We start from the raw sequence: 57,671 nt of genomic DNA on the forward strand, positions 1-57,671 counted from the left end.
GCGGTTTGCGCGGCACCGCCACCTTTATTCTTCTTGGACGACGACGCGCGTTCCCAAGCCTGGTCCAAATTTTCGCACGTTATGATCCCATTCCCCAGCGCGATACAATATTCCGTCGAAATATCCACCAGGGCACGGGCACTTTCCTCAGACACCGTATCATAATGTGACGTCTCGCCGCGAACCACACATCCCAAGGTGACATAGGCATCATACCGCCGGCGGCCGCCCATAAATTCCATGGATTTGAGAGCAAACCGGACAGCCGCAGGAATTTCAAGACAGCCCGGCACACGCACGACTTCATAAATGGCGCCGGCTTTATCCAATACTTCTTTAGCGCCGTCCAGCAACGCATCCGAAATATCTCGATAAAAATCCGCTTCGATAATCAGTACATGAATTTTATCGCTCATGTTCAATCCTTCTCGACAATCGCGCGGGTTTCACTGATGGACAAGCCATAGCCTTCAAGACCGACGACGTTTCGTTCCGTATTGGATAGCAAGATCATATCGCTGATGCCGAGATCCAACAGAATCTGTGCACCGATACCATAATCGCGCAGTTCAGAAGATTCCTTCACAGGTTCGCCAAGTTTTTTGCGGATCCGGTCCGACAATGCCATCGCTCGCGGCTCGCGGATCAGCACGACCACACCTTTGCCTTCTTCATTAATCTGGTTCATGGCGTTATGCAGCATATCCGGGTTTTCATCCATCTCGCCTAGCACATCGCCTAAAAGATTGAGGGCATGCATGCGAACCATAACCGGATCGCCGTTTGAGACATCACCTTTGACCAGCGCGATATGCTCGGCATATTGCGGCTTGTTGGAGAAAACAATCATTTTCCATTCTGCGCCGTATTTGCTGGAAATATCTGTTTCAATCTCCCGCTCAATCAAGCTGTCATGGCGACGGCGATAAGCAATCAAATCGGCAATCGTGCCAACTTTCAATCCATGAAACTGGGCAAATTTCACCAGATCTGGCAACCGTGCCATGGTGCCATCATCATTCATGATCTCACAGATAACACCGGCCGGCATCAAACCTGCAAGCCGGGAAATATCTACGGCGGCTTCGGTGTGACCCGTACGGCGCAATACGCCGCCTTCACGAGCAACCAGCGGAAACACGTGGCCCGGGCTGACGATATCCGTCGAATCCTTACTGGCATCGATGGCCACGGCAATGGTGCGCGCGCGGTCTGCAGCAGAAATCCCAGTGGTCACTCCTTCGCGGGCTTCGATGGAAACAGTGAAATTGGTTTCCAGCCGCGACGAGTTGTCCTGCGCCATCAAGGGCAGCTTCAGCTCATTGATCCGTTCTTCGGTCATGGCAAGGCATACCAAACCACGTCCATGCTTAGCCATAAAATTAACCGCATCTGGCGTTGCCATTTGCGCCGGGATCACCAGATCTCCTTCATTTTCGCGATCTTCCGCGTCCACAAGGATAAACATCTTGCCATTGCGGGCATCTTCCAGAATTTCTTCTGTTGTCGAGAGGTATTGCTTATAGGGCATCTTGTTTTTATTTCACCTCAGTCATACGGGCCACATATCGGGCCAGCACATCAATTTCAAAATTCACACGCTGTCCGACTTTAAAATCGCCGTAAGTCGTATGCGCTTGGGTATGGGGGATAATATTGACCGCAAATTCTGTATTCGTCACAGCGTTTACCGTCAGCGAGACACCATCCAACGAGATGGAGCCTTTGGCGGCTACAAAGCCGCGATAGGCTTCAGGCAACGAAAACACAAGTTTGGTAGAATCACCAATGGTTTCCAGCCCTAATAGCTCGACCACCGCATCCACATGTCCGGTGACCACATGACCGCCCAGTTCATCGCCAATTTTCAGAGCCCGTTCCAGATTGAGTTTCGCCCCTTGTTGCCAGTCTCCAAGATTGGTGCAGGATAGGGTTTCATCGGAGGCGTCAACGGCGAACCATCCCACCCCTTTGTCTACGACAGTCAGACAGGGACCTGAACAGGCGATGGAGGCGCCAATATCAATCGTGTCCGTGTCATAGGATGTGTCAATTTCAAACCGGGTATCGCCGGTTTTCTCGAAACCGCGAACGGTTCCTATATCTGTAATGATTCCTGTAAACATGCTTCCTAATTCCGTAGAAAATAGCTTTCCAACAAATCTTCGCCCAACCGACGTTCTTCGATCAGCCGAATTTCCGGCGCCGCGTCCAGCTCTCGCAGCCCTATGGACTGCAGGGCTGGAATCCCGTCTCCGCCAATGATCTTGTTCGCCCGAAACCACATCAGACGATCCGCCAATTCATCTTTTATCAGCGTTGCCAGAAGATGGGAACCACCCTCTGCAAGTATTCTTGTAATGCCGCGCGCAGTAAATTCAGCCAGCGCCTTCTTCATGTCCGGCAGGCCGCTCTCCGTTGCTGCGACTTCGATCACGGTGACCCCGAGTTCGCTGAACGCTTTCAGGCGATCCCGATCATTTCCCGGAATTGTCAAAACCCATAGCGGCGCCGCCTTTGCCGTCCGGACCAATTTGGAAGTCAGCGGCAACCGCAATCGGCTATCGGCAATGATACGGATAGGCGATTGATCCTCGAGGCCCGGAATACGGCACGTTAATTCCGGATCATCCACCAAAGCCGTCCCAATGCCGACCATAATGGCATCATTTTCAGCCCGTAACATATGGCCAAATCGTCGCGAAAGGCGTCCGGTAATCCACTTACTGTCTCCGGATACCGTCGCTATTTTGCCATCCAGACTGGTCGCCATTTTCAAAGTTACCAAAGGCCGGTTCTGTCGGCGGGTCAGAACAAAGCCTGCATTGAGATACAGCGCCTCATTGGTCAAGACGCCCTCCGTCACCTCAATCCCCGCGTCCCGTAGCTTGGCGATACCGGCTCCATTGACCCGCTCATCAGGGTCAGTCAGGGCGACAACGGTGCGCGTCACACCGGCGGCAATCAAACTCTCCGCACAAGGTGGGGTTTTGCCATGATGGGAACAGGGCTCCAGGGTGACATAAGCCGTGGCACCCTTTGCCTTGTCGCCGGCCTGTTCGAGCGCCATGGTTTCAGCATGGGGTCGGCCGCCATCCTGTGTCCAACCGCGCCCCACCACATGATCACCCTGCACAAGCACACAGCCAACCGCCGGGTTCGGTGCGACACGGCCGAGACCGCGCATCGCCAGACGCAGGGCGGTTTTCATATGATAGAGATCTTGCGTATCGCTCTGGGATGCCATCTCGTTTATGTAGTGACGTTGCCGCTCAATTCACCAATAAATTCTTCAAAATCTTTGGCTTCCCGGAAATCTTTGTACACGGAGGCAAATCGTACATACGAGACACTGTCCAAAGTTGCCAATCCCTCCATCACCAACTCCCCCACTTTGTCCGAGGGGACTTCCTGATCACCACTGCTTTCCAGCTGGCGGACGATGCCATTGATCATGCGGTCAATACGGTCTTGATCAACCGGCCGTTTGCGCGTGGCAATACTGACGGATCGTTCCAGTTTTTCCCGCTCGAACGGTGTCCGCTGGCCGTTTTTCTTGATCACAGTCAGCTCCCTCAGCTGCACCCTCTCAAAGGTAGTAAAGCGAGCGCCGCAAGTGGCACAAGCGCGCCGGCGCCGAATGGCCGTATTATCTTCTGTTGGCCGGCTATCTTTAACTTGTGTATCTTCACTGCTACAAAATGGACAGCGCATTCTTGGATCCCCTTCTCGTCACTTAGTCGTGCTGCCCATTGCCGTTCTTTAGGTCCTACAAGCTTGGATAAATTGGGAACGCATCACAAAGTATCTTCACCTCAGCCCGAACTTTTGCCTCGACAGCGCTGTTATCCTCCGGGTTTGCCACCAATCCGTCAAGGACTTCAGCAATAAGGTCGCCGACTTTTGTAAATTCTGCGGTCCCAAAACCACGGGTCGTCGCTGCGGGTGTTCCAAGACGGACACCAGACGTCACCATTGGTTTCTCTGGATCAAACGGAATACCGTTCTTGTTACAGGTGATAAAGGCATTTTCCATAGACCGTTCGGCGACATTGCCGGTCAAGCCCTTGGGCCGCAGATCCACTAGCATCACATGGGTATCGGTACCACCGGAGACGATATCCAGACCATGTTTGATCAAGGTTTTCGCCAAAACATCGGCGTTGGCCACGACTTGCGCCGCATATGTTTTAAATTCCGGCGTCAAGGCTTCCTTGAACGCCACGGCTTTTCCGGCAATGACATGCATCAACGGACCGCCTTGCATACCTGGAAAAATCGCTGAATTGACTTTCTTGGCAATGGCTTCGTCATTGGTCAGCACCATACCGCCGCGGGGGCCGCGTAATGTTTTATGGGTCGTTGTTGTCGCCAAATGGGCATGGGGGAATGGGCTTGGATGCACACCTGCGGCCACCAGACCAGCAAAATGCGCCATATCAACCATGAAATACGCCCCCACTTCATCGGCAATTTTCCGAAAAGCGGCGAAATCAATAATCCGCGGATAGGCAGACCCACCCGCAATAATCAATTGCGGTTTATGCTCGTTGGCAAGGGCGCGCACCTCGGCCATGTCTATCTGGTGGCTTTCCTTATCCACCCCATAATGCACGGCGTTGAACCATTTACCCGACTGGTTCGGCTTGGCGCCATGGGTCAGATGCCCGCCGGCAGCCAGAGACAGGCCCAGTATGGTATCACCCGGTTTGATCAGCGCCATAAAGGCGCCCTGGTTGGCTTGCGATCCGGAATTGGGCTGCACATTGACAAAGCCACAGCCGAAAAGTTCCTTTGCCCGGTCGATGGCCAATGTTTCGACTATATCGACATATTCGCAGCCGCCATAATACCGGCGTCCCGGATAGCCTTCCGCATATTTATTGGTCAGAACAGAGCCCTGCGCCGCCATCACCGCAGGACTGACGATATTTTCTGACGCGATTAATTCAATCTGATTTTGCTGACGACCAAGTTCCTGGCCAATGGCGCCAAATATGTCGGGATCATCCCGTCCAAGATCAGCGTCGAAAAAGTCATATTTTTCCATGGTTTGTTGGGTCACTTGCAGAACTCCATATGGCTAGAAAATAATCGTGGTCGAAACGAAACAGGAGAGCTGGATATCATCCAGCCTAATGAATCTTGATTTCGCAGGATGGATAGCACAAGACGCGCTGGCTTCATAGAGGAAGTCGCCCTATTTACCGGCTTTTTTCTGTGGTTATCGCGCCTTTGTTGACGTTTGGTACGAATGGTCATTCCTGAGCAAAAGGCACGCAGAAAGCTTTTGATTGGGAAACGCGACTAGCATCACACCCATAAAGTGCATGCAATTCATTTTCAAATATTTTAGGTTGATCCATCTAATGTGGCATTTATCAGAATCACAAATTCGACTGGTAGAAGTTTCGAAGGGCAGCAATTTTCATGAAAACCGTCGAAGTCCGCAGGCATACCATGCGGCAAAAGCCAAATGCACATCTATCTTCTGAGGGAATAGAGTTAGCCAATTTCGCAGGTGCTCGAATGGGTAATTATGACCGTGTGTTTACGAGCTCGCTCCCCAGATCTATCGAAACAGCTATCGCAATGGGATACGAAGTGACCGAATGCATTGAAAAATTGGGAAGTATACCGGAGGAAATTCTTGCAAAGCTAAACTGGCCAAACACTCTCCAAGCTATTTCACAAGTCATTAAAACAAATTATGACTGTTTCCAGTTCGCAAGACAGCAAGCATCAATCTGGTTTGATTGCATAAAAGACCTTCCTGATGAAAGCCGTGTTCTGATTATATCTCATGGTGGTATTATCGAGTTGGGAGCGTTGGGCAGCACTGAGCTAGATGAACATTGTGCGCCAAGAAGCGCATTTGGTTACTGCGAAGGATTTTGCCTTGAATACAGGGATGCGGAATGTGTAAATTTTGATCTTCAACTGATGCCGGAGAAAAGACGATTAATTAGCAACAAGTAGAAATAGATTCGAGATCAATTTATTTCTGTTATTTGGGAACTTCTATGGAAGAAATTAGTAATGTGTTGTTGGTTCGAAACAGGAAATTACTTCTAGGGTTGCGTTCCGGTAATCGTAAAAGATTTCCTGATTGCTGGGCAGCCCCCGGAGGACATCTGGAAACCAATGAAACACCGCTAGAGGCCGCCAGACGAGAAATGAGCGAGGAATTAGGCGTTGTTGTGAAGGAGCTCACCCAACTAAGCCCAATTCATTTATCTTCTACGACGGACCCCATAAAATTTCATATGTTCGCTGCTTTCGAGTGGTTGGGAGGTGAGCCCTCTTTAAAAAATCACGAACATTCAAAATTAGCTTGGTTTTCTTTCGACGAAGCCCGCTTGCTACAGCCTCTCGCGCTAGAAGAATATAGACTTAGCTTTCTCGAGTTGGAACTACTTTAGATGTTTAAGGATTTCAGCCTGAATGATATGTCGAAGCACTTTTGGTTGTTCAAGCGGTATATAATGACCGCATCCGGGAATAACATGCAAACGACCATTTGGTGCAGTTAGGGAAAGCGCCGCACTCGCCTCGGGTCCCGGTGCTATATCGTCCTTACCTGTAACGACCAGCACCGTATTGTCATAATTTTCTAAAAGTTCTCCTCGGCTAGGTCGAGTATGAAAGGCGGTCACGCCTTTGATAATTTCCCTCGGATCTAACTGACAAGCATAATGAAAGGCGTTGGCGACGACGGCTCGGTCCGTTGATATAGAAAACAAGGGAGCCCAATATTTATGCCATGCCGGGGCGACCCCTCCCTCTTTCAACAGATTGACCGCCTCCGCATGGAGTTCTGGATCGGGATTATGATGTGCCTTGCATCCAATAAGAATGAGGGTAACAACGCGGTCTGGTGAAAGCGCCGCTATCTCCAACGCAACGGAAGCCCCGACCGAACACCCGACAACAATGAGGTTCTTCTGGCGAACTTGTGAGAGCGATGCGACTGCCCAATCTTCGATAGAGGAGCCATAATCATACAAGGTAGGCGTATAAGTCGCACCGGGCAGGAGATCCACAAAACCGCCCCACATAGACCCATCAAATGGAAGTGCGTGGAGCAGCAGCAAGCCAAGATCTGTGTCTTGAGTACGAGTTGTTCCAGTCAATTAAATTCCATAAGCGGTTTCTATTGTGTGATTACCAACCCTTATTATACTAGTTTGAGTTCTAAAATCCGGGGAAATATTCATGACGAACGACACCGACTAAGGCCAACCACCGAAAACCGGCTGGGCACCAATGGCGCCGGAATTGTTGGTGGAGGAAATCGATCGATCCACCGCTTTTTGGCAGACATTGCTGGGCTTTGAAATGGTCTATCAGCGCCCGGAAGAAAAGTTCATCTATCTGGAACGGCCGGAAGGCGCGCAAGTGATGCTACATCAACGCTGTGATCATTGGGAAACTGGCGAAATGCAACCGCCCTTTGGCCGCGGCGTCATGTTTCAAATCGAGGCGGCAGATCTGCCGGACATTGAGGCCAAACTTGCTGCCGCAGATTGGCCGCTCCATACGGGGCCACGAGAAATCTGGCGTCGTCTTGGGGACGTGGAAGGCGGTCAGCGCGAGATCTTTGTGCAAGACCCGGATGGCTATCTAGTCATGCTGTTCAAGAACCTTGGGGAGCGGCCGATTTCAACCTAGCAGATCTGATCCTGTACCGGCATCGGGCTTGCCGCTCAAAAGATTTAATTTACCTAAACAGCTCTCTTTTGAAGGCTTTTTGGAAGGTGGCGATGGCCAATTTTTTCAGCCCCGATAATGTTCTCTGAAAATTCTTTTACGATTGAGGTAAATCGCCAGCCAAACACATAGTCCAAGTATAACCCCGATTGTTGTTGGCAGCTGCACGCCGGCATTGACGGCCGCCGCGCCGATCACATAAGCGCCGACACCAGCCGCCAATCGCTCGATCATGAAAACCGTCCCCATGACGCGTCCGCGCTGGTTCTCGGTCACCGCAAGCTGAATGATCGTCATCGTTCCGGTATGTCGTGTTTCCGCCGCAAAACCCAATATGATCGCGATGGCCGCCGCCATATAGAGGTTGCTTGCCTGAGCCAGGGCGCCCAGCGCAATCAAGGCGACAAAGAACGCCCAGAGAACAAGATTAACCCGCGCGGCAGCCCCCCGGCTTCGGGCAAGCCAGAGCGCCGCGCATGTCGCCCCAAATCCTATAAACGCCAGAATAACCGACAGGCCGACGACCCCTTCCCCTAGAACCGTGTCTGAAAAGGCCGGGAGCATTTGATAGAACCCCATTAAAGCCACATCGGCAAAAAACAGGACAATCAGCAATGATCCGATTGTCTTGCGGGTCGAGATATATTTAATGCCCTCCTGCATATCACCAAAAAACGACCGGGAAGACGGCTCCGGGTGGACGTAGTCGGCAGGTGTTTTCAGGCATAAAAAGGCGAAAATAAGCACCAGATAACCTACCGCGTTGACGATAAATGCGGCTGTCGTCCCATAGCCAACGATGATCCAGCCGCCCAATGCCGGTCCGACGAAAACCGCCAACTGGGTATAGGCAGAAGCGACAGCGATTGCCGAGGGAACAGTCGCGCGGGCGACAAACCGCGGGATGGTCCCATACATGGCCGGAACCATGAAGCTGATAAAGATACCATGCGCCAGTACGAGGGCCGCCAAGGTCCAGATTGTCAAGCTGTCTGTCCAGGCAAACGCGGCCAGCAATGCCGCCTGGAAAAGCAGGAGTGTGCAGGTCAAGAGCAGTATTTTGTGCCGATCGAAGCGATCCGCCAACGCCCCGGCCACCGGCATCAAAACCACATTTGGCAAGATGTCCAGCAACGCCATGACGGCCAACCACTTGGTCGAGGCCGTCAGTTCCCAGGTGAGCCAGGACACGGTGACGATCTGAACAAAAAAACTAATCCAGGAGGCGATGGACCCAACAGAATAAATCCGAAAATTGCGATCAGAATACGCATCGGTTATGCCGCCCAAAAGATTCAATTTATTAGCGATTTTCATACGCGAATTATCTTGTTAAAGTGTCGTTTCGTAAAGCGTTATTTAGGATATAGACCTCGACATCTTGCAAATGAAAGACAGGCTAGAAGTGCCGTTCTCTCCCCTTTTGGCAAACCAGCATTTGCATATTACCTAAACAGCTCTCTTGTATGCGTTTTTTGTAAGGTGGCGATGGCCGCTTTCGCGAATTTGATCATCGTTTTGATCTCTGGAACAGTACTCATCCGACGTGACTACCCAGCTGACAAACGCGAGACGCATAGCCGACGACGAGATAATCCGTCGAGAATCACCTTCCTATAGAATGTCAATATAGTCGGTATTTAAACCGCATGCTGTTTATTGGCGAGAAATATTAATTACTGGATAATCTGCGCCCATTACCTAACGCCACAATAACGCCGCAATTTTATAGAATAAGTAACATTATATTCTATAAATATTCGCGAATTCCTGCATTTGAAAACGCAAAGTCACATAATTTCCACAACCAATATTTGTAGTATTTAATAATTACAAAAATATAATTGACATGCATTCTCAATAGTAGGCAAATTGCGGTACAGGCAAGTACAGTTTCAATACTTGCATAGGGAAGCGAAAACTTGAAATGGCCGATATGAACATTACAACGCCAATAGACACGACAGGTGTCGATAAGGAAGAACTTTTACGGATGACAGCGGAAATCACTTCTGCTTATGCCAGCAATAATGAGATTGGCAAAGGCGACCTGGTGGACGTGATCAAATCTGTATATAAATCCCTCTCGTCCCTGGACGCAGAAATGGAATCTGATCGCGGGCCTTTGGTTCCGGCGGTCCCGATCAAGAAATCCATTCAGAATGATTTCATCGTCTGTTTGGAAGATGGCAAGAAGCTCAAAATGCTGAAACGGTATTTGCGCTCCAATTACGAGATGACCCCCGAAGAATATCGCATGAAATGGAGCTTGCCGGCCGACTACCCCATGGTTGCACCGGCTTATGCCAAACGTCGCTCGGAATTTGCCAAGGAATTCGGTCTCGGTCGGAAACGCAAAACCGCCTGAGCTCAGCTGGAGGATGCCCGGCTCTGTTGGCTAGACAATAATACCCGATTTTTTGGGGTCGTGGGACGCCGGGTTTTGGGGTGTCTCGGTTTTGCCTTTATTGAGCACAAAAAGCAGTTTTTGCACGGCCGCCCGGCTCAACTCCTCTTGCCCGGCGGAACTTGGACCGACAAGGGAGACTTCCGTCAGGGTCTGCGGATCGATCGCGGACACCTTGACCGAAGATCCATGCTGATGGAACTCGACAATATATTCGGTGCTCCCCTTCTTTTGCGACATTTTTACGTTATCCTTGGCGGTTGATCCCTGCCCGCACTATAGACGATAATAAGCTGGATTACAGGAAGCATATTGAAACTGGCCGTCAAAGCCGTTAAACACAGTCATAATTATATGGATGACTTCACTAATAACTAAATAATAAATCGGAGAACCGCTCATGAGTAGCGCCCCAGCCGCCAAATCCGCCGGAAACAAGCCTGTTTTCAACCCTGAAGATCCGTTTTTGCTGGATGACCAGCTGACGGAAGAAGAACGGCTGGTGCGCGACACCGCCCGTGATTACTGCCAGGACAAACTGATGAGCCGGGTGCTCCTCGCCAACCGGCACGAGACGTTCGATCGGGATATCTTTACGGAAATGGGGGCATTGGGATTGCTCGGCTCGACCATCGAGGGCTATGGCTGTGCCGGTCTGGGCTATGTTTCCTATGGCCTTGTGGCGCGCGAGGTGGAACGGGTCGACAGCGGCTATCGCTCCATGATGTCTGTGCAGTCAAGTCTTGTGATGCATCCGATCAACACTTATGGCACCGAAGAACAGCGCCAGAAATACCTGCCGAAACTGGCCACCGGTGAATGGATCGGCTGTTTCGGATTGACCGAGCCCGATCATGGTTCGGACCCCGGCAGCATGGTCACCCGCGCCAAATCTGTAGATGGCGGCTATTCCCTCAGTGGCGCCAAAATGTGGATCACCAATTCCCCCGTCGCCGACGTGTTCGTCGTCTGGGCGAAAACCGATGATGGGATCATTCGCGGCTTCATCCTGGAAAAAGGCATGGAAGGTCTGTCGGCACCAAAAATCGAAGGCAAGTTTTCCCTGCGCGCCTCCATCACCGGCGAGATTGTCATGGACAATGTGTTCGTGCCCGAAGAAAATCTGATGCCCAATGTGCAAGGATTAAGCGGACCGTTCGGCTGTCTCAACAGCGCCCGTTTCGGCATTGCCTGGGGCGCCCTTGGTGCCGCGGAATTCTGCTGGCAGGCGGCGCTTCAATATACCATGGACCGCAAACAGTTTGGCCGCCCCCTCGCCGCCAATCAGCTGATCCAGAAAAAACTCGCCGATATGCAAACGGAAATCACCCTTGGCCTGCAAAGCTGCCTGCGGGTCGGTCATTTACGCGATGAAAACCGCGCCGCGCCGGAAATGATCTCACTGATCAAACGTAATTCCTGCGGCAAGGCTCTCGATATTGCCCGGGTTTCCCGCGATATGCACGGCGGCAATGGCATCAGTGACGAATATCATGTCATCCGCCATGTGATGAACCTGGAAGCCGTCAATACCTATGAAGGCACCCATGATGTGCATGCGCTTATTCTGGGCCGGGCCCAAACCGGCATCCAGTCTTTCACCGGTGCGTAATCCAAAACCAGAAGAACAGCACAAGCTGCGGAGATACAAATGAAAATACAAGGTAAAAACATCATCATCACCGGCGGTGCCAGCGGCATCGGTAAAGCCCTGGCATTGCGTTTCCATGCGGAAGGCGCGCGCGGCATTACCGTCGCCGACATGCAAGCGGAACCCTTGCAAGAAGTCGCCGATCAAATTGGCGGCATCGCCGTTGCCGGCAACGTCACCGATGAAGCCCATATCCAGGACCTGGTCGCCCAGGCCGAAGCGGCTTATGGTCCCGTCGATATCTTCGTCTCCAACGCCGGTATCGCCCGCATGGGATGGGAAGAAAGCTCCGATGAGACCTGGCAGCTCAACTGGGACATCCATGTGATGGCCCATGTCTATGCGGCCCGCGCCGTCGTCGACAAAATGATCGCCAATGGCGGTGGCTATCTGGTCAATACAGCCTCTGCCGCCGGCTTGCTCAGTCAGGTCGATAGCGCCACTTACGCGGTGACAAAACATGCCGCCGTTGCCTTCGCCGAAACCCTGTCGATCCGCTATGGCGACAAGGGGCTGCGCGTCTCTGTGCTCTGCCCGCAGCAAGTGCGGACAGCCATGACCGAGAACAACCTTGAAGGCGTCGCGGGTGTCGATGGCACCATGGAGCCCGAGGAACTGGCCGATCATGTGGTCACGTCCATGGACAAGGAAGAATTTCTCATTCTCCCCCATGAACAGGTCATAGATTACATGCGCCGCAAAACAAGCGACTATGATCGCTGGCTCGGCGGCATGCGCAAACTGCGCGATATGTACATCACGTAAGGTTCCGGAGACACCTATCCCTGAAACCCAAAGGAAAGAACTGCCTTAAAAATCAGTTGGTTCGACTACTCGGCTTATTTATACGTTGAAGTCCGTGTGACAATGCGGCGCGACAGCAACTGGGATTGGTCGCGCCAGCATATCACCCTCAATCCGATTTTCGGATCTTGATAATATACTATCATAAAGAGTTTGTTTTGTCAAGATAAATGACGAAAAACGGGTGTTCTCCCCGCTCACCCCAGCATCAGATCGAGGTTCTGCACCGCCGCGCCGGAGGCCATTCTCTCCCCTATAATCAATTCTATTCCCTCATTGCCCGGGCAATTTCCGGCAAGATAACGGTTACGGGCCTGGACAATTAAACACCTGCAAACAGGACCGCAGACGTGCAGAAAAGTGCAAAATATGTAAGGACAAAGACACCGGTCAGATAACCTGTGAAGAAGAATTTCTTTTTAAAAAAAGTACTCAGATACAAAGCCACAGTGAAAACCAGATAAATTGGCAGGCAGTACAGCGGAAAGATCAGGACGGCAAATGGCACGACGCCAAGACCCATGGCGGACAGCAAAAATGAATAAAGCAGGCGCGTCAAGCTCATGCCCGGCTTTGCGTTTTCAGGAAAGGTGAAAAATACAAAAGCGGCCTGCGCCAGAAAAATCAGCCCAAGTGCAATCAGAAAAGCCTTCAGAATCTTACCCATGACATCTGGCATAAATATCTGATTTAAATGCCCTATTCCCAGAGCCATGTCATTTTTCCTGTTGTTGCAAACCGTTGATATCTCAACATATGGTGTGATCAATAACAGCAGGCAACCGTAAAAATACGGTTAAAACCCGGTTTGCTTCGGTAAAGTCGCGGTATTTGAAGGGGTGCTTTTCGGGAGGTAAAGCGTCGATCGGCATGAACCGCCCTCCCCACTCACCCCAGCATCAGATCGAGGTTCTGAACCGCCGCACCGGAGGCGCCTTTACCGAGATTATCAAACACCGCGGCGATCATCACCTGCTGCTTGGCCTCATCGCCGAACACATAGAGTTTCAATGCATCGCTGCCGGCCATCATGTCGGCGGGCAGGCGTTTGACGGATTGGGCCTCGTTCAAGGAGATCACCTCGATCACCTCGCTGCCCGAATAGAAATCGCTCAGCCGTTGATGAATATCGGCCATTGTTGGCGTGCCCGGCAGCTGCGCCAGATCCAGCGGCACCTGCGTGATCATGCCTTGCGGGAAATTGCCGACGCTGGGAATAAACACCGGCGGCTTGGCCAATCCACCATACACCTGCATCTCGCCCAGATGTTTATGCTGCAACTGCAATCCATAGAGATGAAACGCTGCAGGAGACGGGGTGTCACCGCCTGCCCCTTCATATTCGGCAATCATCTGCTTGCCGCCGCCGGTATAGCCGGAGACGGCGCTGACCGCCACCGGGTAATCAGCCGGCACCACACCCGCCGCCACCAACGGATTGAGTGCGACAATCACGCCGGTCGGATAACAGCCCGGATTGCTGACCCGCGCCGCGCCGGAGATTTTTTCCGCCTGCCCCGGCTCAAGCTCGGCCAAACCGTAAACCCAGTCGGGATCGGTGCGATGGGCGGTGCTGGTATCGATAATCCGCACGGAGTTCGCCCGCGCCAGCGACACGGTTTCCTTCGCCGCCGCATCGGGCAGACAGAGAATGGACAGATCGGCATCATTGAGCGCCGCGCCGCGCTTAGCCGGATCTTTCTTCTCGGCCTCGTCCAGCAGGATCAGGGAGATGTCCGCGCGCGCCGCCAACCGCTCCTGTATCTGCAGCCCCGTCGTCCCCGCCGATCCATCAATAAAAATATGCGCCGTCATCGCCTCGCCTCACCAAAAATCATGAGGCGCAGTCTTATCATAGGAGGGGGCGATGGGGCAAATGGGGAGTGGGACGGGATCGGCAATCCTAGGTCCTTCTATAAATGCTACACAAAGATCACATGTTTAGATCGGCTTGTCACTGATTGCCCCAATCTGAACTTTTCTCAATCATTGTGTAAACTTCATCTTCCTGACCTTTTTTCCAAACTTCGTCGTTCCAACTGCTTATGACTTCTGCAGATTTTCCGTTTGTCTTCAGCAATTTATCAAGTACAGAAATTCTCTGTTTGCTGACTATTTCAAGTTTATTTAACATCTCGGTGCTAAAACCCATTTCCTTGGACAAGTTTGAAGCGACGTCATCTGAGATGACCGCAATACTACCATCACTCAATTGCAATCCGTAACCGAGGTTAGCTGATTTGTTATCCGAGATAATTTTCTTTATTTGTAATTCAGTAAGATCTGAAACCGAGTAAGCATATGAAATATCAAAATTTTCTAGCGCGCTTGGTTTCACATAATAAGCCGTCAAATACTTTAGTTGTCTCAACACACCATGTGGCTTGTAAATAGCGGCTGCTTCATACTCGTTTGGATTTGCGATGACTACTTCGATTTCTTCTTCCGCGGAAACAACTGATCCACCAGCTATCCAATTGACCATTATCATACCAACTAGAATTTTAGCTAATATTAGATTTTTGAACACACTGACTCCTTTCTCATCGGCTAACAATTCGTCTTTTATCCGAATATTTTTGCCAAGATCAGTTCTAGCCCTACACCGCCAATAACCGCCATACTCCCGATGCCCAGCATTGCATATTTTCCGACGCTGGCTTCTTTCACGTTGACAGCAATTAAAGAAACCAAAAAGATAAGTAATAATAGTAGAGAGCAGCCAATTGCCATGCCCCCGATGTTGTCCATTACTCTCAGCTTTTCACCAGATATATGCCCATTAACGACCATTTGAACAATGACTATTATTAAAGCGCCAATGAAAACCGATCCAAATTTTTTCCACCATGGAATTTTTTCAAATGTTATGATGTCATGATCATTAGGGTGCTGTGTACATGTTACACCATTGTTAAACATTTTTGTACATTGAACAGATTCAGCTTGATTGCCCATGGTACTCTCTCAATTCAGATGAAAAAGTGAATTTATATTATTTTAACTAGATTAGATTTAATGTAAACACCCTTATAAATATGCGAAATATCTATCATTTTTAAGATCCCAAAGGTTATTGGATGAGAATACGCATTTATAATAATGTTCACTCCTCCGCCAACGCCCCCTTAAAAAACGCAATCGCGATCTCGACGCTGCCAAAAGCCGCGAGGTTGTTATGGCCGGCGCCCTCGATCGCGAGGAATTTGGTGCCTGCAGGGGCCAGTTCGGCGAGGCGTTTGCCCAGCTCGAACGGGATGACCTTATCGTTTGTGCCATGCATAATCTGGATCGGCGCGGTGATCTTGCCGATTTGTTGGTCGGAATGGAACGGATGTTTCAGCAGACCGTTTAGCGGTACCCAGCCCATGCGATACCGCGCCACATCAAGGATCGAGGTGAACGGTGCCTCCAGCACCACGGCGAAGACCGGGCGCTGCACTGCCAGCGGCACGGCAACACCGGTGCCGAGCGAATGGGCATAGAGACCGATGGGCTGATCGGTCTGGGCGCGGACATGATCGTAGGAGGCCAGACCATCCATGATCAGGCCGGTTTCCGTGGGGCTGCCCGTGCTGCCGCTGTAGCCGCGATATTCGATCAACAAAACACCAAAGCCGCTGGCGGCCAGCTCCTCGCCTTTGCTGACCTGAAAATAGGCGGTGTCGGCATTGCCGTGAAAGACGAGGATTGTCGCCTCCCCGGCCTCCGCCTTATGTTCATAGGCGCGCAATGTCTCGCCGTCCGGTGTCGGAATATCAACAGGATTATAACTGCCCACGGGGCCCGGCGGGGGTGTCCTGCTGGGCGCCGGGAAAATCAGCTTAGCCTGCAGGAAATACATGGCCGCGAACGGGATTATGCCGAAAACCAGAATGGCAACAACAAACGTGACGATGAGTCTGGTAAGGAAGGTCATAGGTACCCGTTTGTTTTAGCGCCCCCGAAAATCCGGGTCGCGTTTTTCGAGGAAGGCGGTGACCCCTTCCAGATAATCCTCCGAGCCGGTGGCCAGCGCATATTGGTCGATATCCATATAGCTGGTGGCGTGGTTGAGGGCATTGGCGGCGACGCTGGCGCCTTGTTTGATCATGCGCACGGGCAGCGGTGGACGGGCGGCGATTTTGGCGGCCATGTCATGGGCCACATCCAGCGCCTTACCATCCTCCGTGACTTCTTCGACCAGACGCCATTTCTCGGCCGTGGCGGCGGAAATAATATCGGCGACAATGCACAGCTGCTTGGTGCGGGCCGGCCCCATCAGATTGACCATGCGCGGGATCGACTGCCAGCTCATATTCATGCCATTGCGGATTTCGGGTACGTAGAATTGCGCCGATTTACCGGCGATGCGCATATCAAGGGCGGCAATCAGGGCGACACCGCCGCCAATGCAGTAACCTTCGACGGCGGCAATGGTCATGGGTTGCAGGTCTTCCCAGGCCTTGCACATTTTCGGGCCGACCGACAGCATCTCGCGCTTGTCCATGACGCCGGCCTCCAGCCGTTCCTTCAGCGCCGCATCCTTCAAATCAAAGCCGACCGTGAAATTCTTGGCATTGCCGGTGAGGATGATGGCGTTGGTTTCCGTATCGCCTTCAAAATCGCGGGCAACCGCCAGCAGCTCTTTCATCAACTCGACGGACATGGCATTGACCGCATTGCCGCGATCAAAGCGGACGGTGGCGACGCGATCTTTCTTTTCGACAGATACATACTTGTAGGTCATGAGGTTCCCTCTTATATTTTTGGTATTCTGTTGCCGATCCCTCCCCCAGTAAAGGAAGAAATATGCCCGCTTATATCATCGCCCGGATTAATGTCACCGACCCGGAGCAATATGAAGTGTATAAATCCCTGGCCCCCGTCGCCATCAAAAAATATGGCGGGCAGTATCTAACTCGCGGCGGCGCCATGGAAACATTGGAAGGAGCAAAGGAAACTTCCCGTGTGGTGATCCTGCAGTTCCCGGATATGGACGCCGCCCGCGGGTTTTACAACAGCCCCGAATACAGCAAAGCCAAGGACGCCCGGAAAAATGCCGCCAATGGTACTTTTACCCTGCTTGAAGGTTATGATCCGGCGTAAAAATTAATATAAGTCGCCCTGCTCCAACGGGGCGAAATAAGCTTGCACATCGGCGTCGCTGATCTCTTCCAGGGTCGGCGGCAGCCATTTTGGCGCCCGGTCTTTATCGACCACGGCGGCGCGCGTGCCCTCATAGAAATCTACGCCCTGAATGATGCGATTGACCATGCGGAACTCCATGCGCATGCAGTCGTCAAACTCCATTGAAGCACCGCGGCGCAGTTCCTCGAACGAGACTTTCATGCTGGTCGGGGATTTGGTCAGCAGCATGTCGGCGGTCTTCAGGCACCAGTCGTCACCATCTTCCTGCAGGCTCTTGATAATTTCCGCGACCGAGAATTGACCGAAATGATGATCGATCTGTTTCAAGCGCTCGATGATCGGCGCATCCCCCGGATGATCAGAAAACTGCCCGATGATCACATCAATTTCATGGTGGATATTGTCTGTATAGTCGGCAGTAACCAGCGCCGCTTCCAGACTTTTAAGTTTTTCCGAATGCACGTAGGAATTGGAAATGCCGAGGAACACCGCGTCATCGGCTTTCAGCCGGGCGCCGGTCAGGCCCACATACATACCCGTCTCACCGGGGCAACGCGGCAGAAAATACGATCCGCCCACATCGGGGAACAATCCGATGCCCGATTCCGGCATAGCGAACAAGGTCCGCTCTGTCGCGACGCGGTGACTGCCATGTACCGACACCCCCACACCGCCGCCCATGACGATGCCGTCAATGAAGGAAATATAGGGCTTGCTGAAATGCTTGATGCGGGCATTGAGTAGATATTCATCGCGATAGAAATGATACGGATAATCGGCGCCTTTGCGGCCCTCTTCATACAGCTTGATGATATCACCGCCCGCACAAAAAGCGCGATCCCCCGCCCCTTCGACCAACACCAGCTTGATACGGGAATCTCCCTCCCATTCGGCCAGCTTGGAATCCAGCGCTAGGCACATTTCATGGGTCAGGGCGTTGAGAGCATAAGGCCGATTGAGGGTAACCATGCCCACAGATCCCTGCAGGCGGAAAATAATTTCGTCTTGTTCCGTCATGATCAGCCCTTGCCTTGTCCGTCTTTCAATTTGCGGGCGATGACCACCCGCATGATCTCATTGGTGCCTTCCAGGATCTGGTGAACCCGCGTATCGCGGACAAAGCGCTCCATGGGGAAATCCCGCAGGAAGCCATAGCCGCCATGCAGCTGCAGCGCGTCATTGCAGATATTAAAGCCGGCGTCGGTCGCATAACGTTTGGCCATGGCACAATACAAGGTCGCTTCCGGATCTTTGGCATCCAGCTTGGACGCCGCCTGCCGGATCATCAAGCGCGCCGCTTCCAGTTCCGTCGCCATATCGGCAAGCTTGAACTGGACCGCCTGAAACTCGCCGACCGGTTTTCCAAATTGTTTGCGGTCCGCCGTATAGCTTTGCGCGCTTTCAAGGCAAGTCCGCGCCGCGCCAATGGAACAAGCACCGATATTGAGCCGGCCGCCGTCCAGTCCCTGCATGGCAATCTTAAACCCCTCGCCCTCCGCGCCGACCAGATTCTCAACCGGAACCCGACAGTCATCGAACAACACTTGTGCGGTCGGTTGGGAGTTCCAGCCCATTTTCCGCTCCTGCGAGCCGAAACTTATGCCCGGTGCATCGGCGGGCACGGCAAGGCAGCTGATCCCGCCCGGTCCGTCTTCCCCGGTCCGAACCATGGTCACATAGACATCGCTATGGCCGCCGCCGGAAATAAACGCCTTTGTGCCGTTGAGAATATAATGTTCGCCATCGCGCACGGCTTTGGTGCGCAACGCCGCCGCGTCAGACCCGGAACCCGGCTCTGTCAGGCAGTAACTGGCAATAAATTCCATGGTTGTCAGCTTGGGGACAAATTTTGCCCGGACGATGTTGGATCCGAACCGGTCAATCATCCAGCTCGCCATATTATGGATCGAGATAAAGGCCGCTGTTGATGTACAGCCAGCCGCCAGTTCTTCAAATATGATCGCCGAATCCAGCCGGCCCAGCGCGGAGCCGCCATACTCCTCGCCCACATAAATGCCACCAAAACCAAGTTCGGCCGCTTGCCGCATTTCAGCAACGGGGAAGATTTTATCTTCGTCCCATTTTTCGGCATTGGGTGCGAAAACATCAGTTGCGAAAGCCCGCGCCATATCGCGAAACGCGCTTTGATCCTCAGTTAGATTAAAATCCATATTTTCAAGCCTTGTATCAACCTTTACCCTTTGATACGTCGTCCGTGTAAGGATGTCAATAATATACCAAACGATCGTTAGGTTTAATTATTTGCAGGAGCGTGCGTCACGTTATAATATGCCTGCTAACGATCCGATCGATTAAAGACAACAGGAAACCCGCCTCATGAAAAACCCGACGCCAGCATTTCCGCGCACCCGTATGCGCCGTGTCCGGAAAACGGATTGGTCTCGACGGCTGGTGGCAGAAAACACGCTGACACCGTCAGATCTGATTTGGCCGGTGTTCGTGCATGAAGGTGAAAATCTAGCCATCGAGATACCGTCCATGCCCGGCGTAAAACGACTGAGTGTCGATTTGCTGGTAATTGCAGCGAAAGAAGCTTTTAACCTTGGCATCCCGGTGATTGCGCTGTTTCCCGCGGTGGAACAGAATCTGAAATCAGATGATGGTCGCGAAGCCTATAATTCTGACAATATCATTTGCAAGGCCATCCGTGCCCTGAAAGATGCCGTTCCCGAAATGGGTGTTCTCTGTGACGTGGCACTCGATCCTTTCACCATCCATGGTCAAGACGGTCTTGTTGAGGACGGCTACGTCGTCAATGATCCATCGGTCGAAGCCTTAATCCGACAGGCCTTGAACCAGGTTGAGGCCGGCTGCGATATCATTGCCCCGTCGGACATGATGGATGGCCGCATCGGCGCCATTCGCGACGCACTGGAAATCGAAGGGCATATCAATACTTCGATTATGTCCTATGCCGCGAAATATGCGTCGGGCTTTTACGGGCCCTTTCGCGATGCGGTCGGATCAACGGGTAATCTAGGCACCAGCGACAAGCGGACCTATCAGATGAATTCCGCCAATAGCGACGAAGCCTTGCGCGAAGTCGCCCTCGATATCAACGAGGGGGCGGATATGGTCATGGTCAAGCCGGGCATGCCGTATCTGGACATCTGTCGTCGGGTCAAAGACGAGTTTGGAATCCCCACCTTCGCCTATCAGGTTTCGGGAGAATATGCCATGCTCTGCGCGGCCGCCCAAAATGGCTGGCTGGAGCGCGACAAAGTCGTCATGGAAAGCCTACTTGGCTTCAAACGGGCAGGCTGTGACGGCATCCTGACTTATTTTGCCGTCGAAGCCGCCTTGCATTTACAAGGCTGAAACCGGCTAGCGGCCTCCCGAAATATCCAATAATGCCCCGGTGGTGTAGGACGCCTCATCGGACATCAACCAAAGGACCGCACTGGAGATTTCCTCCGGTTCCCCGGCTCGTTTCATGGGTATCATACCCTTTACCCGATCGATACGGCCGGGTTGGCCTCCGCTGGCATGAATATCCGTGCGAATGACGCCGGGACGCACTGCATTGACGCGAATGCCTTCTTCCGCCAACTCTTTGGACAAACCCAGGGTCATGGCATCAATACCGCCTTTTGACGCGGCATAATCCACATATTCACCGGGACCGCCCAATCGCGCTGCCACAGAAGAAATATTAACAATCGACCCGCCTTCCCCACCGTGCAGCATCGACATACGCTTGATCGCCTCGCGCGCACAGAGGAAGGGACCAGTCAAATTGATAGCAAACATGCGGGTCAGCCTTTCGACAGTCATTTCATCCACACGTGCTTTCATGTCAACCACGCCAGCATTATTGACCAGCGCATGTAGAGGAGCCAGCTCGCGATCAACCATCGCAAACATCGTCTGAATATTCGATTCAATCGACATATCACCTTGAACTGCAATAGCGCGACTTCCAGCATCGGTGATCTGCTGAACAACATCCAGCGCCGCTTCCTTGTTGCCAAGGTAATTTACACAGACGTCATACCCTTTTTCCGCCGCTCCCAAAGAAATCGCAGCGCCGATACCCCGACTACCCCCTGTGACGATTACTGTTTTATGCATTTAATTTCCTCCAAGCGCCTGTTCCATATCCTCGAAAAGATCATTTACGTTTTCGATGCCAATGGAAAGGCGAAGCAAATCCGGCGGGCAAGGTGTGCCCTCTCCTTCAATGCTGGCCCGATGTTCCACAAGGCTTTCGACACCCCCTAACGAGGTCGCCCGTTTAAACAGATCCAGTTTAGCTGCCGTCGCCATTGCAGCCCCCTCACCGCCTTTAATTCGCACGCTCAACATCCCGCCAAATCCGCCGGTCATCTGGCGCGCCGCAATTTCATGATCCCGATGAGAAGGTAACCCCGGATAGAGGACTTCTTCAATATCTTGATGACCATGAAAATGTTGCGCCAACGCCATGGCATTTTCCGAGGCCCGCTGCACCCTCAGCGACACCGTTCGCATACCGCGCAGTAGCAACCAGGCTTCAAACGGTCCCAGGACCGCACCACCGGCATTGCGATTAACCTTCACCTTTTCCCAGAAATCATCGTCCTTCTTAGTGACGAGGGCGCCAGCGAGTACATCGGAATGCCCGTTAAGATACTTCGTTGCGGAATGCATAACAATATCTGCGCCCCATGATAAAGGCTGGGTGAGCAGTGGCGTCGCTACTGTGTTATCGACCGCAAGACATGCGCCGGCAGCCGACGCAACCTCAGCCCAGGCGGCAATATCGTCGATAACCCAAGTAGGATTGGCAGGCGTTTCAAGCCACAGGAGTTTGGTTTTCCCTGGAACAACCGCGGCTTTCAGTGCCGCCACATCTCCATTTGGCACAAAGGAAATTTCGATCCCCCAGCTGACACCAACGGTCACCAGCCATTTACGCAACGACCAATACATGACCTGCGGCGCAACCATATGATCTCCCGGACGGAGTGATTGAATAACGGCGAGTGCGGCCGACATACCGGATGAGAATAGAAGCGCATCTGCTCCCCGTTCCAATTCACACAGGATTTTCTCCGGCTGGTCATAATTTGGATTATGGTCGCGGCTGTATACTCGGCCAGACGGGTACTCTCCATCTGGCTCGCGCTCATAGGTCGTGCTCGGGAAAATACCGGGAATAAGCCCCTTATGGGTCTCTTCTAGCCATCCTAGCGCTTGCGCCGTCACTGTGTCCGGATTTAATTGTTTTTTATTGTCTGTCACAAAAAACCTCACTTCGTTACAACACTTTAAAGACGTATTAAATTATATATATACTCTATATACGAATATTTAGGGGGCAAATAGATGACGTTGATCAGTAAAATTATTGATGACTTGAACACCGAGCGCCTAAACACGGGGTTATTGTCGTTGAGGCCCGATAAACGCTTGATGGAAACTGCCCAGCAGCATGCGGAATTCATGGCGAAGAAGCAAGTCCTATCCCATTCCGGCGCCAAATTACTAACGCTCCAACCAGGCACCCCAAATTCAGCACAAGCCTCAGATTTCGCAGATAGAATCAGAGCAACTGGGTATCTTTTTTCCGTTGCCGCGGAAAATATAGCGCTCGGTGCAGTCGATGCGGAAGGGTTAGTCCGAATTTGGATGGACAGTCCGCCGCATCGTGACTATATACTAAACGATCAGATCACCGATCTGGGGATTGGATTCTCCGATCTAGAGAACCCAAACACCCATTTACTTCGCTATTGGTCCCTATCTCTCGCGGCGCCGATAAAAACGGTTCCGTAGAAAAAACACCAAGCTATTTCCGCAATGCCCGCAACCGACGGATTAAGCTGGAAGTATCCCAGCGATTGCCGCCCATGTTCTGAACATCGGAATAATATTGATCGACCAATGCCGTGTTTGGCAGGCTGGCGCCGATCTGATCGCTCGTACTGAGGCAGATCCCCAGATCCTTGCGCATCCAATCAACGGCAAAGCCAAATTCAAATTCATCCGCAATCATGGTTTTATAGCGATTTTCCATTTGCCAGCTTTGCGCCGCCCCTTTGGAAATCACTTCAATGACTTTCTCCGCATCCAACCCGGCCTGTTGCGCAAAATGGATACCCTCAGACAATCCCTGAACCGCGCCGGCGATACATATTTGATTGACCATTTTAGTCAACTGGCCGGCGCCGACTTCGCCGAGTAACATGCAAGCTTGAGAATAGGCATCTATGGGTGTTTTCGCCCGGTCAAAATCGGCCGCCGCGCCGCCGCACATGACCGTCAGTACGCCATTTTCCGCCCCAGCCTGCCCGCCTGACACCGGTGCATCTACAAACCCCACGCCTTTCCCATTAGCGACAGCTGCCAGTTCTCGTGCCACCTCAGAGGAAGCCGTAGTGTGGTCGACAAATATTGATCCAGCCTCCATACCGGCTAGGGCACCGCTTTCACCGAGAACAACACTGCGCAAATCATCATCGTTGCCAACGCAAGCCATGACAAATTCGGCCCCGGCGGCGGCGATGGCCGGTGTCTCCGCAGCAGTTCCGCCGTACTCTGCAACCCATTGATCGGCTTTCGCTTTTGTCCGATTATAAACGGTGACATCATAGCCGGCTTTTTGCAAAAACCCTGCCATTGGGTATCCCATAACTCCCAGTCCTATAAAAGCTGCTTTCGTTCCCATTTTCCGTCTTCCCTGATTAAACTAGTTATGTAAATTGCATCCGCAAAAATCTGCCAGAACATCACTCCACTAAAAGGTGTGATACTGCCCTTTGTGAAATAGCAGCGCCTGATCCTCTTCTCCAACGACCACATTTGTCACTCGGCAGATGAAGACAGAATGATCGCCGGCATCATGAACCGCATAGGTTTCACATTCAAAAACAGACAGGCTATCTTCAAACATCGGACATCCGTTCTCTCCCAAATGATAGTCGATGCCTTCAAAACGGTTATCCCGTGCCATCGAAAATCGGTCAGATAATTGCCTCTGCGCCGGGGTCAGGATATTGACTGCAAATTTACCAGATGTCATAAATTCCTGGCAATGCCCGCCAACACGCGCCAGGCTGAACAGCACAAGCGGTGGATCGAGAGAAACCGAACTAAAGGAATTAATCGTAACGCCAAGCGGTTCGCCATTGGCGTTCTTAGCTGTAACAACCGTTATTCCAGTTGCAAAGCAGCCCAGCGCATTCCTAAATTCTTTTGCATCAAATGTCATATTACGCAACCAAGATTGCTTCTTACCAAAAACTCGCCCCACAATCATAAGGAAGCGGCGCGCACTTTCCCACAGATATTAGACAAAATCACCCCTTTTCTTCACGGCTGCCCGTCATTGAAAGGCGTAACAAATCTTATTTCGATGGCAGATTCCATTATTCGCTAAAAACTTCGTAAAATTACACACGCTTTATTAACCATTTTCCATAAAAATCGGAAACGCAATACGTGTGCGTAAAAGTAAAGGCTTTCTCGAGAATGTTTTGGATTATTGGCATAGTTGTTACATTTGGCTCTGTGGCCGGTGGGTATGCACCTCACGGCAGCTTCGCCGTGCTTTTTCAGCCGCTTGAATATCTTATTATTCTGGGAGCGGCTTTTGGAGCCTTTCTACAGGCAAACCCTAAATGGGTCATTGTAGGCGTCGCCAAATCCATGGGTAACCTCATCAAAGGATCCCCATATACCAAGCAATCCTATTCGGAATTGCTGACCTTGATGTATGCCATATTCAAGCTATCGAAGACAAAAGGCATGATCGCCTTGGAGCCTCATATCGAGAATCCCCACGATAGTGCGTTATTTCAGCATTTCCCAAGCTTTATCAAAAACCATCACGCGCAGGATTTCATGTGTGACTATCTGCGACTGATGACGATGGGTACGGAGAATCCTCATGAGCTTGAAGCGCTTATGGAACAGGACATTGAAACTCATCATAATGAAGGACATGCGATTTCAGGTTCGGTGACGTCGCTTGGTGAAGCACTTCCCGCCTTTGGTATTGTTGCCGCGGTTTTGGGCGTGATCGTCACCATGGGCTCCATTGCTGAACCCCCTGAAGTTCTGGGTGGTTTGATCGCGGCTGCTTTGGTGGGTACATTTTTTGGTATTTTCGTGGCCTATGGCGTGTTTTCCCCCATGGGAAAGAACCTGGAACAATTTACCGATGCAGATTCAAAATATTATGAATGTATGAAGCAAGGCCTGCTTGCGCATCTACAAGGTTATGCGCCAGCCGTATCGGTCGAGTTCGCCCGCAAAACCCTTTACAATCATGAACGGCCAACTTTCCTAGAGGTCGAGCAGGCTTGCGATGAAGCGCCAACAATATAACTTAATTTTGCCGAAACTCAGGTTCTAATCCATGGCCGATGACGTCGTCCCCATAATCGTTAAAAAAGTCAAGAAAGGTGGCCATGCCGCCCATGGAGGTGCCTGGAAAGTCGCCTACGCCGACTTTGTGACGGCGATGATGGCGTTTTTTCTGTTGCTTTGGTTGTTGAATGTCACGACGACAGAGCAAAAAGAAGGCCTTTCCGATTATTTTGCCCCAACGACCTCCAGCCTCAGTCAATCCGGTGCCGGCGGTATGCTTGGTGGCCGGAGCATGCAAGTGGATGGGGCTCGCTTGTCGGATACGGGGGCACCATCTGTGGTTTCCAGTATAAAACCGCCTGAACAGGGAAAGAAGGACGATGGAGAAGCCGCTAAAACCCGCGAAATGGAAGAAGCAGAATTGCTGGCAAAGCTGGCCAAGATTGAAGAGGCAAGCTTCGAAGACGCGAAGAATGAAATTCGACAAGCCATTGCAAAGGACAGCGAGCTTTCCGGTTTGGAAGACAATATCATCATTGATATGACACCAGAAGGTTTGCGCATTCAAATTGTTGATCAATTTAATGAAAGCATGTTTGAAAGTGGCAGTGCGAAGATTACCGGTCGTGTCCGCAACCTGGTTTCAATGATTGCAAAATCTATTGAGAATTTACCGAACCGGCTGTCCATAAGTGGCCATACAGACAGTTCTTCGTATAATGGTAGCGACTACGGAAACTGGGAACTTTCTTCTGATCGCGCAAATGCCAGTCGGCGAGCTCTACTAGACGCCGGGCTATCACCGACCCGCATTGACAAAGTGGCCGGGCGTGCGGATATCGACCCACTGATTGCGGATGATCCCTCCAATCCAGGCAACCGACGTATCAGCATTGTCTTGCTTCGGGAAACACCAGTACTTCCGACAAATTTGAAATAATCTAGATTTTCCAGATTAAGAGTTCAGTCTTTCGCCCGTCTTTCACGGTCACGATCTTGTTCGGGGTATGGTCTGGCACCTCAAAGCTATTGCTGATAAACAAACTTCCCGGTTTAAGCTCTGCTTGGGCTTTGGCAAAGAGCCGTGCCATGGGGACAGGGGATAGGAAACAATAAACTATGTCAAATTCCGACAGGTCCTCTTTCCAGATATCGCGATATCTGAATTTTAGATTATGGTTGCCACTGAATTTTCCCAGGCACCAGGATAAGGCAAACGGTAAAGGCGCCGATTCCACGCCATAGAATTGGTTCTCAGCTGACTGACTTGCCAAATATCGTAGCGTGCCGCCAAGGCCGCTCCCAAGATCGACAAACTTCACAGTTTTCTTTTTAGGAATTAGCTTCAGTAAAGCGGCAGAAGTATCTGTATTCGTAAGGTAAAGCGGAACTCTATTTGTGGCAACATTCCAAAAAACAAGCACGAGTAAAATCAATATTGTTGGATAAATCCACATTGGCAAACCTGATGCCAATGCAAGGATTACCATAGGCGGCGCCACTAATTGGCCAATCACCCATCCCCAACCAAATTTGAAAGTTTTAGTAATTACGGCAGAAGCTACTCCCTGCCCACACATCTGCCAGAATACAGGTATGGCAAATCCGACTATCGCGTTCGCACTCGGCAATACCAAAGACAAACCGGCAAAGACGATCGCCTGAATAACCAGGATGGCAAAGATGGGCGGCCATTTTGTTACTGTCATAATCTTGCTTATCGTACGGCTTGCGCCTGCCCGACGGGAGCATCTTCCTTAATCGGCCAATGCAGAAGGCCTGAGATCAATCCCAAGGCAACACTCACCCACCAGATCACATCATAGGATCCATACATGTCATAGGCGACGCCACCCAACCAGGCGCCGAGAAAAGCTCCCATTTGATGGCCGAAGAATATGAAACCAAACAAAGTTGTCATATATTTTGCCCCGTACAAGCTGGCAACCAATCCGGACGTTAAGGGAACTGTCGACAACCATAACAAACCGAGAATGCTTGAAAACACAATCACAGTCACGGGTGTCATAGGTACAATTATAAAGCAGACGAACAGCGCCGCCCGCGCAAAGTAAAGGTAACTCAGCAGGTATTTTTTCGTATATTTACCGCCCAGGTAACCGGCCGCCAATGAACCGACCACATTAAACAGTCCGACAATAGACAGCGCCGTTGCACCGTAGCTTGCCGCCATTCCCTGATCGACAAGATAGGACGGGAGATGGACGGCTAGAAAGGTCACATGAAATCCGCAAACAAAAAACCCTGCAAAAAGGAACCAATAGCTTTTGCTGCCGGCCGCTTCCCGGATTGCTGCGGAAATACTGCTTGCTCCTGAGGCCCCGCTATCTTCCGCTTTTCCTCTGACGCCCATGGATGCAGGAATAACAATAAATGTGCAGAGGGCGATCAGCATCAACGCCGTTGACCAGCCATAACTGGTCAGAAAAGCCTGGCCCAGTGGCAGCATCAGAAATTGCCCTAAACTACCTGCGGCTCCGACAATTCCGAGTGCCATAGAGCGCTTCTCTTCGGATACGGCGCGCCCTACCGAGCCCATGACAACACCAAACCCTGTGCCCGCCAGCCCCAATCCAACCATTAACCCGGCGGAAAGATGTAATTCCGATTGCGACGACGTCTGCGACATCAAGAAAATACCGCCCGAATACACAAGACCAGAAACTAACAAGGTCTTACCTGACCCATATTTATCAGCGATCATCCCGGCGAAAGGTTGGGATAGCCCCCATACGAGATTTTGAATAGCGAGTGCCAGGCCAAAAACTTCCCGCCCCCAGCCCATATCCGTCGATACCGGTTCCAAAAATAGTCCGAAAATGGCTCTGGAACCCATGGCAACGAGACTTATCAGGCCACCCGCAATGATAAGAATAAGAAATGATCTGGACTGCATTTACCCGGCTCCGGCACATGTTTCTTGTTGTTTTGTATTGTCTAATTCAGTATTGGATGATTGAATTTGTCTCATCAAGTACCATTTATTGCTAGAATGCGGTACCAATTGTTTGTGCAACAAAAGGATTTATAGCGACGTGAAAGAGTCAAACGGACCTCTTATTGAGCTAGGTTCTCTGGAGAATACAGAGGATACTAACAACGCAAGACAAACATCTTATGCTAAATCTTTCAATCTGGATGATTACGAAAGCATTCGCCTTCGGCGCATTTTCGCCTATTTTATTGACGTCGTTTGTATTGCCATCGTTACCATAATAGCAATTTTTGTCTCAACCATTCTCGGCATCATTAGTTTTGGAATTTTAACGCCGCTTCTTGTGATCGTTTTGGCTCTTGTTCCCCTCGCCTATCATACTTTTCTTGTGGGAAGCGATTGGAATGCGACCATCGGCATGCGGTTTATGAATATCCGAATGGAACTCGACAATGGTGGCAATCCCGATTACATGGTCGCTTTCCTGCAAGCAGCCCTGTTTTATTTCTCCGTCGCGGTGACGTCATCCCTGATTTTGTTGGTGTCGTTGTTTAATCCACGCGGTCGCTGTCTGCACGATTATGTCACCAGTACCGTAATTCGCCGTATTCCCTTGTCAACCTAGCGCATCCCGCAGCTGATAATATTTCATCGCGAGAGACAACAGGGGAACCCGCAGAGCCGTACCGCCCGGGAACGGCTTATGCGGGATACGGCTAAACACATCCAACCGCTCCATCTCACCGCCAATAGCTTCCGCTAGTATCCGGCCAGCAATAGCCGACAAGGGAAGTCCCTGCCCGGAAAAACCATGGGCGTAGTAAATGTTTCGCCCTATGCGGCCGATATCCGGTAAACGGTGGCGTGTGACCGCAACTTTACCGCCCCAGGCAAACTCGATATTTACATCAGCAATCTGGGGAAATGTTCGTAGCATATGGTGTCGGAGTATTTTTTTCGGATCCGCACGATGCCGTCCGACATAATCACGTCCGCCATACAGCAATCGATGATCTGCAGACATGCGGAAATAGTCGAGATTGAAATTAGTATCAGAAACACAGGCTTCCGTTTGCAAGACAGTCTTTGCGCGGTCCGAGGGCAATCTCTCCGTCGCAATGATATAACTGCTCACCGGAATAATTCTGGCGTCCAGCCCGGCGTTCAAACCCTTCACATATGCATTGCCGGCGAGAATGATCGAAGAGGCTGTGATTTTTCCAGCAGTGCATTGCAACACAGGTTTCACTCCTGTCTTGAGGTCCAACGCAGTGGTCCGTTCAAAAATCTGCACGCCTGCTGCTGCAGCGGCTTGCGCCAGTCCCAATACATAATTGAGCGGATGTAAGTGGCCGCCTTGATGATCTAGCAGGCCCGCTTTGTATCTTGAGGTTCCGATATAGTTTGAAAGATCGGCCTCATCGATCCAGTCATATCCTTGAAAATCGAAGTTGTCCTGACAAAATAGCATCTCCCGTTTCAACCAACTCCGATGACTATTTTTCGTGGCGGCATAAAGCTCGCCTTCTTTGAGATCGCATTTGATTTCATGATCTGCGATCCGGGTTTTCAAAATTTGTGTCGCTTCCACCGACATTTCCCATAGTTTTCTGGAATCATCCAGTCCGACCAGGTTGGCAGTTTCAATCATACCTGGCTGGTATCCCGTAGCGATCTGGCCCCCATTTCGACCTGAGGCACCCCAGCCGATCGACTTCGCCTCAACCAAGGCAACCGAAAATCCCCGTTCCGCAAGTTCAAGCGCGCTCAACAAGCCGGTATACCCACCGCCAACGACACAAATATCGACGCTAACATCTTGATCAAGAGGCGAAAATATCTGTGCGTTTTTCGCAGTACTCTGGTAATAATTGGTTTCCATTAAATGATATTTTTCACTGTTAACTTCATTGCCTTGCAACTCCGCGCTTGCAAGATTCTGTTCAATCCTCATGATATAGGTACAAAAGGACAACCACAGACAAAGGTTTTACCCTGAGACAGTATTACGGCAAGGAATTATTGAACACTCCATGGTAATTGTTGAATCAACCCTGCATATCTGGATCCTACTCGCTTTTATTGCCGTTGCTATTGTCGCCTTCGCCAGCGAACGCATCGAGCTTGAAATATCCTCCATCGGTGTCATTGCCGGCCTTCTACTGCTTTTTCATTTTTTTCCACTGGAAAATACTGCTGGAGACATTCTTCTCACCGCGGGTGATATCCTCGCGGGTATTGGGGACCCTGCACTCATTACCGTATTATCGTTGCTCGTAGTCGGACAGGGCATTGTGCGGACAGGGGCTCTGGATCAACCGATCCGGCGACTTGTAACCCTGCGCCGTCACCACCCGGTCCTAGCAATCGCCGTTGTTCTGACAACTGTTTTGGTTATCAGCGCGTTTATGAACAACACACCAGTGGTGGTCATCTTCATACCTTTGATGACAGCCCTCGCAGAACGCCTACATCGTTCCACCTCCACTTTGATGATTCCGTTAAGCTATGCATCGATCCTTGGCGGCATGACGACTCTGATTGGTTCCTCGACTAACCTTCTGGTCATGGCGGCGGCTGTTCAAGCCGGAATGCCGGAGTTGACCTTCTTCCAGTTCACATTCCCGGGCGCTATATTGGCATTTGTCGGCCTTCTATACGCTTTAATCATAATTCCGCGCATCCTCCCCAATCGGGCATCCATAACCGGCGAGGTCGTCGACATTTCCGGCAAACAGTTCATTGTTCAAATGGAAATTGCGGCTGACAGCCCGTTGGTTGGTGAAGAAGCGCTAATGGGTCAGTTCCCGAGTTTACGAAATATCACCGTCCGGTTCATTCAACGCGGCGAACATGTCCTGCTCCCGCCTTTCGACAATATTACCCTGCGACCATCTGATGCGGTGGTTTTCGCAGGCACACGCAAATCCCTTACAGAAGCATTTTCGGATAATCCGCAAATGCTTCAGGGTTTACTGACAACCGAGGAGACAGAAAATCCGTCGCCATCGGATCTGAAACCTGTTCAAGAGCAAACCTTGGCAGAAGCCGTTGTGGCGCCGGCATCGCGAATGATTGGCCGTGCGTTGTATCAAGTGAGTTTTCATTACCGGACGAAATGTGTGGTTGTTGGTATTCAGCGGCGCTCGCGGATGATCAGAACAAGCCGTATGACAGACATTCGGCTTGAAGCAGGCGATGTTCTGCTCATTCTCGGCGACCGCGCCGATATTATGCGGATCCGAAGTAATCCAGATGTCTTGCTGCTTGAGTGGTCCGCAAAGGAGCTCCCGGCAACTGCCCTCGCCTGGCGTGCGCGGATAATTTTCGGCCTCGTTGTTGTTTCTGCAGCTACGGGGCTTATGCCCATCGTCGTCTCCGCCGTCGTGGGCGCTGTCGCCATGGTTGTCTCGGGTTGCCTTAATATATATCAGGCAAGCCGATCTATTGATCGCAAAATACTGCTGTTGATTTGGGCGGCTCTAGGTCTTGGTGCAGCGATGCAAGCAACGGGCGGCGCCAGCTATATAGCCCATGGGGCATTATCTCTGCTGATGGGCGCCGGCCCGGCGGTCATCTTATCCATATTCTTTCTAATGGTCGCAATTTTCACCAATATACTAAGCAATAATGCGACGGCTGTATTATTTACCCCAGTAGGCATAAGTTTAGGGGTCGAGCTGGGTGTCGATCCAATGATATTCGTTTTTGCCGTAATTTTCGGTGCAAATTGTTCATTTGCCACGCCAATGGGCTATCAGACGAATCTGTTGGTTATGGGACCTGGGCACTATAAATTTATAGATTTTTTGAAGGCCGGAGGGCCATTGGTTATACTTCTGTGGATAGTATTCTCTATTTTCGCCCCTTTTTATTATGGATTGATGTGATTTATAGAAAATTCTGCAGCTGCCCTATTTGCTAATATGCGAAAGCGCGTTACCCTTATTTGAACTGATCAATAACAATGAAGGCATTTAAATGAAGCGCGTGGAGATCCCCTCCCGATTCTTCTTTTCGACACCACCTGCCCCCTGCCCGTATCTCGAAGATCGGCTGGAGAGGAAGGTTGTGACGTTGCTCGCCGGCGAAGATCCAGATCACCTTCACAACACCTTAAGCCATGCCGGCTTCAGAAGGAGTCAGGACCTAGCTTATCGTCCTGCTTGCGATGGCTGTGACGCCTGCATCCCGATCCGGGTCAATGCAAAAGAATTTCATTTGAAAAAATCCTTTCGCCGTGTTTGGCAAGCGAACCGTGATTTAAAGGTTGCCGAAATTCCGGCGGTCGCCACACAAGAACATTTCACTCTATTTCATAATTATCTCCGGTCACGTCATTCGGATGGCGGCATGGTGGATATGGATTTTGATGACTATCAGGCAATGATCGAAGACAGCCCCGTAAAATCCCAATTGGTTGAGTTTCGGAAAATGGATGGCAGTCTATATGCCGTCAGCTTGACAGATGTTATGGAAGACGGCCTATCTCTCGTTTATAGCTTCTTTGCCTCTGACGAAGACAAGCGCAGCCCGGGAACCTATCTGATCCTCTGGCACATCCTGCAAGCCCGGTATCGCCAGCTCCCCTTTGTTTATTTGGGATACTGGATCGAACAAAGTCAGAAAATGTCGTATAAACAACGGTTTATGCCGTCAGAAATTCTGACCCGCAATGGCTGGGAACCACTGTCCCCTTCCCTCAAGTAAAATGTTTAATTTATCTGACTGACGGTGTTCCAGAGCATTTTCTGGAATTTGCGAAACTGTGAGAAGCGCTCAGCTCCTCACAGTTCTTCAATGCAACAATATACCCTAGAAATTATGGGATATATCTTTGTGGCCTGAACGACAAGCAGCGACGTAAAGCGCTTGCTCTCTGGTCATTTTCGTTTGTAAGCGTACGCCAATGGTACCCAGCATTTGCTCTACATAAGTTTCAAATCCGCTCAACAAATTGGCCCCGGCCTTTTCTCGCCACGCGAGCTGGGTGTCGTATTTTCTAACGACTTTATCCATTTCTTTCATGGCTTTTTCCAACTTAGGCGTTTTTGCCTTGAGTGGTCGGCGGACTTTTGACAGCCCAGATCGAATTTCATCGGCGCCGGCGACATCTATGAACCGCTTCGTCAGCGATTCTACTGCCGCAACCATGTCTGCTGGTTCCTTCACAAGCAACTCTTCCTTCAGCTTCATCAGGTCGGCCTGCAAAGCGGCAAAGGCATCGTTACTCCGCAAGACGGTCATGAAATCTGTCACGGCCGAATAACCGCTATCAGATGCACGACGGAATTGCAGCCTTAATGTTGATTCGTTTTTCAACGCTTTTCTGAAATCCTTGTAAACGCCATCCCACTCAGCCGGAATTTTAGCGACAAGAGCATCTCGCGCCGACTTCAATTCCAGAATGATGTCTTCAAGTTTCTTCTTTTGATCAGCCTGATCTTCACCGCGCATGCGGCTAACCAAGGTATCATTCTCTTCGATTTTCGCTTCTATTTTACGAACATCATTCTCAATCGTTCTGACAACCCTTTGCAACGGAATAAACCCGTCTTTCTTCTGATCAACGATGCCTTCCGCTTCAAATGCCTGGTGCAGTAGTCCTGGCGCGTTTTCCGCAGCATCAAAGCTTTTCGACAAAGTAGAGGCAGTACGTTTCGGCAAGTAATCCAAATTTAGGCCACGAACTGCTGCCAGGGTGCTGGCAAATTCTGCTTCACTCGCGGTGAACTGATCCGCGATATATTTTTCGACGCAATATTCAAGCCGCGGGTTACGAGGGGGTGGTGCGGTCTCAGCTGTCAACGAGGTTCTGTTTGGTAGGTAATTGACCAATTGTGGATAAAAACCCACAACAACGAGGGCGATCAGCTGCAAGGTTATAAAGGCGACAACCCCCTTGTACATCTCAATCGTTTTAACAATTGGGGGTGCGACACCGCGAAGATAAAACAAGGCAAAACCGAAAGGCGGCGTCAGGAAGGATGTCTGGATATTCAATCCGATCATCACGCCAAGCCAGACCGCCGTAATATTCGCTGATGGATCGGCAAGCAAAATAGGCGCCACAATTGGCACCACAACAACGGCAATTTCAATGAAATCTAGGAAGAAGCCAAGAACAAAGATCACCGCCATAACGATGACAAATTTCGACCAGAACCCGCCGGGCATGCTGTTCAGGAAATCACGAACAAGGTCTTCTCCGCCAAATGCCCGGAAAGCCGCCGTTAACATGGCCGCACCCAACAGGATGATAAAAACCAACGACGTGGTTTTCGCAGTTTCAATCATCACTTCCTGGAGTGTATTGTCAATTTTGAAGGCTCGCCAGCTGCTCCAGATAATAGAAATTATCAATCCGCCCGTTGCGATCAGTCCCAGGGTAACGCCAATGGCACTGCGGGTGTCATTTATGGATTTGATGTTTGTTTCAAAGAATGCCAGGACAACGAGGATTCCTGCGAGAGACAATAGCCCGAGAATTACCGGGGCATACGCCCCTCTTTCTCCTTCTTTCAAGCGATAACCCGCCATCAAGATGGCACCAACTGCCCCAATAGATCCGGCCTGGTTGACCGTCGCGACACCGGCGATGATTGATCCCAGTACGAGGAAAATAAGTCCTAAAGGTGGGAAAAGAGCCAGAAACAGTTTGCCAAAGAACGCGCGGTCGAAGCTTCCGCCGTAACGTACCGCGGGCGCTGCCTTTGGACGGATAAATGCGTAGCCAAGAATAAAGATCATGTAGATGGCAACAAGCAGCAAACCCGGAATAAAGGCGCCGAGGAACATTTCACCGGCACTTGTCGAGACCACATCGAAGGACGACGGCATGGACAACTCACCGGTCGCAGCCTTATGCAGCGCTTTCCGCGCTGTCCCTGCCTGATCTGTTGCGCTCGCTAGCTGATCCGCAAGAATAATCAAGACAATGGACGGTGGTATTATCTGTCCAAGTGTTCCTGATGCAGCAATAGTACCAGTTGCCAGCGGTCTGGAATAATTATTACGTAGCATTGCGGGCAGCGAAATAAGCCCCATGGCGACAACTGTAGCACCGACGATCCCGGTTGTCGCCGCCAACAAAGCGCCCACGAATACAACAGAAATACCCAAACCACCCGGCACCGGACCGAACAATTGTGCCATTGTTACCAACAGATCTTCAGCAATTTTCGACCGCTGGAGCATAATGCCCATGAAAATAAAGAGTGGAATAGCGATGAGCGTGTCGCGCTCAACTTCCCAATAGACACCCCTTAAGTTGGTGACACCGGCGCTTAGCCATTGCCATGGCCCCCCTTGATGAAAATACGCATCGGGGTTGCTTTCAAACAAAAACCCGAAAAGCGCTGCCAGCGCAACAGTTACGATTGCCGAGCCCGGCAGGGCGAAAGCCACTGGATATCCCGAGCCCAAAGCAAGCGCCATCAATAGAATTAGAAGTGCGAGAAAAAAGAGTTCCATAGTCTTGCTCTAACCTGCCGTAACGGGGGGTTCATGATCCTCGTGACCCGGTTGTTCTTCATAATCAGCCACGGCTTCCATCAGATAACTGACAAATTGTATAAGCATTGTCACGGCGAAAACCGCAAGAAAACCGGCCATAAGATATTTAACATAAAGTCCGAAGCCCGATTGCGTGACTTCAAAATTCGAGAGTGGGCTGTAAATAATCGCCGCCTTATTACCCATTCCAACCAGCAAAATAGTCCAGCACATGGTAATGCCAAGGAACAGGGTTCCCACAGCGTTGACGAAGCCTTTTGTTTTCGTCTTGAAGCCGGCATAGAAGACGTCGACGCGCACATGTCCTTCTTCCACCAAAGTGTAGGCACTGGCAAACAGGAACAACGCTGCATACCAGAACCGGACCAAATCCCCCATAAACGCCTGTTCGTAAGAAAAGATAAAGCGTGTGATGACGATGGCAAGTTCGGCCATAACCACCAGAAGCGCCAGCCACTGAAACCCTAGAGTTTTGGTGCGTAAGGCAAGAATAATGCTTAGGACCATAAGCGGTATATGGACCATGGTACCGCGGAATTGCGGTCGTCCCAGATCAGACGTCAACTGATCGCCAACGACGGCGGAAAGAAGCCCTTCCACGCGGAGGAATGAAATTGCCATATCGGCAAGACCGACCAATAGCACGGCCCAAAAGGCGGCGCGCACAAGGAAAGTATTAAATTTGGTAATTGCTTTTGCTTCATCTCGAAGGTGACGCTCCGAGGTGCGCATGACATACACGATCGCGAAGACGAGGCCTGCAATATACAAGGATAATTGTATCCATGAATTTGCACCGCCAACATCTGATTTGAAGATCACGCCAACGCCCGGCCAGCCTAAAACAAATGTGAGATAATTATTAAAAAAGTACAGGGGAACTGCAACAAGCATGAACCACCCAAATATGCGGACTGATAATTGTAGTCCACGGCCAGATGCATATACATCTTCTGCCACTGTCATCTGCGTCTCCCAAAGAGGAAGGGGCGAGATTTTGATCCCGCCCCTATCTTCTAAATAACGATTTTAGCCTTCTATGCCAAGAACACGGTTGCGTTGGTTAGAGAATGCTATTTCGGCAATTCTCGTCCAGCCACCGATTTCCCGAAGGTTCTTCTGGAAAGCATCATTGATCTTCGCCGCAAGCGGGCTGTGATCACGAGTTTCTTCAAAAACTTCAAGAGCAGCTTCTGCAAAGCTATCATAGATATCGTCGTTAAACTCTTTCAGAATAACGCCATTTTCCGTGACCATTTTGTTCAAGTACGTCCCGTTAAGGGCCATGGCTTCTTCATACTGTGCAGCATGTTCTTCCATGCAAGCAGCTGTGATAACAGCTTGTTCCCATTTGGAAAGGCTTTCCCACCATGATTTATTCATGCCGAACGCCAATCCTCCGCCTGGCTCATGCATACCTGGGTAGTAGTAGTATTTCGCTGCTTCATAGAATTTCATGAAGTAATCGTTATACGGACCCACCCATTCCGTTGCGTCAATTGCACCGGAAACAAGGTTTTCATAAATCTGACCACCAGGAAGAGACACTGGAGACGCGCCCAGTTTCGCCATGACGTCGCCGCCAAGGCCTGGAATACGCATTTTCAGACCTTTAAGGTCTTCAGCAGAATTGACTTCTTTGTTGAACCAACCACCCATCTGGGTGCCGGTTGCGCCGCAAGCCAGAGCTTTCAAGCCATACTCACCGGACATTTCGTCCCAAAGAGCTTGGCCGCCGGCAAACTTAATCCAGGCATTCCACTCTGAAGTTGTCATGCCGAGAGGCACAGATGTGAAATAAGCAAAGCCAGGATGCTTGCCCTTCCAATAGTAATCAGCTGCGATATACGCTTGCGCGTTTCCAGAGGCTACTTCATCAAAAGAGTCGAATGCACCAACGCGTTCGCCTGCTGCAAAGTATTTTGTTGTCAGACGGCCTTCACTCAGTTCGGTAATCCGAGCTGCAAGACGCTGGGCACTGATGCCAAGTCCTGGAAAGTCCCGTGGCCATGTGGAGACAATTGTCATCTCCTTGCGTTCTTGGGCGATTGCTGGTGCAGCAAACGGTATTGCGGCAGCACCGGCACCTGCAATCGCAGCGCCCGTCAAAAACTTGCGTCGTTCCATAAGATATTTCTCCCATTTTAAAACAAAGGGCAAAACGGTTCGCCCTTTCAAAATCGTTTTCACAAAACAGAGTTATCGCGATAAATTTCAATACGAATCAATATAAGCGTCGTCTTTTCTGATTTTTTAACCAGTAAAATTTTCGAGAGGACTCCCTGTCGACCGCATTTTGCAGGAAGATGAATCAAATACAAGGCAAAATTTCACATTCGAAAATAATGATGTTAAATACTATTTTTTGCATATTACATTAAGAAAAATTTATAATGGATTGTAATATATACAGTGTTTTACGTTCGAAGCGGTATCTTTGATCGAAATACCGCCAGACGACGCGCATTTTTCCATCCCACGGAGGTAAAATGTCATAGCTGTTGACCTATCATTAGGGACTGTAAATGCACCCACAAGGCCACTGATTCCATTCACCTTTGTATCATTTACATGGATTGCGAATTTCGTCTGCAATGGCCAAGTTGCGAAATAAACCGGGGTCCCGTATAAAACTGGAACAAGGTCAATATACAGCGATGGCTCTTAAATCGAGGAAAACCAATATTGAATAATCTAGCGTCAATTGCACGGTCACTCGATACCTTCAGCAAATTTGTCGGCCGATATGTGTCCTGGCTCGCTCTATTCATGGTCCTGGCCGAATTTTCTATCGTCCTGGGTCGATACATCTTCGGCTTCGGATCCATCGCCTTCCAAGAAACAGTCATCTATAGTCATGGCCTTTTATTTATGCTGGGTGCCGCTTACACGCTGCAAAAAGGAGGCCATGTACGCGTCGATATCTTTTATGCGAAAGCCGGCCCAAAACAGCGGGCACTCATTGATATGCTGGGCAGCCTGTTTTTGCTTATCCCCGTCAGCATTATTATATTGTTGGCCAGTTGGACTTATATCTCCGGCTCCTGGCGCATCTTGGAAGGCTCCGTTGAAAGCTCAGGGTTGCCATATGTCTATTTGCTAAAATCAGTGATTGTGGTGTTTTGCGGAATGATGATCCTGCAGGGAATATCCACGATCCTGCATGCTATCCTTGTTTTGCGCGAAGAAGAAACTATGCCGTGCAATGAAATGCCGACGGAACTCTAGGCATGGTGTTACCCGAATATTTCGCCATTGGTTTGTTTCTATTAGCTATTATAAGTCTTCTTGCCGGTTTTCCTGTAGCGTTTACACTTGCCGGATCAGCCCTTTTTGTCGCCGCGATAGCGTCGCTTACCGGCGCCTTCGACATCAGCCTGATGGGTGCCATCCCCTCCCGGATTTTCGGTACAGCTATCTGGAATGAAATTCTGGTTGCTATTCCGCTATTTATTTTCATGGGATTGATGCTCGAGCGTTCCCGTGTTGCGGCAAGTCTGTTGGAAAATATGGGACTGTTGTTCGGGCAGTTGCGCGGTGGGCTGGGAATTTCCGTCTTCATTGTTGGCGCGTTGCTGGCTGCGTCTACCGGCATCGTTGGGGCTGCCGTCGTTACCATGGGGTTAATGGCTCTGCCAACGATGCTGAAACACGGATATGATCCAAAACTTGCCGCCGGGACTATTTGTGCATCTGGCACATTAGGTCAGATTATCCCACCCTCAATTGTCCTGATTATTCTGGGCGAGCAAATATCCAATGCCTATATTGCATCGCAAAGCCTGATCGGCAACTGGTCACCGGAACCAGTATCCGTTGGGGATTTATTTGCAGGTGCTCTCATTCCCGGCCTGTTACTTGTCAGTTTATATATGCTGTATCAGGTCGGCATTGCCATTTTCAGGCCGGATAGCTCGCCGGCACTCCCCCCCGCAGTTTCTACTGGCAACCGGTTTATCTTAAAATTACTTGGCGCCCTGCTGGCACCTGTCGTGTTGATGCTGGCCGTACTCGGCTCAATTTTGCTGGGCATTGCCACACCAACTGAGGCCGCCTCGGTCGGCGGTGTTGGTGCTATTTTACTTGCCGGAATTGCAGACAAGGAGAAACCTGCAATATGGATATACTTGGCGGGCGCCTCAGTTCCAGTTTTACTCCTCGTCTCACATTTTCTGGATTTACGCATCGATCCTGCCGGAATATCCCGCGAAACACTCATCGGCTTGTCACTTGCTCTTCCGTTAATTGCGATCTTAGTCAGCGGAATCGCTATCAGTCTGGTCAGGTTGCTGAGATCCGGTATATTGAAAGAGGTCTGCCAATCAACCATGCAGATGTCATCCATGGTATTCGTCATTCTTATCGGGGCAACTCTATTCAGCCTGGTTTTTCGTGGCCTTGGTGGCGATGATATTGTGTACGAGGCGCTAAAAAACCTTCCTGGCGGAAAATATGGCGCGTTGTTCGTCGTTATGCTGGTGATTTTCGTTCTTGGCTTTTTTCTTGATTTTGTCGAAATCACCTTCGTTGTTGTTCCAATAGTAGCGCCTGTCATTTTATTGATGGATGTCAATCCAATTTGGTTAGGAATACTGATTGCTATGAATTTGCAAACTTCTTTCTTAACGCCTCCCTTTGGATTTGCTCTATTTTATTTAAGACGGGTTGCCCCACCGGAAATTACGACGGGGATGATTTACAAAGGTGTCATTCCATTTGTCCTGATCCAATTAGGTGCTCTCGCTATTCTTGCAGCGTTTCCAGCCCTCGCGACCTGGCTCCCAGAAACTTTCCTAGGCTCGCAATATTAAAGAAAGCCGCGGACCTCCCCGCAGCTTTCTTTAGGTCCGGCTTTACTAGCGCCTGAACAGATCAATCAATTTCCAGGCAATCGGCAAAACCGCCACGGCGAGTGCAATTTTAAGAACCGCACCTGGAAGAAACGGAAGCATCCCGACTTCAATGGCCCGCTCGAGCCCGGTAAAAGTCGCCAGCCAGGCAATTCCGCCCGCGAAAATAACCACTGTACCAAGGCACATTGCAAGGGCCGTCAGGAATATTGATTTTCCCCAACCTTTTTCGACTAACCAGCCGACGACCGCTGCGGCAGCAACAAAGGCAAATAGGTAACCGGCCGTCGGCCCGACCAAATGTACAGCACTTCCGGCTCCGCCAGCAAACACGGGAAGGCCTGCGGCCCCTTCTGCTAGATATAGCGCTAAAGTCGCACCACCGAGGCGCCAGCCAAAGGCCGCGCCAACTAGGACAACAGCGAATGTTTGCATGGTCATAGGTACAGGCCATAATGGCACCGTAAGTTGAGCCGATGCGGCAACAAGAAAGCTGCCAACTAACGCTAGGGCACCAATTCTAAAAGCCTGCATCGCTCTGGAAGATTTTTCATCCCGCGTCCACAATGCATCAACAAGGATTACAGAGTTCGTAACAGAGGACATTCTAGTTCCTTTCAAAAGACTGTTGCCGTCAATGCGACAACGGGCTCTATCTAGCGGAATAGACGAGTAAATACAATTAAATTATTCTAATATAAGTAGTATTTATTTGTTGATCTTTTTCTTCATTTTGCGGAAATCAAAGATACCCGGTTGATCCAGCGGATTAGTTCCCGTCCCGAATATCTGGGTCTTCTGAATTTTCTGTGTACCGGTCGTCGGCAAGCTTTCAACGAACAGAATCCACCCTGGTGGCTTATAATAAGCGAGCTTTCCTCTGGCGAAATCGAATAACGTGGTTGCTAATTCTTCAGAAGGTGGCGTTGTCCCTTTGAGGACGACGCAGGCCATGACTTCTTCTTCACGTATCTTGTCCTTCACGGCAATAACAGCGACTTGCGCTACATTATCGTGACTCTGCAGAACCGCTTCCACCTCCGCCGCCGCAATATTTTCCCCGGAGCGACGGATGATATTTTTCTTTCGATCGACAAAGTAAAGCATGCCAGACTCATCTTGACGCACTGTATCTCCGGTGTGGAACCAGCCGTCTTTCCACGCCTCTTCTGTCGCGTCATCATTCTTTAAGTAGCCAGCAAAAAACCCTCCGCGTGGTTCGGTTCCACGACAGCTGACCAGCATCTCTCCTTCTTGCCCGACATCTACATCTTCATCACGTTCATTAACAACCCGCACGATCATGTCATTTTCCGGTCGGCCAAACGCCCGCGTATGAATATGACGAGGCTCATGCTGATTTACAAAAATACGGCCAGTTTCTGTCATCCCCCAAACTTCGATAAGGGGGAAGCCGTAACGTTCTTCGAATACATCGTGCAATTCTGGCTCAACACCAGCACCCAAGCCAAAACGGACAGAATGGCTGGATTCATATTCATTTTCCGGCTGATTTAGCAGCATTGGCGGCACCACACCCAAATAATGAATAATTGTCGCCCGTGTTTGCACCAATTCTTGCCACCATGTCGAAGGGTGAAAACGATCCGGAATAACAAGGCATCCGCCAGAAAGCAACATACAGACAAATGACACCGCCCCTGCATTCATATGGAAAAGCGGTAGCGGATTATAAAGCCGTTCCACCCCTTTACGGATCGTGGCCAAGCCGCCTGTTTCCATATAGGTCCTGCCAGCTTCCAGATAATACTCATTCGTTAGAATGCAGGCTTTTGGCCGACCTGTTGTACCGGAAGTGTACAAAAGACTGGCTTCACTCATCAAATTCGGATTTTCAATTTTCGCCGAAGATTGCGGTGCTGGCAACAAATCGGGAAAGTCTTCATAAGTAACTACGGGCGGTATTTTTGAGCTTTCAGTTGCCACCGCCATCAAGTCATCAGATCTCGACGCTATGGTAACAATCAAATCCGCTTCGGAATGATCCATCTGGTATAGCATTTCTTCATGCAGGTAATCAGGATTTATGGGAACGACAGATATGCCTAACGCATTAAGCGCCAGGAAATGCAGCAGATATTCAGGACGGTTTTCCAGTAAATAGGCAATACGATGACCCGAACCATATCCGGAACGGCGATAAACATTTTTTAGACGCTCAACTTCAACTGAAGCCGCTGCATATAAAATTTCCATACCTTCCGGATGATAGGCACGGTTATTATAAGCAGGAGCGCATAAAAATATATTTTCAGGAAACGACTTAACCGTCTCACAAAACGATCCATATACGGTCAAGAATCTATCCTCTTATGAAAATCGATTGTTTTTGTTAAACCCTCTCGGTGCCAATCGTCCGGCATTACCCCGTTTGGTATACCATCCGGTCAAATCCGGCTCAGTCCGTGTCCGTTCGCCGGATTTCCAGCTCAAACCATCCACCTTGTTAAACGTCATGATATCGGAAAGGCCACCATCCTTATAACGCTGCAAAGTAACACCCCGCCCACGAGTCATCTCGCCCAGTTCCTCAATCGAAAAACAGTTCAGCTTACGATTTTCACCAATGACTGCTACTGAATCGCCTGAAACTTCGGTGCAGAAAGCCGCCTCTTTATCACCCGAAACGTTCAAGGTCTGTTTACCGTTTCGGGTTTGCGCAATCACACCATTTTCATCGACGATGAAGCCTCGACCATCGTTAGAGGCGACGAGTAACTTCCTATCTGGTCTATGAACAAAGAGAGCTACAATATCCTGATCATTGCCCAGATCAATCATTAATCGAACTGGTTCTCCATGTCCGCGGCCACGCGGGAGTTTGTCACACCCGATCGTATAAAATCGGCCATTTGTCGCAAACAAAACAAGTTTGTCCGTGGTTTCTGTTGTGATCCAGAAACGTTCTTTGTCACCATCTTTATATTTTTCGCTACCGCCTTGCTCCACATGGCCTTTTATGGCTCGGATCCAGCCTTTTTCCGAACAAATGACGGTAATGGCTTCTTTTTCGATCATCGCTTCCAAAGGAATTTCCGGCATTTCGACGGCTTCACCAATACGGGTACGGCGATCAGAAATCTCTGGAATGCCCAACAGGGTCTTTTTCAGCTCTTTTAATTCATCAGAAATAGCGGCGCGCCGGAGATCTTCACTTCCGAGCAAAGCTTCAAGTTCCGTTTTTTCGAGACTTAATTTGTCATGCTCACGCCGCAGTTCCATTTCTTCTAATCGTCGCAGCGATCGCAACCGCATGTTTAGAATAGCCTCAGCCTGATTGTCCGTCAGGATAAAAGTATCAATCAGGCCTTGCTTCGGATGGTCTTCCTCACGAATAATTCGGATCACTTCGTCCAAATTCAAAAAGACGATAAGATACCCTTCCAAAACCTCAAGTCGTGCTTCGATTTTACCCAAACGATGATTGGACCGCCGAACCAAGACTTCAAAGCGATGGTCCAAAAAGGCTTGCAAGACGTCCCGCAATGTCATGACGCGCGGCGTTTGGCTGGCGTCAAGAACATTCATATTCAGTGAAAAACGGTTTTCCAAGTCTGTCAACCGGAAGAGCCCCTGCATCAGCATCCCTGCTTCGACATTTTTACTCCGCGGCTCAAGAACCAATCGAATGTCTTCCGCGGATTCATCCCGCACGTCCGCAAGAAACGGTAGTTTTTTGTTTTGGATCAACTCGGCAATTCGCTCAATCAGTTTGCTCTTTTGCACTTGATAGGGAATTTCCGTTACGACAATTTGATAAGTACCGCGCCCGGTGTCTTCCACTTCCCAAGTTGCCCGTTGCCGGAATCCACCGCGACCCGTCAAATAAGCTTCGCGAATATTTTCTGGCTTTTCAACAAGTTCACCGCCGGTTGGAAAATCCGGGCCAGGAATAAATTCCATCAACTTATCAATTCCCGCATTGGGAAATTTTATGAGGTGCAAAAGAGCGCTAGTAATTTCTACTGCATTATGTGGTGGGATAGAAGTCGCCATGCCGACGGCAATGCCAGCGGAGCCATTCGCTAATAAATTTGGAAAGGCTGAGGGAAGAACCACCGGTTCATGGTCTTCACCATCATAAGTTGGTCGGAAATCGACCGTATCTTGATCAATATCTCGAAGCAGCAATTCGGCGACGACAGTCAGTCTCGCCTCGGTATACCGCATGGCCGCCGCATTATCTCCATCAATATTTCCGAAATTCCCCTGCCCTTCGACCAACGTATATCGCTGGGCGAAATCCTGGGCCAATCGGACCAGCGCATCATAAACAGACTGATCTCCATGGGGATGATATTTACCGATAACATCGCCAACGACGCGAGCGCATTTTTTAAAGCCAGAATTCGGATCCAGCTTCAATTGCCTCATCGCAAATAAAAGACGCCGGTGAACCGGCTTCAAACCATCCCGAACATCAGGTAACGAACGGGACATGATAGTCGACATCGCATAGGCGAGGTAGCGCTCGCTTATGGCGTCCTTCAGTGAGGTTGGAACGATCTCACCGGGCTTTACTGGGGAATGGTCACTCATGCCTTCTATATACCACCAGATTCACCAATGAGGAGGGAAAAATTCAGAGTTTTGTAATCTTCTTATCCAGCTCACTGAATTTTCAAAGAATTGCCTCTATGCAACGTCCGAGAAGCTCTTTTTGAGGATGGAGAGAAACCGCTCCCGTGCCGCGAGATGAACATTTGGCCGATGCTCTAGAACGGCTTTCTCGATAAAGTAGCCCGTAAGAGCCAAGCCCACCAAGATATCTGTTTTCTGCGCCGCTGCAGACAATGAAAGGTTCATAGGGTCAGGTTGTAAAAATGCCGGGAGATGTAATAATCTGTCATGATAAGGTCGACCGGCAAATCTGCAGACGGCTTTACCGGTTTTTGGTGAAACATACACAAGGTCTTCTGTGGTTCCAGTCGCTGCGCAAGAGCTTAGATCCAGCCCATAGCCAATCTCACCCAGGAGACCGAGCTCCCATTTAACAAATAGCGATGGCCATATGTCTATATTCTTTTCCATTGAGTTCAACAAATACAGACTTGCGTCATAAAGCGCCGGATGGGGCTCACGCTCCGGCAGGGCGATATCAAGTAAGGCCAACGCGGAGCTGCTGGCCGCCAACGCCAGCGGATCATCAAACAGATTGCTCGCATGTGATTTTCTGGCCTCTACAGTAAACGTTCCCAATTGATCGACGAGCCGCCCGCGCCAGGTTAAATCAACCTCATTTCCCTGCTGCAGAACACCACGCATACGCCGACCAGCACCACCACGCACAAGTCCTGCGCATCTTCCGTTTTTTTGAGTGAGAGCATGAATGATCATACTTGTTTCCCCATGTTTCGCTGCTGTGAGGATCAGTCCTACGTCATTCCAATTCATGTTTGGATACTAGCAGAAACAGAACCTGTGTTTAAGAAAAATCAATTACCCAAATTCTCACAATCTGATCCTGAAACGCGTCTGACGAGAAATGGAAGAGGAAGGAACAATGCCCTTGGAAACTCAAATTGCGTTGATAAGCACGATTACGGAAAAGCCGCTCAAATTTCAAGACCTTGGTGACGAAAATCTTTTTTGGAAATCCGCGCCGCCCGAATTTCTCGAACCCTTTAAGTATCAACGATGCCGCTGTACAGGTCCGGCCTCCGGGTATCAGGTCGGGCTGAAGTATGACGGCTTAATATGCCGCATTGATGTGACAGCCTGGGGCATCTCATACCGCAAATCAACACCAAGCTACCAGGATATGGAAGTTATCCAGATTACACAGGCGTCGCCATATCGATTGGAAATCGTGTTCTTGTAATTTCTGCATATAGGGCCGCCGTAGATGGTTTTTGTAATCAAATAAGCCGTTCGTGAAAAACACCGTAAGCCAATATGTTTACTCACAATTACCCGGCGGACGCGTCATTGGAATATTGCCAATTTAAACTTTTCTAATTTCCTTTAATTGATATGGAGAAAACATGCAGTATCCACATGCCTACCACCACGAAGCCACATCAGCCCCTCACGTAAACCACTATCATTATAATTACACAGTACATTACAATTATGGAGCAATTGATACTTCACCTCATACACAGCATCCTCTGAGACATCTGGTGCATGCGGAGAACCTCCATCCGCATCATCTATATTCCCGCCATCCGCATTATCATTCACCGGTGGCTCATCCTTCCAATGCTGATAATCATCAAGTTATTTTGCCATATCACTACTCCCATAACCATAGTCCCCATCAAGTAGATCATGCCGGCCATATTTTGCATTTCAGTAAAATTGTTGCCACCAGTGATGTGACAAAAACTCATTGGGTATGGCATATTACCGATCACAGGAAAGTCGTCGTTAAAATGTCCGAGCATATTCACAGCACCTTTGAAGAATGCGTAAGAGATGCCCGCCATTACCACAGTAAATTGACCATTGAACATAAAGACATCGAAAAGACTAGCTGGATTTGGGTAATCACAGATCATCACGGAGTTCTCGTCAAAAAATCAACAACGATCCACGCGACATTTATCAAATGTGTGGAAGATGCCCATCATCATTCCAACTCGCACAACCCGGTTGCACATTCACCTGACTTTTTGCATCAGCCGGGCCAAGCCGGACATACGCTACATTTAAGAAAAATTATCGTAACCAGTGATACGACAAAGGTCCATTGGGTATGGCACATCAGCAATCACCATAAGGAAGTAATCAAAACGTCCGAACATATTCACAGTAGTTTTGAAGAATGCATAATAGATGCCCGTCAATACGATAAAAAAATCATAATCAAACATAAAGATATTGAAAAAACGAGTTGGGCTTGGATAATTACAGATCACGACGGCGTTCTCGTCAAAAATTCAACGACGATTCACGCGACCTTCATCAAGTGTGTTGATGACCTTCATCATAGCGGAAGCTATTAAACAAAGTCAGTAAAGTGCACGACGAGCTGTCGCTTGTCGTGCACTCCCAATCAGATATCCAGCTTCGGTTTTAGAATTTGCGTCACAACACCTGGGTTCGCTTTTCCTTGTGTCGCCTTCATCACCTGCCCCATGAAAAAGCCAAATAGCTTGTCCTTACCACCTCTATATTCGGCAACCTTGTCCGGGTTCGCGGAGATAACTGCGTCAATTGCGGCTTCAATAGCACCGGTATCCGAAACCTGCTTCAGTCCCTTTTCTTCAACGATATCTCCGGCGGCTTTCCCTGTATCGAACATTTCTTCAAATACTTCTTTAGCTATCCTGTTGGAAATAGTGCCGTCAGAAATAAGATCAATTAGGGCTCCGAGACCTGAGGCTGAAACCGGACTATCCGCCAAATTTTTACCAGTTCTGTTCAGGTTGCCAAACAACTCGCCAATCACCCAGTTTGCAGCAAGCTTGGCATCACGGCCTTCCGCCACCAATTCAAAATAATCTGCAACCTCTTTTTCCGCGACCAGCACACCGGCATCATACGGAGATAGTCCTAGTTCGCTGACAAACCTGGATTTTTTTTGATCTGGCAATTCAGGAAGTGTCGCTCTAATTTTCTCAATAAACGCATCGTCAAATTCCAGTGGCAACAAATCCGGATCGGGGAAATAACGATAGTCATGAGCTTCCTCCTTGGAACGCATGGACCGTGTTTCCCCTTTGACAGGGTCGTAAAGTCTGGTTTCCTGATCGACGCTGCCGCCGGCTTCCAAAATATCCACCTGGCGATTGGCTTCATACACAATGGCCTGCTGCATAAACCGTACAGAATTGATATTTTTCATTTCGCAACGCGTCCCGAGTTCATCGCCAGGGTGTCGTACGGAAACATTTACGTCAGCCCGCATGGAGCCTTCGTCCATATTCCCGTCGCAAGTACCAAGGTATCGGACAATACTCCGTATTTTTTTCACATAGGCTGCTGCCTCTTCCGGCGACCGCATATCTGGTTCGGAAACGATTTCCATCAGCGCAACGCCAGACCGGTTAAGATCGACAAATGTCTGGCTTGGATGCTGGTCATGGAGACTTTTACCGGCGTCCTGCTCCAGATGAAGGCGCGTAATACCGATTTCACGGCTTTCTTCATCTTTCAGATCGATGGTAATTTTTCCTTCACCAACCACCGGTTGCAAAAACTGGCTAATCTGATAGCCCTGCGGTAAGTCCGCGTAAAAGTAGTTCTTCCGGTCAAAAACCGAGAACTTGTTAATCTGCGCATTCAGACCGAGACCGGTGCGGACCGCCTGCTCTACTGCCATTTCATTAATTACGGGCAACATGCCAGGCATCGCTGCATCAACAAACGATACTTGCGTGTTTGGCTCCGCTCCATAAGTCGTATCAGAGCCTGAAAAAAGTTTAGAATTTGACGTGACCTGCGCATGAATTTCAAGGCCGATTACGACCTCCCAATCCCCGGTGGCACCTTGTATAATCATTCCCATATTACCCCCTCCACCAGTCATCTGGTGTGGCTGTAAAGTTTGCAGCGGTTTCCAAGACACCGGCTACTTTAAACAGAGTTTCCTCATCAAATGGCTTGGCAAGCACTTGTAAGCCGAGAGGCAGCCCTTCACCTGAAAGTCCTGCAGGCACGGAAATACCGGGTAGCCCGGCCAAGCTGGCTGGTACTGTGAAAACGTCATTTAGATACATTGCCAGTGGATCATCACTTTTTTCACCAGATCCAAACGCCGCCGACGGCGTGGTTGGCGTCAAAATCGCATCAACATGCTGAAAAGCATGTTTAAAATCATCAGCAATTCGCGTACGTACTTTCTGCGCTTTCAGGTAGTAGGCGTCATAATAACCGGCCGATAAAGCGTAGGTGCCGATTAATAAACGACGCTTGACCTCATCGCCAAACCCTTCAGCTCTAGTGCTGGCATACATGTCATTCAGGTCCTTGCCCTCAACCCGCAATCCAAACCGGACACCATCATAGCGGGCCAGATTGCTCGATGCTTCGGCCGGCGCAATAATATAGTATGCAGGCAGCGCATATTTCGTATTTGGTAAACTGATATTTACGATTTCCGCACCTGCTGCCTTCATCCAGTCGATACCCTGGTTCCAAAGAGCCTGAATCTCCGGGTTCATTCCGTCCAGTTGATATTCTTTTGGAATACCAATTTTCAAGCCACGGATATCACCGCTCAGAGCAGACTGAAAATCTGGCACCGACATATCGACACTTGTACTGTCTTTAGGGTCAAATCCGGCCATAGCTTCCAACATAATAGCCGAATCTCGAACGGACCTAGTCATCGGGCCTGCTTGATCGAGGCTGGAGGCAAAAGCAACGACGCCCCAACGAGAACAACGGCCATAAGTAGGTTTCATCCCCACAATACCAACGAATGACGCGGGTTGCCGTATAGATCCACCGGTATCGGTACCGGTTGCGGCCATCGCGCTAAACGATGCGACAGAACTTGCGGAACCGCCAGATGAGCCGCCGGGTACCAAGGGATGATCATCCCCTGCCCGTCGCCAAGGATTAATCACATTACCGTAAAAGCTTGTCTCGTTCGAAGAACCCATGGCAAACTCATCAAGGTTAGCCTTGCCCAGCATAACTGCACCTTCGTTCCAGAGGTTACCAGATACTGTCGATTCATATTTAGGCGTAAAGCCATCGAGAATATGTGAAGCCGCCGTGGTCAGAACACCTTCGGTACAAAACAAATCTTTCATGGCGATAGGGATGCCGTCCATAAGTCCAGCCTCCCCTTTTGCCCGTCGGGTATCGGAGGCCGTTGCGGCTTCCACCGCTATCTCCGGTGTTTTCGTGATAAAAGCATTGAGTACATTTGATGCTTCCATCGCCGTAATATGTGCAGCAGTTAGTTCACGGGCGGAGAAATCTCCTGCCGCCATGCCATCCAAAGCCGCCGATATGGTCAATTTGGTAAGATCAGTCATTATTCAATTACCTTAGGCACAGCGAAAAAACCGTCTTCACCCGATGGCGCGTTGGCAACGATATCGTCGGCATATCCGCCATCAGTCACCTGATCAGCGCGCCAGCGCATTTGCATGTCCGCAACCGAAGTCATCGGCTCAACATTATCTGTATCAACTTCACCTAGCTGTTCAATCCAGCCCAATATATTATTCAATTCGTCCGCCAGATGGTCGAGGTCTTTTTCCTCTACCTTTATGCGGGCCAAATTGGCAACTTTCGCCACAGTGGCTTTATCAAGCGACATCTGTCACCCTTTACTATAAAAGAGGCTTATCCGGAAAGTCGGCCCGGAACATTTGTTCAACTTTAAACAAGCGCCAAACCGACATTGGCCGCAAATTAGCGTAAGCAATGCTCCTCGGCAACCCCACCTATTTGAAACATTTACTTCCTTTAGAAAAAAAACTGCTGGGTATGGACCCGGGAACCAAAACTATTGGGCTGGCGGTTTCAGATCCCGGACTAAAAGTAGGCACTCCCTTGGTCACAATCAAGCGGACAAAATTCAAGGATGATATGGTTTTGCTTGCGACCATCATTGATGATCATGCAGTCGGCGGATTTGTTATTGGACTACCTTTGAATATGGATGGTAGCGAGGGCCCTCGTTGCCAATCGATTCGTCAATTCCAGAAAAATTTGGAAGGATATTTTGATTTTCCCATGTGTTTTTGGGACGAACGCCTCTCTACGGTAGCGGTGACGAGAACACTTTTAGAGGCCGACGTATCTCGTGCAGCACGTGCGAAAGCTGTAGATAAACTGGCAGCCGCCTATATCTTGCAAGGGGCGCTCGACGCGATACGATAATTTTTGTATACGCACTTGCCCGAAGCCGCCTTCATCGCTATACACTTTCCTTTTAATGACAAATGTAAACAAGATCCCATTTGCCCATCGGCATCTTCTCGATATTGCGCGTCTTAATGCTAGCGATATCAATCAGTTGTTGGATCTGGCAGAATCTTACGCAAGCCTTTCCAGAACAGCTGATAAAAAACAGTCTATTCTCAGCGGCAAAACACAAATCAATCTATTCTACGAGAACTCAACACGCACGAGAACGTCCTTTGAGCTCGCCGGTAAACGGCTTGGCGCCGATGTGATTAATATGTCGGTGGGTTCTAGTTCCGTAAAGAAAGGGGAAACCCTGATTGATACGGCTATGACCTTAAATGCCATGCATCCTGATGTTTTGGTGATCCGGCATTCTGACTCTGGCGCGCCGCACCTTCTTAGCCAAAAAGTTGATTGCGCCGTTATTAACGGGGGTGACGGCAGCCACGAACATCCAACACAAGCTTTGCTGGACGCCCTGACCATTCGCCGCCGTAAAGGTCGCCTGGAAGGCCTTATTGTCGCTATTTGCGGTGATATCCAGCATAGCCGCGTTGCAAGGTCCAACATTGCTCTTCTCAACATTATGGGTGCCCGCGTACGTGTAGTAGGTCCAACAACCTTGGTACCTTCAAATGCTGCGAAAATGGGCGTCGAAGTATATCACAAGATGTCCGATGGATTAAAAGACGCTGATATCGTCATGATGCTACGCCTGCAAACCGAACGCATGCAGGGATCATTCGTCCCTTCGGTCCGTGAGTATTTTCATTTTTTCGGATTGGATAAAGACAAACTTACCCATGCAAAACCTGACGCATTGATTATGCATCCGGGCCCGATGAACAGAGGTGTAGAAATCGATTCAGAAATAGCCGACGACTTGAATATCAGTGCCATTTCAGAACAAGTGGAAATGGGTGTTGCCGTTCGCATGGCCTGCCTCGATCTCCTAACACGGGGGGACGCATAAATGTCGTCTCCTGTTCACGCTCTGATCAACGCCAGACTACTGGACCCCGCGACATCAACCGATGAAATGGGGGGGCTGCTTATCCAGGACGGAAAGATTCTCGACTGGGGACCCCATATCAAGTCAGACTCCTTGCCCGACGGCGCGACAGTCGAAGACTGCCGCGGCTTTTACCTGGCTCCCGGCCTCGTAGATGCCCATGCCTATCTGTGCGAACCCGGCAAAGAACATCGTGAAACCATGGCAACGGCTGGTATGGCAGCTGCAGCGGGAGGTGTCACAACAATAAACGCCTTTCCGGCTACAGAACCGGTTATTGACGACCCGGCATTGGTGGAAATGGTTTCCCGGCGGGCGAAAAACACCTGCGCCGTAAATGTCTGCATCACGGGAGCGCTTACAAAAGGATTGCTCGGCACCGAGCTGGCAGAGATTGGCCTCCTAGCGCAGGCGGGTGTCGTCGCCATCAGCGACGGTCAGTTCGCCATTGGCAACATCAATCTGATGCGTCGAGCTCTCGCCTATATCAGCATGTTTGATCTGCCAATTATTGTCCATGCGGAAGAGCCGACATTAGCCTCGGGCGGCGTGATGACCGGCGGCAGAACAGCAACCTTTATGGGCCTCAAATCCATACCGAATTGTGCAGAAGCCATTCTGGTGGAACGCGATATCCGGCTTGTCGAAATGACAGGTGCCCGTTGGCATGCTGCTCATCTCAGCACCGGTGATGCCCTCGACACCATTCGACGGGCGAAAGACAAAGGCTTGCCTGTAACCGCTGGCACAGCGCCTCACTATCATGCATTGAATGATCTGGAAGTTGGCGAGTACCGAACTTTTGCCCGAGTTTCCCCGCCACTTCGCGAAGAAGAAGAAAGACTTAAGGTCATTGAAGGGTTGAAAGACGGGACCCTGGATATCATTTCCTCGCAACATTTACCGCAAAGCGCAGACAGCAAGCGCGTCCCCTTTGCTCAGGCGAAACCGGGCGTTATCGGACTGGAGACCATGTTGCCGGTGAGCTTACGACTTTATCACAATAAGGATATTGACCTCTTGACCCTGTTGCACCGAATGACGGTCGCCCCGGCCAAGCTCCTCGGATTGGAAGCAGGACAATTGAAAAAAGGAGCGGCAGCAGATATCATCTTGTTCGATACGGAAAAACCTTGGCAAGTTGAGGGCGACGCCCTTAAATCAAAATCCAAGAATACGGCATTTGATGGCCATCTACTTCAAGGGTGCGTAATGAAGACATTTGTCGGCGGCACTGTCGTTTTTGAACTTTAGGACACTTGTTATGCCAGATCCCCTCGGTGATTTTAGTTATACGTGGCCGTTTCTTGCGGCAGCGATCGTTGGATATTTCGTCGGTTCGATCCCTTTTGGATTGGTTCTAACGAAACTTGCTGGCTTCGGGGACGTCCGTAAAATTGGTTCCGGTAACATTGGTGCAACGAATGTGCTAAGGACCGGAAATAAGGGCCTCGCTCTTGCGACTTTGCTATTGGACGGTGGCAAAGGCGCCCTCGTCGTCATTCTCTGCTACACATATCTGACACAAGACTATGCAGTTCTTGCAGGCGGAGCCGCGTTTCTGGGCCATCTCTTTCCAATATGGCTTAAATTTAAAGGGGGAAAGGGCGTTGCGACATTTATAGGCATCATGTTTGCCATCAGCTGGCCTGCCGGACTGGCCGTCGGTGTTACTTGGTTACTTGTCGCGTTCATTTTGCGCTACTCTTCCCTTTCCGCATTGATTTCTGCAGCACTTGCACCAGCCTACCTCTACATTTTGATGGAAATGTCGCCTATAGGAACTAGTTATTTTGGCGATTTACAGCGTATTGAATTCGCTGGATTTATGGCAATCTTGATTTTCATACGACACCATCAAAACATTGGTCGCCTGTTAAAAGGCACGGAGCCTCGAATTGGTAAGAACAAAAATTAAACACTTTTTGGTTGAAATTAACAATTTAAAATCTATATAAACGAGATAATTTAATTCATAGAGGCAAAACTCATTGAACCGATGACGCCTAATCAGGAACATGTTAGCCAACTAAAAAGATTCTCAGATACAGTCGACCGCAATTTTTCACGAAATGTGCGACAGCAAAAAGATGCACTTACGCGCCAATCAGAGAGATTTCGCCAGATTTACTCCTTTCATTCCAACAGCTTGAAAAAAAACCGGCGCTCCCGTTCAAATAGCGAGAAAGTAATATCAGCGCCCCCGCCCCGTAAATTGAAGGCCGTGCGACTCCTTAGTTCATCGCTCAAAGAAACATCTCATATTGGCCATAGTCCAATTGATATAATGGAGCGCAACCCAATTGATGCGCTACAAGAAGAAGTGCTCCCAAGGCCATTTTCATGGTTGGGCGTATTTGATTTGTCACCTCGGTTTTGACGGCCGCTTGACTAACCAAAATTGACTGAAACTAGCTCTGAGAAGCTACTCACCGAAAGCCCACTTAAAAAGAGTATTATAGTAAAATTATTTCAATTGACGCGATTATGCAATTTCTGCCACTTTACTGAAATGGAAAAACTGAAAGAACTCTCAGCTGAAGAAAGACTATGCTGGTTGCGTCTGATTCGCTCTGAGAATGTCGGGCCAATCACTTTTTTTCAACTTCTTAGTCGTTTTGGTAACGCAGAATCTGCTTTAGACGCGCTTCCAGAACTAGCACGTCGTGGTGGGAGGAAGAAACCCATCAAAGTTTTCTCGAAATCTCGAGCAGAAATGGAAGTTCAATCTATTGAAGCCTTCGGCGGGTCCATGCTCGCAGCTTGCGAAACCGATTATCCCCTGGCTTTAGCGATGATCGCGGATCCGCCGCCAGTGATAGCCGTAAAAGGGCATAAACATCTCCTCAATCAAGATATCCTCGGCGTTGTCGGCGCCAGGAATGCATCTGCTGCGGCGATACGCGTAACGCACAAGATTGCGAAGGAGCTGAGCGAAAATAATATAGTAATCGCCTCCGGTCTTGCCAGAGGAATAGACACGGCGGCACATCAAGCAGCCCTGTTTGGTGGCACAATTGCTGTTGTTGGCGGTGGTATTGACTATCCCTATCCACGTGAAAACGCAAACCTACAACAACAAATTTGTGAACAGGGCTGCGTAATAGCGGAGCAACCTTTCGGAACTGTTCCCCAGGCCCGACACTTTCCCCGGCGCAATCGCATTATCTCGGGAATATCTCTTGGAGTTTTGATCGCAGAGGCGTCCCCTCGTTCCGGCTCTCTCATTACGGCTCGATTGGCACTTGAACAGGGTCGCGAGATCTTTGCGATTCCCGGCTCACCCGTTGATCCCCGCGCGAAAGGTACGAATAACCTTATTCGAAACGGAGCGACCCTGGTTGAAAGCGCCGAGGATATTTTGGCAGTCTTGAAATACGTCCGTATTCGCCCGCTGAAAGAGCCGGATATTCCAACGCAGTCCTTCGGGCATTCAGGTCTCGCTGACGAACAAGAAGCGAATATGGCACGCCCCCACCTCATATCACTTTTAAGCCCCACTCCCATAGAAATAGACGAGCTAATTCGACAGACAGATTGGCATCCGGCAACGATATTAACGATTTTACTTGAACTCGAACTAGCAGGCAGAATAGAACGCCATATCGGAAACAGGGTTTCCATCATCGAATAGCGTCTCTATATATGACAATCAGGTAACCCAGATATTGGGCAAAATTGTCGAAAGAAAGTCAGCGGTGTTTTTATGAACGTAGTTGTCGTCGAGTCTCCAGCAAAAGCCAAGACTATCAATAAGTACTTGGGAAAAGATTACATAGTTCTTGCTTCTTATGGTCACATTCGCGATCTTCCGTCGAAAGATGGATCTGTAAAACCAGATGAAGATTTCGCCATGGATTACCAAAATGATTCGAAATCAGCGAAACATATCAAAGCAATTTCTGACGCGTTAAAAGACGCCGACAACCTGTATCTCGCAACTGACCCGGACCGTGAAGGCGAAGCCATTGCCTGGCACGTCATGAAGGTTATGGAAGAGAAAAAGAAACTCAAAACGGCAAAGGTTAGCCGTGTTGTCTTCAACGAAATTACCAAGCGAGCGGTATTAGACGGAATTGCCAATCCGCGCGAGCTCGATATGAACCTGGTCAACGCGCAACAGGCGCGCCGAGCCCTCGATTATCTCGTTGGTTTTACGCTGTCACCTGTTTTATGGCGGAAGTTGCCCGGCGCTAAGTCTGCAGGACGTGTCCAGTCGGTTGCCCTACGGCTGATTTGCGAACGCGAACTAGAAATTAATGCCTTTATTCCCGAAGAATATTGGAGCATTGATGCGGACTTCCTAACGGGTACAAAAGACATTATTACCGCACGCCTGACGTATTTGGACAATAATAAGCTCGACAAATTTTCGCTGCCAAATGCGGAAATGGCGAAAGCTGCCGCGGAAAAAGTTCGCTCTGGTGCCTTTTCGGTTGCAGATGTTACGCAAAAACCGGCGAAAAGAAACCCATCGCCTCCTTTCACAA

Annotated in this window: 58 protein-coding genes (1 of these 58 running past the window's edge); 24 read left to right on the forward strand and 34 right to left on the reverse strand. The window is 49.9% G+C overall.

Features of this window, described 5'->3' with window-relative positions; all coding sequences use genetic code 11:
- The 6 genes from ribH to glyA all read right to left on the reverse strand — a co-directional run.
- A partial coding sequence (gene ribH / locus V7723_RS12310; protein ID WP_335684774.1) for a 6,7-dimethyl-8-ribityllumazine synthase occupies window positions 1-416 on the reverse strand: 416 nt, incomplete at its 3' end.
- Window positions 417-418: 2 nt separating this feature from the next.
- Window positions 419-1,531, reverse strand: coding sequence for a 3,4-dihydroxy-2-butanone-4-phosphate synthase (gene ribB / locus V7723_RS12315; protein WP_335684775.1), 1,113 nt, complete (start codon window positions 1,529-1,531; stop codon window positions 419-421).
- Window positions 1,532-1,538: 7 nt separating this feature from the next.
- Window positions 1,539-2,126, reverse strand: a complete 588-nt coding sequence (locus V7723_RS12320) for a riboflavin synthase (protein WP_335684776.1) — start codon at window positions 2,124-2,126, stop codon at window positions 1,539-1,541.
- A gap of 5 nt (window positions 2,127-2,131) precedes the next feature.
- Window positions 2,132-3,247, reverse strand: coding sequence for a bifunctional diaminohydroxyphosphoribosylaminopyrimidine deaminase/5-amino-6-(5-phosphoribosylamino)uracil reductase RibD (ribD, locus tag V7723_RS12325; protein ID WP_335684777.1), 1,116 nt, complete (start codon window positions 3,245-3,247; stop codon window positions 2,132-2,134).
- Window positions 3,248-3,252: 5 nt separating this feature from the next.
- Complete coding sequence (nrdR, locus tag V7723_RS12330; protein ID WP_335684778.1) at window positions 3,253-3,714, reverse strand: transcriptional regulator NrdR; 462 nt, start codon at window positions 3,712-3,714, stop codon at window positions 3,253-3,255.
- A 55-nt stretch (window positions 3,715-3,769) separates the two neighbouring features.
- A complete protein-coding gene (gene glyA / locus V7723_RS12335) occupies window positions 3,770-5,050 on the reverse strand; it encodes a serine hydroxymethyltransferase (protein WP_335684839.1) in 1,281 nt (426 codons plus the stop codon).
- A gap of 380 nt (window positions 5,051-5,430) precedes the next feature.
- On the opposite strand from glyA, the gene V7723_RS12340 reads away from it, so the two are divergent.
- Together V7723_RS12340 and V7723_RS12345 are read left to right on the forward strand one after the other, a co-directional pair.
- The gene (locus V7723_RS12340) at window positions 5,431-5,979 is read left to right on the forward strand and encodes a phosphoglycerate mutase family protein (protein WP_335684779.1); all 549 of its coding nucleotides are present in this window, start codon (window positions 5,431-5,433) and stop codon (window positions 5,977-5,979) included.
- Between the two features lie 44 nt (window positions 5,980-6,023).
- Window positions 6,024-6,422 carry an NUDIX hydrolase gene (locus V7723_RS12345; RefSeq protein ID WP_335684780.1) on the forward strand — a complete coding sequence of 133 codons (399 nt, stop codon included), beginning with the start codon at window positions 6,024-6,026 and terminating at the stop codon, window positions 6,420-6,422.
- Here V7723_RS12345 and V7723_RS12350 read toward each other — a convergent pair.
- Entirely contained in the window at window positions 6,414-7,133 is a 720-nt protein-coding gene (locus V7723_RS12350) for an alpha/beta fold hydrolase (RefSeq protein WP_335684781.1), read from the reverse strand. The two genes, V7723_RS12345 and V7723_RS12350, sit on opposite strands and share 9 nt — an antisense overlap.
- Before the next feature lie 133 nt (window positions 7,134-7,266).
- On the opposite strand from V7723_RS12350, the gene V7723_RS12355 reads away from it, so the two are divergent.
- Window positions 7,267-7,671: a bleomycin resistance protein gene (locus V7723_RS12355; protein ID WP_335684782.1), complete on the forward strand. Its 405-nt coding sequence runs from the start codon at window positions 7,267-7,269 to the stop codon at window positions 7,669-7,671.
- A 105-nt stretch (window positions 7,672-7,776) separates the two neighbouring features.
- Here the strand turns inward: V7723_RS12355 and V7723_RS12360 are convergent, their stop codons facing one another.
- Complete coding sequence (locus V7723_RS12360) at window positions 7,777-9,027, reverse strand: MFS transporter (protein WP_335684783.1); 1,251 nt, start codon at window positions 9,025-9,027, stop codon at window positions 7,777-7,779.
- A 610-nt stretch (window positions 9,028-9,637) separates the two neighbouring features.
- On the opposite strand from V7723_RS12360, the gene V7723_RS12365 reads away from it, so the two are divergent.
- Window positions 9,638-10,078 carry a MucR family transcriptional regulator gene (locus V7723_RS12365; RefSeq protein WP_443024224.1) on the forward strand — a complete coding sequence of 147 codons (441 nt, stop codon included), beginning with the start codon at window positions 9,638-9,640 and terminating at the stop codon, window positions 10,076-10,078.
- A 30-nt stretch (window positions 10,079-10,108) separates the two neighbouring features.
- Here the strand turns inward: V7723_RS12365 and V7723_RS12370 are convergent, their stop codons facing one another.
- Window positions 10,109-10,357, reverse strand: a complete 249-nt coding sequence (locus V7723_RS12370) for a DUF6898 family protein (protein WP_335684784.1) — start codon at window positions 10,355-10,357, stop codon at window positions 10,109-10,111.
- Window positions 10,358-10,517: 160 nt separating this feature from the next.
- On the opposite strand from V7723_RS12370, the gene V7723_RS12375 reads away from it, so the two are divergent.
- Together V7723_RS12375 and V7723_RS12380 are read left to right on the forward strand one after the other, a co-directional pair.
- Window positions 10,518-11,729 (forward strand): acyl-CoA dehydrogenase, encoded by a 1,212-nt coding sequence (locus V7723_RS12375; RefSeq protein WP_335684785.1) that lies wholly within the window; start codon window positions 10,518-10,520, stop codon window positions 11,727-11,729.
- A gap of 39 nt (window positions 11,730-11,768) precedes the next feature.
- The gene (locus tag V7723_RS12380; RefSeq protein WP_335684786.1) at window positions 11,769-12,533 is read left to right on the forward strand and encodes an SDR family oxidoreductase; all 765 of its coding nucleotides are present in this window, start codon (window positions 11,769-11,771) and stop codon (window positions 12,531-12,533) included.
- 361 nt (window positions 12,534-12,894) lie between these two features.
- Here V7723_RS12380 and V7723_RS12385 read toward each other — a convergent pair whose 3' ends face one another.
- The 6 genes from V7723_RS12385 to V7723_RS12410 form a co-directional block, all read right to left on the reverse strand.
- A complete protein-coding gene (locus tag V7723_RS12385; RefSeq protein ID WP_335684787.1) occupies window positions 12,895-13,287 on the reverse strand; it encodes a hypothetical protein in 393 nt (130 codons plus the stop codon).
- Between the two features lie 173 nt (window positions 13,288-13,460).
- A complete protein-coding gene (gene argC, locus V7723_RS12390; protein ID WP_335684788.1) occupies window positions 13,461-14,387 on the reverse strand; it encodes an N-acetyl-gamma-glutamyl-phosphate reductase in 927 nt (308 codons plus the stop codon).
- 139 nt (window positions 14,388-14,526) lie between these two features.
- Entirely contained in the window at window positions 14,527-15,102 is a 576-nt protein-coding gene (locus tag V7723_RS12395; RefSeq protein ID WP_335684789.1) for a hypothetical protein, read from the reverse strand.
- Window positions 15,103-15,137: 35 nt separating this feature from the next.
- Window positions 15,138-15,530: a hypothetical protein gene (locus V7723_RS12400; protein WP_335684790.1), complete on the reverse strand. Its 393-nt coding sequence runs from the start codon at window positions 15,528-15,530 to the stop codon at window positions 15,138-15,140.
- A 148-nt stretch (window positions 15,531-15,678) separates the two neighbouring features.
- Window positions 15,679-16,491, reverse strand: coding sequence for an alpha/beta hydrolase (locus tag V7723_RS12405; protein ID WP_335684791.1), 813 nt, complete (start codon window positions 16,489-16,491; stop codon window positions 15,679-15,681).
- A 15-nt stretch (window positions 16,492-16,506) separates the two neighbouring features.
- Window positions 16,507-17,301 carry an enoyl-CoA hydratase/isomerase family protein gene (locus V7723_RS12410; protein ID WP_335684792.1) on the reverse strand — a complete coding sequence of 265 codons (795 nt, stop codon included), beginning with the start codon at window positions 17,299-17,301 and terminating at the stop codon, window positions 16,507-16,509.
- 62 nt (window positions 17,302-17,363) lie between these two features.
- On the opposite strand from V7723_RS12410, the gene V7723_RS12415 reads away from it, so the two are divergent.
- Window positions 17,364-17,660: a DUF1330 domain-containing protein gene (locus V7723_RS12415; protein ID WP_335684793.1), complete on the forward strand. Its 297-nt coding sequence runs from the start codon at window positions 17,364-17,366 to the stop codon at window positions 17,658-17,660.
- Window positions 17,661-17,663: 3 nt separating this feature from the next.
- On the opposite strand, the gene V7723_RS12420 is transcribed toward V7723_RS12415, so the two are convergent.
- Together V7723_RS12420 and V7723_RS12425 are read right to left on the reverse strand one after the other, a co-directional pair.
- Window positions 17,664-18,719: an enoyl-CoA hydratase/isomerase family protein gene (locus V7723_RS12420; protein WP_335684794.1), complete on the reverse strand. Its 1,056-nt coding sequence runs from the start codon at window positions 18,717-18,719 to the stop codon at window positions 17,664-17,666.
- 2 nt (window positions 18,720-18,721) lie between these two features.
- Window positions 18,722-19,873, reverse strand: coding sequence for an acyl-CoA dehydrogenase family protein (locus V7723_RS12425; protein ID WP_335684795.1), 1,152 nt, complete (start codon window positions 19,871-19,873; stop codon window positions 18,722-18,724).
- A gap of 166 nt (window positions 19,874-20,039) precedes the next feature.
- Between V7723_RS12425 and hemB the strand changes: the two genes are divergently transcribed.
- The gene (hemB, locus tag V7723_RS12430; protein WP_335684796.1) at window positions 20,040-21,041 is read left to right on the forward strand and encodes a porphobilinogen synthase; all 1,002 of its coding nucleotides are present in this window, start codon (window positions 20,040-20,042) and stop codon (window positions 21,039-21,041) included.
- Between the two features lie 6 nt (window positions 21,042-21,047).
- Here hemB and V7723_RS12435 read toward each other — a convergent pair whose 3' ends face one another.
- Complete coding sequence (locus V7723_RS12435) at window positions 21,048-21,794, reverse strand: SDR family oxidoreductase (protein WP_335684797.1); 747 nt, start codon at window positions 21,792-21,794, stop codon at window positions 21,048-21,050.
- Complete coding sequence (locus V7723_RS12440) at window positions 21,795-22,946, reverse strand: trans-sulfuration enzyme family protein (RefSeq protein WP_335684798.1); 1,152 nt, start codon at window positions 22,944-22,946, stop codon at window positions 21,795-21,797.
- 84 nt (window positions 22,947-23,030) lie between these two features.
- On the opposite strand from V7723_RS12440, the gene V7723_RS12445 reads away from it, so the two are divergent.
- Window positions 23,031-23,480, forward strand: coding sequence for a CAP domain-containing protein (locus V7723_RS12445; RefSeq protein WP_335684799.1), 450 nt, complete (start codon window positions 23,031-23,033; stop codon window positions 23,478-23,480).
- A gap of 13 nt (window positions 23,481-23,493) precedes the next feature.
- Here the strand turns inward: V7723_RS12445 and V7723_RS12450 are convergent, their stop codons facing one another.
- Both V7723_RS12450 and V7723_RS12455 read right to left on the reverse strand, forming a co-directional pair.
- Window positions 23,494-24,372 carry an NAD(P)-dependent oxidoreductase gene (locus V7723_RS12450; protein ID WP_335684800.1) on the reverse strand — a complete coding sequence of 293 codons (879 nt, stop codon included), beginning with the start codon at window positions 24,370-24,372 and terminating at the stop codon, window positions 23,494-23,496.
- 69 nt (window positions 24,373-24,441) lie between these two features.
- Window positions 24,442-24,915 (reverse strand): flavin reductase family protein, encoded by a 474-nt coding sequence (locus V7723_RS12455; protein ID WP_335684801.1) that lies wholly within the window; start codon window positions 24,913-24,915, stop codon window positions 24,442-24,444.
- Window positions 24,916-25,175: 260 nt separating this feature from the next.
- On the opposite strand from V7723_RS12455, the gene motA reads away from it, so the two are divergent.
- A complete protein-coding gene (motA, locus tag V7723_RS12460) occupies window positions 25,176-26,033 on the forward strand; it encodes a flagellar motor stator protein MotA (protein ID WP_335684802.1) in 858 nt (285 codons plus the stop codon).
- A gap of 31 nt (window positions 26,034-26,064) precedes the next feature.
- The gene (locus V7723_RS12465; protein ID WP_335684803.1) at window positions 26,065-26,955 is read left to right on the forward strand and encodes a flagellar motor protein MotB; all 891 of its coding nucleotides are present in this window, start codon (window positions 26,065-26,067) and stop codon (window positions 26,953-26,955) included.
- Between the two features lies 1 nt (window position 26,956).
- On the opposite strand, the gene V7723_RS12470 is transcribed toward V7723_RS12465, so the two are convergent.
- Together V7723_RS12470 and V7723_RS12475 are read right to left on the reverse strand one after the other, a co-directional pair.
- Entirely contained in the window at window positions 26,957-27,724 is a 768-nt protein-coding gene (locus V7723_RS12470) for a class I SAM-dependent methyltransferase (RefSeq protein WP_335684804.1), read from the reverse strand.
- Window positions 27,725-27,732: 8 nt separating this feature from the next.
- Window positions 27,733-28,932, reverse strand: coding sequence for an MFS transporter (locus V7723_RS12475; protein ID WP_335684805.1), 1,200 nt, complete (start codon window positions 28,930-28,932; stop codon window positions 27,733-27,735).
- Window positions 28,933-29,071: 139 nt separating this feature from the next.
- Between V7723_RS12475 and V7723_RS12480 the strand changes: the two genes are divergently transcribed.
- The gene (locus tag V7723_RS12480; protein ID WP_335684806.1) at window positions 29,072-29,596 is read left to right on the forward strand and encodes an RDD family protein; all 525 of its coding nucleotides are present in this window, start codon (window positions 29,072-29,074) and stop codon (window positions 29,594-29,596) included.
- On the opposite strand, the gene V7723_RS12485 is transcribed toward V7723_RS12480, so the two are convergent.
- Complete coding sequence (locus V7723_RS12485; RefSeq protein WP_335684807.1) at window positions 29,588-30,925, reverse strand: NAD(P)/FAD-dependent oxidoreductase; 1,338 nt, start codon at window positions 30,923-30,925, stop codon at window positions 29,588-29,590. The two genes, V7723_RS12480 and V7723_RS12485, sit on opposite strands and share 9 nt — an antisense overlap.
- Window positions 30,926-31,004: 79 nt before the next feature.
- On the opposite strand from V7723_RS12485, the gene V7723_RS12490 reads away from it, so the two are divergent.
- Both V7723_RS12490 and V7723_RS12495 read left to right on the forward strand, forming a co-directional pair.
- On the forward strand, window positions 31,005-32,861 hold the full coding sequence (locus V7723_RS12490) for an SLC13 family permease (protein WP_335684808.1): 1,857 nt from the start codon (window positions 31,005-31,007) through the stop codon (window positions 32,859-32,861).
- 91 nt (window positions 32,862-32,952) lie between these two features.
- Window positions 32,953-33,681, forward strand: coding sequence for an arginyltransferase (locus V7723_RS12495; protein ID WP_335684809.1), 729 nt, complete (start codon window positions 32,953-32,955; stop codon window positions 33,679-33,681).
- 105 nt (window positions 33,682-33,786) lie between these two features.
- On the opposite strand, the gene V7723_RS12500 is transcribed toward V7723_RS12495, so the two are convergent.
- From V7723_RS12500 to V7723_RS12510, 3 genes are all read right to left on the reverse strand, one after another.
- Entirely contained in the window at window positions 33,787-36,444 is a 2,658-nt protein-coding gene (locus tag V7723_RS12500) for a TRAP transporter large permease subunit (protein WP_335684810.1), read from the reverse strand.
- Window positions 36,445-36,453: 9 nt separating this feature from the next.
- Complete coding sequence (locus tag V7723_RS12505; protein ID WP_335684811.1) at window positions 36,454-37,452, reverse strand: TRAP transporter small permease subunit; 999 nt, start codon at window positions 37,450-37,452, stop codon at window positions 36,454-36,456.
- A gap of 63 nt (window positions 37,453-37,515) precedes the next feature.
- Window positions 37,516-38,613, reverse strand: coding sequence for a TRAP transporter substrate-binding protein (locus V7723_RS12510; protein ID WP_335684812.1), 1,098 nt, complete (start codon window positions 38,611-38,613; stop codon window positions 37,516-37,518).
- A gap of 558 nt (window positions 38,614-39,171) precedes the next feature.
- On the opposite strand from V7723_RS12510, the gene V7723_RS12515 reads away from it, so the two are divergent.
- On the forward strand, window positions 39,172-39,714 hold the full coding sequence (locus tag V7723_RS12515) for a TRAP transporter small permease subunit (RefSeq protein WP_335684813.1): 543 nt from the start codon (window positions 39,172-39,174) through the stop codon (window positions 39,712-39,714).
- Window positions 39,715-39,716: 2 nt separating this feature from the next.
- Window positions 39,717-41,297: a TRAP transporter large permease gene (locus V7723_RS12520; protein ID WP_335684814.1), complete on the forward strand. Its 1,581-nt coding sequence runs from the start codon at window positions 39,717-39,719 to the stop codon at window positions 41,295-41,297.
- A gap of 45 nt (window positions 41,298-41,342) precedes the next feature.
- On the opposite strand, the gene V7723_RS12525 is transcribed toward V7723_RS12520, so the two are convergent.
- From V7723_RS12525 to recO, 4 genes are all read right to left on the reverse strand, one after another.
- Complete coding sequence (locus tag V7723_RS12525) at window positions 41,343-41,942, reverse strand: biotin transporter BioY (protein WP_335684815.1); 600 nt, start codon at window positions 41,940-41,942, stop codon at window positions 41,343-41,345.
- 102 nt (window positions 41,943-42,044) lie between these two features.
- Entirely contained in the window at window positions 42,045-43,655 is a 1,611-nt protein-coding gene (locus V7723_RS12530) for an AMP-binding protein (protein ID WP_335684816.1), read from the reverse strand.
- 12 nt (window positions 43,656-43,667) lie between these two features.
- Window positions 43,668-45,896: a DNA topoisomerase IV subunit A gene (gene parC / locus V7723_RS12535; protein WP_335684817.1), complete on the reverse strand. Its 2,229-nt coding sequence runs from the start codon at window positions 45,894-45,896 to the stop codon at window positions 43,668-43,670.
- Between the two features lie 96 nt (window positions 45,897-45,992).
- The gene (recO, locus tag V7723_RS12540; protein WP_335684818.1) at window positions 45,993-46,751 is read right to left on the reverse strand and encodes a DNA repair protein RecO; all 759 of its coding nucleotides are present in this window, start codon (window positions 46,749-46,751) and stop codon (window positions 45,993-45,995) included.
- A gap of 109 nt (window positions 46,752-46,860) precedes the next feature.
- Here recO and V7723_RS12545 point away from each other — a divergent pair, with 109 nt between their 5' ends.
- On the forward strand, window positions 46,861-47,178 hold the full coding sequence (locus V7723_RS12545; RefSeq protein ID WP_335684819.1) for a hypothetical protein: 318 nt from the start codon (window positions 46,861-46,863) through the stop codon (window positions 47,176-47,178).
- A 163-nt stretch (window positions 47,179-47,341) separates the two neighbouring features.
- Window positions 47,342-48,304 (forward strand): hypothetical protein, encoded by a 963-nt coding sequence (locus V7723_RS12550; RefSeq protein ID WP_335684820.1) that lies wholly within the window; start codon window positions 47,342-47,344, stop codon window positions 48,302-48,304.
- A gap of 50 nt (window positions 48,305-48,354) precedes the next feature.
- Here the strand turns inward: V7723_RS12550 and gatB are convergent, their stop codons facing one another.
- The 3 genes from gatB to gatC are packed head-to-tail and all read right to left on the reverse strand — an operon-like array spanning window position 48,355 to window position 51,576.
- The gene (gatB, locus tag V7723_RS12555; protein WP_335684821.1) at window positions 48,355-49,809 is read right to left on the reverse strand and encodes an Asp-tRNA(Asn)/Glu-tRNA(Gln) amidotransferase subunit GatB; all 1,455 of its coding nucleotides are present in this window, start codon (window positions 49,807-49,809) and stop codon (window positions 48,355-48,357) included.
- Window position 49,810: 1 nt separating this feature from the next.
- A complete protein-coding gene (gene gatA / locus V7723_RS12560) occupies window positions 49,811-51,289 on the reverse strand; it encodes an Asp-tRNA(Asn)/Glu-tRNA(Gln) amidotransferase subunit GatA (protein WP_335684822.1) in 1,479 nt (492 codons plus the stop codon).
- Complete coding sequence (gatC, locus tag V7723_RS12565; RefSeq protein WP_335684823.1) at window positions 51,289-51,576, reverse strand: Asp-tRNA(Asn)/Glu-tRNA(Gln) amidotransferase subunit GatC; 288 nt, start codon at window positions 51,574-51,576, stop codon at window positions 51,289-51,291. The genes gatA and gatC overlap by 1 nt, the downstream gene beginning before the upstream one ends.
- Window positions 51,577-51,683: 107 nt before the next feature.
- On the opposite strand from gatC, the gene ruvX reads away from it, so the two are divergent.
- From ruvX to topA, 6 genes are all read left to right on the forward strand, one after another.
- Entirely contained in the window at window positions 51,684-52,142 is a 459-nt protein-coding gene (gene ruvX / locus V7723_RS12570) for a Holliday junction resolvase RuvX (protein WP_335684824.1), read from the forward strand.
- A 55-nt stretch (window positions 52,143-52,197) separates the two neighbouring features.
- On the forward strand, window positions 52,198-53,142 hold the full coding sequence (locus V7723_RS12575) for an aspartate carbamoyltransferase catalytic subunit (protein WP_335684825.1): 945 nt from the start codon (window positions 52,198-52,200) through the stop codon (window positions 53,140-53,142).
- Window positions 53,143-54,435: a dihydroorotase gene (pyrC, locus tag V7723_RS12580; protein WP_335684826.1), complete on the forward strand. Its 1,293-nt coding sequence runs from the start codon at window positions 53,143-53,145 to the stop codon at window positions 54,433-54,435. It begins immediately after the preceding gene.
- 10 nt (window positions 54,436-54,445) lie between these two features.
- A complete protein-coding gene (gene plsY, locus V7723_RS12585) occupies window positions 54,446-55,099 on the forward strand; it encodes a glycerol-3-phosphate 1-O-acyltransferase PlsY (RefSeq protein ID WP_335684827.1) in 654 nt (217 codons plus the stop codon).
- A gap of 594 nt (window positions 55,100-55,693) precedes the next feature.
- On the forward strand, window positions 55,694-56,815 hold the full coding sequence (dprA, locus tag V7723_RS12590) for a DNA-processing protein DprA (RefSeq protein WP_335684828.1): 1,122 nt from the start codon (window positions 55,694-55,696) through the stop codon (window positions 56,813-56,815).
- 72 nt (window positions 56,816-56,887) lie between these two features.
- Window positions 56,888-57,671, forward strand: partial view of a type I DNA topoisomerase gene (topA, locus tag V7723_RS12595; RefSeq protein ID WP_335684829.1) — the start only. It continues 1,826 nt past the right edge of the window; 784 of the gene's 2,610 nt are visible here — the first part of the coding sequence; the start codon lies at window positions 56,888-56,890; its stop codon lies beyond the right edge, outside the window.

This window comes from Sneathiella sp., assembly GCF_036960985.1.
GTDB lineage: Bacteria > Pseudomonadota > Alphaproteobacteria > Sneathiellales > Sneathiellaceae > Sneathiella.

Excerpts from the sequence above, each read along its gene's own strand:
- ribB (WP_335684775.1), bottom strand. The coding sequence starts at position 1,531 with ATGCCCTATAAGCAATACCTCTCGACAACAGAAGAAATTCTGGAAGAT.
- V7723_RS12320 (WP_335684776.1), bottom strand. The coding sequence starts at position 2,126 with ATGTTTACAGGAATCATTACAGATATAGGAACCGTTCGCGGTTTCGAG.
- ribD (WP_335684777.1), bottom strand. The coding sequence starts at position 3,247 with ATGGCATCCCAGAGCGATACGCAAGATCTCTATCATATGAAAACCGCC.
- nrdR (WP_335684778.1), bottom strand. The coding sequence starts at position 3,714 with ATGCGCTGTCCATTTTGTAGCAGTGAAGATACACAAGTTAAAGATAGC.
- glyA (WP_335684839.1), bottom strand. The coding sequence starts at position 5,050 with ATGGAAAAATATGACTTTTTCGACGCTGATCTTGGACGGGATGATCCC.
- V7723_RS12340 (WP_335684779.1), top strand. The coding sequence starts at position 5,431 with ATGAAAACCGTCGAAGTCCGCAGGCATACCATGCGGCAAAAGCCAAAT.
- V7723_RS12345 (WP_335684780.1), top strand. The coding sequence starts at position 6,024 with ATGGAAGAAATTAGTAATGTGTTGTTGGTTCGAAACAGGAAATTACTT.
- V7723_RS12355 (WP_335684782.1), top strand. The coding sequence starts at position 7,267 with ATGGCGCCGGAATTGTTGGTGGAGGAAATCGATCGATCCACCGCTTTT.
- V7723_RS12360 (WP_335684783.1), bottom strand. The coding sequence starts at position 9,027 with ATGAAAATCGCTAATAAATTGAATCTTTTGGGCGGCATAACCGATGCG.
- V7723_RS12365 (WP_443024224.1), top strand. The coding sequence starts at position 9,638 with ATGGCCGATATGAACATTACAACGCCAATAGACACGACAGGTGTCGAT.
- V7723_RS12370 (WP_335684784.1), bottom strand. The coding sequence starts at position 10,357 with ATGTCGCAAAAGAAGGGGAGCACCGAATATATTGTCGAGTTCCATCAG.
- V7723_RS12375 (WP_335684785.1), top strand. The coding sequence starts at position 10,518 with ATGAGTAGCGCCCCAGCCGCCAAATCCGCCGGAAACAAGCCTGTTTTC.
- V7723_RS12380 (WP_335684786.1), top strand. The coding sequence starts at position 11,769 with ATGAAAATACAAGGTAAAAACATCATCATCACCGGCGGTGCCAGCGGC.
- V7723_RS12385 (WP_335684787.1), bottom strand. The coding sequence starts at position 13,287 with ATGGCTCTGGGAATAGGGCATTTAAATCAGATATTTATGCCAGATGTC.
- argC (WP_335684788.1), bottom strand. The coding sequence starts at position 14,387 with ATGACGGCGCATATTTTTATTGATGGATCGGCGGGGACGACGGGGCTG.
- V7723_RS12400 (WP_335684790.1), bottom strand. The coding sequence starts at position 15,530 with ATGGGCAATCAAGCTGAATCTGTTCAATGTACAAAAATGTTTAACAAT.
- V7723_RS12405 (WP_335684791.1), bottom strand. The coding sequence starts at position 16,491 with ATGACCTTCCTTACCAGACTCATCGTCACGTTTGTTGTTGCCATTCTG.
- V7723_RS12410 (WP_335684792.1), bottom strand. The coding sequence starts at position 17,301 with ATGACCTACAAGTATGTATCTGTCGAAAAGAAAGATCGCGTCGCCACC.
- V7723_RS12415 (WP_335684793.1), top strand. The coding sequence starts at position 17,364 with ATGCCCGCTTATATCATCGCCCGGATTAATGTCACCGACCCGGAGCAA.
- V7723_RS12420 (WP_335684794.1), bottom strand. The coding sequence starts at position 18,719 with ATGACGGAACAAGACGAAATTATTTTCCGCCTGCAGGGATCTGTGGGC.
- V7723_RS12425 (WP_335684795.1), bottom strand. The coding sequence starts at position 19,873 with ATGGATTTTAATCTAACTGAGGATCAAAGCGCGTTTCGCGATATGGCG.
- hemB (WP_335684796.1), top strand. The coding sequence starts at position 20,040 with ATGAAAAACCCGACGCCAGCATTTCCGCGCACCCGTATGCGCCGTGTC.
- V7723_RS12435 (WP_335684797.1), bottom strand. The coding sequence starts at position 21,794 with ATGCATAAAACAGTAATCGTCACAGGGGGTAGTCGGGGTATCGGCGCT.
- V7723_RS12445 (WP_335684799.1), top strand. The coding sequence starts at position 23,031 with ATGACGTTGATCAGTAAAATTATTGATGACTTGAACACCGAGCGCCTA.
- V7723_RS12450 (WP_335684800.1), bottom strand. The coding sequence starts at position 24,372 with ATGGGAACGAAAGCAGCTTTTATAGGACTGGGAGTTATGGGATACCCA.
- V7723_RS12455 (WP_335684801.1), bottom strand. The coding sequence starts at position 24,915 with ATGACATTTGATGCAAAAGAATTTAGGAATGCGCTGGGCTGCTTTGCA.
- motA (WP_335684802.1), top strand. The coding sequence starts at position 25,176 with ATGTTTTGGATTATTGGCATAGTTGTTACATTTGGCTCTGTGGCCGGT.
- V7723_RS12465 (WP_335684803.1), top strand. The coding sequence starts at position 26,065 with ATGGCCGATGACGTCGTCCCCATAATCGTTAAAAAAGTCAAGAAAGGT.
- V7723_RS12470 (WP_335684804.1), bottom strand. The coding sequence starts at position 27,724 with ATGACAGTAACAAAATGGCCGCCCATCTTTGCCATCCTGGTTATTCAG.
- V7723_RS12475 (WP_335684805.1), bottom strand. The coding sequence starts at position 28,932 with ATGCAGTCCAGATCATTTCTTATTCTTATCATTGCGGGTGGCCTGATA.
- V7723_RS12485 (WP_335684807.1), bottom strand. The coding sequence starts at position 30,925 with ATGAGGATTGAACAGAATCTTGCAAGCGCGGAGTTGCAAGGCAATGAA.
- V7723_RS12490 (WP_335684808.1), top strand. The coding sequence starts at position 31,005 with ATGGTAATTGTTGAATCAACCCTGCATATCTGGATCCTACTCGCTTTT.
- V7723_RS12495 (WP_335684809.1), top strand. The coding sequence starts at position 32,953 with ATGAAGCGCGTGGAGATCCCCTCCCGATTCTTCTTTTCGACACCACCT.
- V7723_RS12500 (WP_335684810.1), bottom strand. The coding sequence starts at position 36,444 with ATGGAACTCTTTTTTCTCGCACTTCTAATTCTATTGATGGCGCTTGCT.
- V7723_RS12505 (WP_335684811.1), bottom strand. The coding sequence starts at position 37,452 with ATGACAGTGGCAGAAGATGTATATGCATCTGGCCGTGGACTACAATTA.
- V7723_RS12510 (WP_335684812.1), bottom strand. The coding sequence starts at position 38,613 with ATGGAACGACGCAAGTTTTTGACGGGCGCTGCGATTGCAGGTGCCGGT.
- V7723_RS12520 (WP_335684814.1), top strand. The coding sequence starts at position 39,717 with ATGGTGTTACCCGAATATTTCGCCATTGGTTTGTTTCTATTAGCTATT.
- V7723_RS12525 (WP_335684815.1), bottom strand. The coding sequence starts at position 41,942 with ATGTCCTCTGTTACGAACTCTGTAATCCTTGTTGATGCATTGTGGACG.
- parC (WP_335684817.1), bottom strand. The coding sequence starts at position 45,896 with ATGAGTGACCATTCCCCAGTAAAGCCCGGTGAGATCGTTCCAACCTCA.
- recO (WP_335684818.1), bottom strand. The coding sequence starts at position 46,751 with ATGAATTGGAATGACGTAGGACTGATCCTCACAGCAGCGAAACATGGG.
- V7723_RS12545 (WP_335684819.1), top strand. The coding sequence starts at position 46,861 with ATGCCCTTGGAAACTCAAATTGCGTTGATAAGCACGATTACGGAAAAG.
- V7723_RS12550 (WP_335684820.1), top strand. The coding sequence starts at position 47,342 with ATGCAGTATCCACATGCCTACCACCACGAAGCCACATCAGCCCCTCAC.
- gatB (WP_335684821.1), bottom strand. The coding sequence starts at position 49,809 with ATGGGAATGATTATACAAGGTGCCACCGGGGATTGGGAGGTCGTAATC.
- gatA (WP_335684822.1), bottom strand. The coding sequence starts at position 51,289 with ATGACTGATCTTACCAAATTGACCATATCGGCGGCTTTGGATGGCATG.
- gatC (WP_335684823.1), bottom strand. The coding sequence starts at position 51,576 with ATGTCGCTTGATAAAGCCACTGTGGCGAAAGTTGCCAATTTGGCCCGC.
- ruvX (WP_335684824.1), top strand. The coding sequence starts at position 51,684 with ATGCTCCTCGGCAACCCCACCTATTTGAAACATTTACTTCCTTTAGAA.
- V7723_RS12575 (WP_335684825.1), top strand. The coding sequence starts at position 52,198 with ATGACAAATGTAAACAAGATCCCATTTGCCCATCGGCATCTTCTCGAT.
- pyrC (WP_335684826.1), top strand. The coding sequence starts at position 53,143 with ATGTCGTCTCCTGTTCACGCTCTGATCAACGCCAGACTACTGGACCCC.
- plsY (WP_335684827.1), top strand. The coding sequence starts at position 54,446 with ATGCCAGATCCCCTCGGTGATTTTAGTTATACGTGGCCGTTTCTTGCG.
- dprA (WP_335684828.1), top strand. The coding sequence starts at position 55,694 with ATGGAAAAACTGAAAGAACTCTCAGCTGAAGAAAGACTATGCTGGTTG.